General features: G+C 72.3%; 50 protein-coding genes (1 of these 50 cut by a window edge). 29 read left to right on the forward strand and 21 right to left on the reverse strand.

Going from position 1 to position 56544, the window contains the following annotated elements; translation table 11 throughout:
- The first annotated feature begins 228 nt into the window (after positions 1–228).
- From ACFC0G_RS16675 to ACFC0G_RS16685, 3 genes are all read left to right on the forward strand, one after another.
- Positions 229–1221, forward strand: a complete 993-nt coding sequence (locus tag ACFC0G_RS16675; protein WP_376403664.1) for a helix-turn-helix domain-containing protein — start codon at positions 229–231, stop codon at positions 1219–1221.
- Between the two features lie 381 nt (positions 1222–1602).
- A complete protein-coding gene (locus ACFC0G_RS16680) occupies positions 1603–3138 on the forward strand; it encodes an FAD/NAD(P)-binding protein (RefSeq protein ID WP_376403666.1) in 1536 nt (511 codons plus the stop codon).
- A gap of 121 nt (positions 3139–3259) precedes the next feature.
- Positions 3260–4072 carry a class II aldolase/adducin family protein gene (locus ACFC0G_RS16685; protein ID WP_376403668.1) on the forward strand — a complete coding sequence of 271 codons (813 nt, stop codon included), beginning with the start codon at positions 3260–3262 and terminating at the stop codon, positions 4070–4072.
- 127 nt (positions 4073–4199) lie between these two features.
- Here ACFC0G_RS16685 and ACFC0G_RS16690 read toward each other — a convergent pair whose 3' ends face one another.
- Positions 4200–5801: an MFS transporter gene (locus tag ACFC0G_RS16690; RefSeq protein WP_376403670.1), complete on the reverse strand. Its 1602-nt coding sequence runs from the start codon at positions 5799–5801 to the stop codon at positions 4200–4202.
- 216 nt (positions 5802–6017) lie between these two features.
- On the opposite strand from ACFC0G_RS16690, the gene ACFC0G_RS16695 reads away from it, so the two are divergent.
- Positions 6018–6641, forward strand: a complete 624-nt coding sequence (locus ACFC0G_RS16695) for a TetR/AcrR family transcriptional regulator (protein ID WP_376403672.1) — start codon at positions 6018–6020, stop codon at positions 6639–6641.
- Between the two features lie 133 nt (positions 6642–6774).
- On the opposite strand, the gene ACFC0G_RS16700 is transcribed toward ACFC0G_RS16695, so the two are convergent.
- From ACFC0G_RS16700 to ACFC0G_RS16730, 7 genes are all read right to left on the reverse strand, one after another.
- Complete coding sequence (locus tag ACFC0G_RS16700) at positions 6775–7998, reverse strand: styrene monooxygenase/indole monooxygenase family protein (RefSeq protein WP_376403674.1); 1224 nt, start codon at positions 7996–7998, stop codon at positions 6775–6777.
- A gap of 55 nt (positions 7999–8053) precedes the next feature.
- Entirely contained in the window at positions 8054–9037 is a 984-nt protein-coding gene (locus ACFC0G_RS16705) for an LLM class flavin-dependent oxidoreductase (RefSeq protein WP_376403676.1), read from the reverse strand.
- 108 nt (positions 9038–9145) lie between these two features.
- Positions 9146–9637 carry a flavin reductase family protein gene (locus tag ACFC0G_RS16710; protein WP_376403678.1) on the reverse strand — a complete coding sequence of 164 codons (492 nt, stop codon included), beginning with the start codon at positions 9635–9637 and terminating at the stop codon, positions 9146–9148.
- Positions 9638–9665: 28 nt separating this feature from the next.
- Entirely contained in the window at positions 9666–11291 is a 1626-nt protein-coding gene (locus ACFC0G_RS16715; protein WP_376403680.1) for an AMP-binding protein, read from the reverse strand.
- Positions 11288–12499 carry an acyl-CoA dehydrogenase family protein gene (locus ACFC0G_RS16720; protein WP_376403682.1) on the reverse strand — a complete coding sequence of 404 codons (1212 nt, stop codon included), beginning with the start codon at positions 12497–12499 and terminating at the stop codon, positions 11288–11290. The genes ACFC0G_RS16715 and ACFC0G_RS16720 overlap by 4 nt, the downstream gene beginning before the upstream one ends.
- Before the next feature lie 44 nt (positions 12500–12543).
- Entirely contained in the window at positions 12544–14070 is a 1527-nt protein-coding gene (locus tag ACFC0G_RS16725) for an FAD-binding oxidoreductase (protein WP_376403684.1), read from the reverse strand.
- A gap of 109 nt (positions 14071–14179) precedes the next feature.
- Positions 14180–14680: a flavin reductase family protein gene (locus ACFC0G_RS16730; RefSeq protein ID WP_376403686.1), complete on the reverse strand. Its 501-nt coding sequence runs from the start codon at positions 14678–14680 to the stop codon at positions 14180–14182.
- A 214-nt stretch (positions 14681–14894) separates the two neighbouring features.
- Here ACFC0G_RS16730 and ACFC0G_RS16735 point away from each other — a divergent pair, with 214 nt between their 5' ends.
- Positions 14895–15992 (forward strand): prephenate dehydrogenase, encoded by a 1098-nt coding sequence (locus ACFC0G_RS16735; RefSeq protein ID WP_376403688.1) that lies wholly within the window; start codon positions 14895–14897, stop codon positions 15990–15992.
- Positions 15993–16099: 107 nt separating this feature from the next.
- Here the strand turns inward: ACFC0G_RS16735 and ACFC0G_RS16740 are convergent, their stop codons facing one another.
- Positions 16100–17182, reverse strand: coding sequence for an LLM class flavin-dependent oxidoreductase (locus tag ACFC0G_RS16740; RefSeq protein WP_376403690.1), 1083 nt, complete (start codon positions 17180–17182; stop codon positions 16100–16102).
- A gap of 411 nt (positions 17183–17593) precedes the next feature.
- Between ACFC0G_RS16740 and ACFC0G_RS16745 the strand changes: the two genes are divergently transcribed.
- On the forward strand, positions 17594–18160 hold the full coding sequence (locus tag ACFC0G_RS16745; RefSeq protein ID WP_376403692.1) for an RNA polymerase sigma factor: 567 nt from the start codon (positions 17594–17596) through the stop codon (positions 18158–18160).
- A gap of 95 nt (positions 18161–18255) precedes the next feature.
- Complete coding sequence (locus tag ACFC0G_RS16750) at positions 18256–18645, forward strand: hypothetical protein (protein ID WP_376403694.1); 390 nt, start codon at positions 18256–18258, stop codon at positions 18643–18645.
- On the opposite strand, the gene ACFC0G_RS16755 is transcribed toward ACFC0G_RS16750, so the two are convergent.
- Positions 18629–20419 carry an ABC transporter ATP-binding protein gene (locus tag ACFC0G_RS16755; RefSeq protein ID WP_376403696.1) on the reverse strand — a complete coding sequence of 597 codons (1791 nt, stop codon included), beginning with the start codon at positions 20417–20419 and terminating at the stop codon, positions 18629–18631. The two genes, ACFC0G_RS16750 and ACFC0G_RS16755, sit on opposite strands and share 17 nt — an antisense overlap.
- A 74-nt stretch (positions 20420–20493) precedes the next feature.
- Between ACFC0G_RS16755 and ACFC0G_RS16760 the strand changes: the two genes are divergently transcribed.
- Entirely contained in the window at positions 20494–21075 is a 582-nt protein-coding gene (locus tag ACFC0G_RS16760) for a TetR/AcrR family transcriptional regulator (RefSeq protein ID WP_376403699.1), read from the forward strand.
- Between the two features lie 39 nt (positions 21076–21114).
- On the opposite strand, the gene ACFC0G_RS16765 is transcribed toward ACFC0G_RS16760, so the two are convergent.
- From ACFC0G_RS16765 to ACFC0G_RS16780, 4 genes are all read right to left on the reverse strand, one after another.
- Positions 21115–22194: a sensor histidine kinase gene (locus ACFC0G_RS16765; RefSeq protein ID WP_376403701.1), complete on the reverse strand. Its 1080-nt coding sequence runs from the start codon at positions 22192–22194 to the stop codon at positions 21115–21117.
- Positions 22187–23002 (reverse strand): response regulator transcription factor, encoded by an 816-nt coding sequence (locus ACFC0G_RS16770; protein WP_376403703.1) that lies wholly within the window; start codon positions 23000–23002, stop codon positions 22187–22189. The genes ACFC0G_RS16765 and ACFC0G_RS16770 overlap by 8 nt, the downstream gene beginning before the upstream one ends.
- A 9-nt stretch (positions 23003–23011) precedes the next feature.
- Entirely contained in the window at positions 23012–23701 is a 690-nt protein-coding gene (locus ACFC0G_RS16775; RefSeq protein WP_376403705.1) for a VanZ family protein, read from the reverse strand.
- A 69-nt stretch (positions 23702–23770) separates the two neighbouring features.
- Positions 23771–27340 (reverse strand): GDSL-type esterase/lipase family protein, encoded by a 3570-nt coding sequence (locus tag ACFC0G_RS16780; RefSeq protein ID WP_376403707.1) that lies wholly within the window; start codon positions 27338–27340, stop codon positions 23771–23773.
- Between the two features lie 191 nt (positions 27341–27531).
- Here ACFC0G_RS16780 and ACFC0G_RS16785 point away from each other — a divergent pair, with 191 nt between their 5' ends.
- On the forward strand, positions 27532–29898 hold the full coding sequence (locus ACFC0G_RS16785) for a tetratricopeptide repeat protein (RefSeq protein ID WP_376403709.1): 2367 nt from the start codon (positions 27532–27534) through the stop codon (positions 29896–29898).
- Between the two features lie 28 nt (positions 29899–29926).
- On the opposite strand, the gene ACFC0G_RS16790 is transcribed toward ACFC0G_RS16785, so the two are convergent.
- A complete protein-coding gene (locus ACFC0G_RS16790; protein ID WP_376403711.1) occupies positions 29927–31531 on the reverse strand; it encodes a hypothetical protein in 1605 nt (534 codons plus the stop codon).
- Between the two features lie 116 nt (positions 31532–31647).
- Between ACFC0G_RS16790 and ACFC0G_RS16795 the strand changes: the two genes are divergently transcribed.
- From ACFC0G_RS16795 to ACFC0G_RS16815, 5 genes are all read left to right on the forward strand, one after another.
- The gene (locus ACFC0G_RS16795; RefSeq protein WP_376403713.1) at positions 31648–32811 is read left to right on the forward strand and encodes a sensor histidine kinase; all 1164 of its coding nucleotides are present in this window, start codon (positions 31648–31650) and stop codon (positions 32809–32811) included.
- A 4-nt stretch (positions 32812–32815) separates the two neighbouring features.
- The gene (locus ACFC0G_RS16800; RefSeq protein ID WP_376403715.1) at positions 32816–33484 is read left to right on the forward strand and encodes a response regulator transcription factor; all 669 of its coding nucleotides are present in this window, start codon (positions 32816–32818) and stop codon (positions 33482–33484) included.
- A gap of 43 nt (positions 33485–33527) precedes the next feature.
- Entirely contained in the window at positions 33528–34301 is a 774-nt protein-coding gene (locus tag ACFC0G_RS16805) for a class I SAM-dependent methyltransferase (RefSeq protein ID WP_376403717.1), read from the forward strand.
- Between the two features lie 558 nt (positions 34302–34859).
- The gene (locus tag ACFC0G_RS16810; protein WP_376403720.1) at positions 34860–35309 is read left to right on the forward strand and encodes a GNAT family N-acetyltransferase; all 450 of its coding nucleotides are present in this window, start codon (positions 34860–34862) and stop codon (positions 35307–35309) included.
- Positions 35310–35559: 250 nt separating this feature from the next.
- Positions 35560–36231 carry a DUF4097 family beta strand repeat-containing protein gene (locus ACFC0G_RS16815; protein ID WP_376403722.1) on the forward strand — a complete coding sequence of 224 codons (672 nt, stop codon included), beginning with the start codon at positions 35560–35562 and terminating at the stop codon, positions 36229–36231.
- A gap of 56 nt (positions 36232–36287) precedes the next feature.
- Here the strand turns inward: ACFC0G_RS16815 and ACFC0G_RS16820 are convergent, their stop codons facing one another.
- A complete protein-coding gene (locus tag ACFC0G_RS16820) occupies positions 36288–37019 on the reverse strand; it encodes a hypothetical protein (RefSeq protein ID WP_376403724.1) in 732 nt (243 codons plus the stop codon).
- Positions 37020–37089: 70 nt separating this feature from the next.
- Here ACFC0G_RS16820 and ACFC0G_RS16825 point away from each other — a divergent pair, with 70 nt between their 5' ends.
- The 6 genes from ACFC0G_RS16825 to ACFC0G_RS16850 all read left to right on the forward strand — a co-directional run bounded on the left by ACFC0G_RS16825 (position 37090) and on the right by ACFC0G_RS16850 (position 40498).
- Positions 37090–37233 (forward strand): hypothetical protein, encoded by a 144-nt coding sequence (locus ACFC0G_RS16825; protein WP_376403726.1) that lies wholly within the window; start codon positions 37090–37092, stop codon positions 37231–37233.
- 139 nt (positions 37234–37372) lie between these two features.
- Positions 37373–37936, forward strand: a complete 564-nt coding sequence (locus ACFC0G_RS16830) for a dihydrofolate reductase family protein (protein WP_376403728.1) — start codon at positions 37373–37375, stop codon at positions 37934–37936.
- Positions 37937–38013: 77 nt separating this feature from the next.
- Positions 38014–38640, forward strand: coding sequence for a hypothetical protein (locus ACFC0G_RS16835; protein ID WP_376403730.1), 627 nt, complete (start codon positions 38014–38016; stop codon positions 38638–38640).
- Between the two features lie 130 nt (positions 38641–38770).
- A complete protein-coding gene (locus tag ACFC0G_RS16840; RefSeq protein WP_376403732.1) occupies positions 38771–39154 on the forward strand; it encodes a BlaI/MecI/CopY family transcriptional regulator in 384 nt (127 codons plus the stop codon).
- Complete coding sequence (locus ACFC0G_RS16845) at positions 39151–40152, forward strand: M56 family metallopeptidase (protein WP_376403734.1); 1002 nt, start codon at positions 39151–39153, stop codon at positions 40150–40152. Before ACFC0G_RS16840 ends, ACFC0G_RS16845 begins: the two co-directional genes overlap by 4 nt.
- 190 nt (positions 40153–40342) lie before the next feature.
- The gene (locus tag ACFC0G_RS16850) at positions 40343–40498 is read left to right on the forward strand and encodes a hypothetical protein (protein ID WP_376403736.1); all 156 of its coding nucleotides are present in this window, start codon (positions 40343–40345) and stop codon (positions 40496–40498) included.
- Positions 40499–40518: 20 nt separating this feature from the next.
- Here the strand turns inward: ACFC0G_RS16850 and eno are convergent, their stop codons facing one another.
- A complete protein-coding gene (gene eno, locus ACFC0G_RS16855; RefSeq protein ID WP_376403738.1) occupies positions 40519–41826 on the reverse strand; it encodes a phosphopyruvate hydratase in 1308 nt (435 codons plus the stop codon).
- A 163-nt stretch (positions 41827–41989) separates the two neighbouring features.
- Here eno and ACFC0G_RS16860 point away from each other — a divergent pair, with 163 nt between their 5' ends.
- The gene (locus tag ACFC0G_RS16860; RefSeq protein WP_376403740.1) at positions 41990–42412 is read left to right on the forward strand and encodes a MarR family winged helix-turn-helix transcriptional regulator; all 423 of its coding nucleotides are present in this window, start codon (positions 41990–41992) and stop codon (positions 42410–42412) included.
- 66 nt (positions 42413–42478) lie between these two features.
- Here ACFC0G_RS16860 and ACFC0G_RS16865 read toward each other — a convergent pair whose 3' ends face one another.
- A complete protein-coding gene (locus ACFC0G_RS16865) occupies positions 42479–43117 on the reverse strand; it encodes a hypothetical protein (RefSeq protein WP_376403743.1) in 639 nt (212 codons plus the stop codon).
- A gap of 184 nt (positions 43118–43301) precedes the next feature.
- On the opposite strand from ACFC0G_RS16865, the gene ACFC0G_RS16870 reads away from it, so the two are divergent.
- The 3 genes from ACFC0G_RS16870 to ACFC0G_RS16880 all read left to right on the forward strand — a co-directional run bounded on the left by ACFC0G_RS16870 (position 43302) and on the right by ACFC0G_RS16880 (position 47649).
- Positions 43302–44222: a zinc-binding dehydrogenase gene (locus ACFC0G_RS16870; RefSeq protein ID WP_376403745.1), complete on the forward strand. Its 921-nt coding sequence runs from the start codon at positions 43302–43304 to the stop codon at positions 44220–44222.
- Positions 44223–44317: 95 nt separating this feature from the next.
- Complete coding sequence (locus ACFC0G_RS16875; protein WP_376403747.1) at positions 44318–45310, forward strand: alpha/beta hydrolase family protein; 993 nt, start codon at positions 44318–44320, stop codon at positions 45308–45310.
- Between the two features lie 152 nt (positions 45311–45462).
- Entirely contained in the window at positions 45463–47649 is a 2187-nt protein-coding gene (locus ACFC0G_RS16880; RefSeq protein ID WP_376403749.1) for a SpoIIE family protein phosphatase, read from the forward strand.
- A 101-nt stretch (positions 47650–47750) separates the two neighbouring features.
- Here the strand turns inward: ACFC0G_RS16880 and ACFC0G_RS16885 are convergent, their stop codons facing one another.
- Together ACFC0G_RS16885 and ACFC0G_RS16890 are read right to left on the reverse strand one after the other, a co-directional pair.
- Positions 47751–49262 carry a UbiD family decarboxylase gene (locus ACFC0G_RS16885; protein ID WP_376403751.1) on the reverse strand — a complete coding sequence of 504 codons (1512 nt, stop codon included), beginning with the start codon at positions 49260–49262 and terminating at the stop codon, positions 47751–47753.
- A gap of 124 nt (positions 49263–49386) precedes the next feature.
- Positions 49387–49995, reverse strand: coding sequence for a non-oxidative hydroxyarylic acid decarboxylases subunit B (locus ACFC0G_RS16890; protein WP_376403753.1), 609 nt, complete (start codon positions 49993–49995; stop codon positions 49387–49389).
- A 113-nt stretch (positions 49996–50108) separates the two neighbouring features.
- On the opposite strand from ACFC0G_RS16890, the gene ACFC0G_RS16895 reads away from it, so the two are divergent.
- Positions 50109–50576 (forward strand): MarR family winged helix-turn-helix transcriptional regulator, encoded by a 468-nt coding sequence (locus ACFC0G_RS16895; protein ID WP_376403755.1) that lies wholly within the window; start codon positions 50109–50111, stop codon positions 50574–50576.
- A 166-nt stretch (positions 50577–50742) separates the two neighbouring features.
- Positions 50743–51822 carry a zinc-binding dehydrogenase gene (locus tag ACFC0G_RS16900; RefSeq protein WP_376403757.1) on the forward strand — a complete coding sequence of 360 codons (1080 nt, stop codon included), beginning with the start codon at positions 50743–50745 and terminating at the stop codon, positions 51820–51822.
- A gap of 43 nt (positions 51823–51865) precedes the next feature.
- Here the strand turns inward: ACFC0G_RS16900 and ACFC0G_RS16905 are convergent, their stop codons facing one another.
- Positions 51866–52594, reverse strand: coding sequence for a GntR family transcriptional regulator (locus tag ACFC0G_RS16905; RefSeq protein ID WP_376403759.1), 729 nt, complete (start codon positions 52592–52594; stop codon positions 51866–51868).
- Between the two features lie 186 nt (positions 52595–52780).
- Here ACFC0G_RS16905 and ACFC0G_RS16910 point away from each other — a divergent pair, with 186 nt between their 5' ends.
- From ACFC0G_RS16910 to ACFC0G_RS16920, 3 genes are all read left to right on the forward strand, one after another.
- On the forward strand, positions 52781–54889 hold the full coding sequence (locus tag ACFC0G_RS16910) for an alkaline phosphatase D family protein (protein WP_376403761.1): 2109 nt from the start codon (positions 52781–52783) through the stop codon (positions 54887–54889).
- Between the two features lie 220 nt (positions 54890–55109).
- The gene (locus ACFC0G_RS16915) at positions 55110–56027 is read left to right on the forward strand and encodes a phosphate/phosphite/phosphonate ABC transporter substrate-binding protein (RefSeq protein WP_376403763.1); all 918 of its coding nucleotides are present in this window, start codon (positions 55110–55112) and stop codon (positions 56025–56027) included.
- On the forward strand, positions 56027–56544 hold the 5' portion of the coding sequence (locus tag ACFC0G_RS16920; protein ID WP_376403765.1) for a phosphonate ABC transporter ATP-binding protein. The gene runs 196 nt beyond the window's last position; only the first 518 of its 714 coding nucleotides appear in the window; it begins with the start codon at positions 56027–56029; its stop codon lies off the right edge, out of view. The genes ACFC0G_RS16915 and ACFC0G_RS16920 overlap by 1 nt, the downstream gene beginning before the upstream one ends.

The following is a 56544-nucleotide window of genomic DNA, read 5'->3' on the forward strand; positions in this document are numbered from 1 at the left end:
CACACTGCGACAGGGGCCGCGCGCCCTTCCCGTGGATATACACGAAGCAGGAATCCTTGTTCGAAGAGCGCTGACGCAAATCCAACTGCCGGGCGACCGAGCCCATGGAGCAGGATGAGGAGCATCTGTGCACAGAACCGGTAACGGTCCTCTGGAAAGGAGAAAATTCATGCCCCGAGAGCCACAGGGCAACTGCATATCTCTTTCGGCGGCACCGGGACGATTCACATGAGCGCTGTCCTGCTCGACCCGCCCGGCCCGGTGCGCACCCTGCGCACCGGGGAATCCGCTCTGCAACGGGGATTCCACGCCTGGGGGGATCTCGTCACGGACACCTGCGGTCCGCTGCGCGTCTACCGGACCGAGCCCGGCCACTTCGAAGGGGCCATCGCCACGGGCACCTTCGGCACCGTGCAGCTCGCCGAGGTCCAGGCCGGCCCGCACGCCGTGGAGCGCACCCCGCTGCTCGCCACCAGGGCGACGGCCGCTCCCCTCTACCTCGCGTGCGTCCTGGAGGGAGAGGTCCGCGTCCAGCAGGGCGACATCACGGCCGTCGCCCGGGCGGGCAACCTCTTCTGCTACGACAGCTCCCTCCCCTTCACCCTCTGGATGCGGCAGTCCATCCACATGGTCACCGTGAAGTTCGACCACCAGCTGGTCGATCTCAGGGCCGGAGTCGAGCACCCGCTGCGGGCGGCCACCTGGTCCGGCTCCGAGGGGGCCAGCGTGCTCCTCGCCGACCTGCTCCGCAGCGCCGCGCGGAACATGTCCCGGCTGGACCCGGCGATCGCGGACCACCTGGGGAGCAGCGTCGCCAGCCTGGTCGGCGCGGTCTGCTCGGAGAAGCTCGGCGAGGCGGTGAGCGACCCCGTCCTGGCCCGCCGCGCCCTGCTGCACCGGATCAAGACCTTCGCCCGCGCCCGCCTCAGCTGCTCCGAGCTGAGCCCCCGGCTGCTGGCCAGGAATCACAAGATCTCCCTGCGCTACCTCCAGCTGCTGTTCCAGGACGAGGACAGCAGTCCCGCCCTGTGGATCCGCAACGAGCGGCTGCGCCGCTGCCGGGACGACCTCTCCGACCCGCGCACCGCCCATCTGACGGTGGCCAACATCGCGGAGCGCTGGGGCCTCGACAGCGCGTCGCACTTCAGCAAGCTGTTCCGCGAGCGCTACGGGGTGGCCCCCCGTGAGTGGCGCCGCCAGTCCACGCGCGGACTCCCGTAGCCCGGACTCCCGCGGACTCCAGCAGCCCGGCGGCGGGCCCGGCCGGCCCGCCCGCCCCCTCCCCACCGTCACCCCATCCCCCACTTCCCCCATCACCCCCGCCTTCCCCACCTTCTCCTTCTCCCTCTCCCCTCCTTGCTTCCCGTGCGGATGCACGTGCATCTCAGCGGTGTGCGCAAACCCGTTATGTCGTATGCGTGTTCGCGCCAGCGGCAGCAGTGGGGAGCCAGCAGACTGGAGCCCGATTTCACAGGTTTTGCGGTTCGGTTCTCCCGATGTTCCGGCACCCACCTTCCGCATTTCTTTCCGCGCCTGTTCCGATCGGTTTTCCCTCTGCAAAAGAACGGACATCATCCGCGCCATTGAACGGGGTTCGCTCGAATGTTGTTTCCTGCGAGAATCGGCATCATCGGAGGCGGCGCCTCCGCCGTATGCCTGCTCGACACTTTGAGCCAGCGCGAAGAAATTCCCGAGTCGGTCACGGTGTTCGACCCCTCCCCGCACCTGTGGCGGGGTCGTGCCTACCAACCCGACGCGGCGACCCTGCGGGTGAACGCCCCACCCGAGGACATGACCGTCCGGGCCGGCGACCCGGAGCACTTCACCCGGTGGCTGGAAGCGCGGGCCGTGGTCCTCGGCACGCGCACCGACCACGTCGACGCCCGGTCGGGCATCACGTTCCCGCCCCGGGCTCTGTACGGCGACTATCTGGAGCAGTGCGCCCGCAGCGCGCTGAACCGGCTCGCGGCCCGCGGCTCCCGCATCCAGCTGGTCCGGGCCGCCGTGGTCGACCTGGCGCGCGAGGACGGCTCCCTCGTCGCGTACACGGCCGACCGCACCCCGTACGCCCTCGACCACACCGTGCTCTGCGTGGGCACCGGCGAGCCGGCCGACCCGCACGGGCTGACCGGCACTCCGGGGTTCGTCGCCGATCCCTACCCGGTCGTGCAGCGGCTCGCCGGCATCGGCGAGCAGGACCGGGTCGTCGTGATCGGCAGCGGCCTGACCGCCGTGGACGTGGTCCTGCAGCTGACCGCCGCCGGGCACACCGGCGAGATCGTCATGGCCTCCCGGCGCGGGGTGCTGCCGAGCGTCCGCCAGCGGCCCGTGGAGCGCGAACCGCGGTACTTCACCGCGGCGCACTTCCGTGCCGTCGCCGCGCGCGGCGAACGGCTCTCCGTCGACGAGGTGGTCTCCCTGATGGGGGCCGAGCTCGCGGACGCAGGATCGGGGCTCGACTCCGTCACGGAGGAGATCGCCTCCTGCGGCGTCGAGGAGCCCATCGCCCGGCTGCGGCGCCAGTACGACCTCGTCGACGGCTCCGACCCGGGCCTGCGGCTCCTCCAGCGCGCGGTCCCGGACACGGGCCCCGACGTCTGGCCGCTGCTGCCCGAGCACGAACGGACCCGGCTGCTGCGGGACCACTACCGGACCGTCATGAGCCTGTGCTGCCCCATGCCGCCGGCCAGCGCGGCGACGCTGCTCGACCGGGCCGACCAGGGCCGGCTGCGGATCGTCCGCGGCGTCGAGCGCATCACCGCCCTGCCGGACGGGGGCTTCCGGCTCGTCGGCGACGCCGGTGTCCAGGACGCCGATGTCGTCGTCAACGCCGTCAGCCCGGGCTCGGCCCGCGTCCCGCGCGGCGCGTCGGCGCTCGTCGACGCCCTCGTCCGCAGGGGACTCGCCGCCCGGCATCCGCGCGGCGGCGTCCACGTCTCCCGGTCGACCAGCGGGCTGCTCGCCGCCGGCGAGACCGACCGGCGGATCCACGCCCTCGGCGACCTCGCCTCGGGATCGCTCTTCTTCACCTTCGGTGTTCCCTCCCTGGTGGACCGGGCCGTCGACATCGCCGACGCCGTCCACGCGGAGGCCGCCCGCACCCCCGTCGCGTCCGCGAACCCGGTCCGGGCCCTGTGACCCGACACCATCAGCCACACCCCGCACCACCACGCGTACCCGACTCCCCCCTGCCCGCCTTCCCCGCACCCACCCTCCCCGGCCGGACACCGGCCGCCCCACACGACCGAGGAGCCCGCACATGACCGAGATCGCGACGCAGGAACGGGCCGACTACCTGGCCGACACCCACACGGGCCTGCCCATGCCGACCGAGCCCGTCTTCGACTCCGTGGAGGACGACCGCAGGCACCGCAAGCAGCGCCTGACCGCCGCCCTGCGCCTGTTCGGCAAGTACGGGTACGGGGAAGGCGTGTCGGGACACATATCGGTACGAGATCCCGAGGGCGACGACCTGTTCTGGGTCAACCCGTTCGGCGTCCCCTTCAGCCGGGTGAAGGTCCGTGACCTGATCCTGGTGAACTCCGAGGGGCGGGTGGTCGAGGGCCGTCACCGGCTCAACCCCAGCGCCTTCGTGATCCACTCCGCCATCCACCGCGCCCACCCGGGCGCCGTCGCCGCCGCACACGGGCACACCCCGTACTCGCGGGCGCTCGGCGCGCTCGGCCGGCTGCTCGAACCGCTCGACCAGGAATCCGCCGCCTTCTACGAGGACCAGGTCCTCTACAGCGACTACGAGGGCCCGTCCATCAGCCTCGCGCAGGGCGAGGACATCGCCGCCCGGCTCGGCGACAAGCGGTCGATCCTGCTGCGCCACCACGGTCTGATCACCGTCGGCGGCACGGTCGACGAGGCCGTGCACTGGTTCTTCACCTACGAGGCCGCCGCACAGGTGCAGTTGCTGGCGGCCGCCGCCGGACAGGTGAAGCCGATGAGCCACGAGCAGGCCGTGGCGGCCCGCGACGGCTTCGGCGACCGGCACCTCGGCTGGTTCAGCTTCCAGCTGCTCTGGGACGAGATCGTCCACGAGCAGCCGGACCTGCTCGACGAGTGACCGGCCCCGGGCCGGCAGGCCCGTGACCAGGCGCGGAAGGCCGCTCCCCTCGACGGGGAGCGGCCTCTCGCGAACCGGCACCTGTTCTCCGGAGCCCGCTCCGGACCGGATCAACGCGCGAACCGGATCAGCGCGCGGACCGGCCGGCGGATTCGGCCGCGCGGCCGTCCGCCTTCTCCGCACCGGACCCGTCCGTGGCGCGCTCGGACGGGGAGTCCCCGGCCGGGGAATCACCGTCCGAGGAGCCGCCGTCCGTGGCCGCCCCGTCCGGGGCGCCGCTGCCGGCCCGCCGCCGGGCCGCGAGCGCGGCGATCGGCACCGAGAAGGCGGAGACGGCCGCGATGAGGATGATCACCCAGGTGCCCTGGTGGTACCCGGTGAGCGCCTCGGCGTGCGAGGGGCTCTCCTCGCCGCCCATGCGGACGGTCACCACGGCGAGCACCACCGCGGCACCGACCTGGTAGCCGGTCTGCAGGATGCCCGCGGCGAGGCCCTGTTCGTTCTCTGCGACGCCCGAGGTGGCCCGCACGTTGGCCGCGGTGAAGGCGAACGGGAAGCCGACGCCGATGAGCACCATGCTGGGCAGGATGACCAGCCAGTACGAGGAGCCCTCGCCCACCCGCAGGAAGAGCAGGAAGGCGACGGTGTAGGCGAACATGCCGCCGAAGACGGGCCAGCGCAGTCCGGTCCGGCCGAGCCACTTCCCCGCGCGGGGCGCGAAGGTGAGGATCATGAGGCCGATCGGCAGGAAGGCGAAGGCCATCTGCAGCGGCGACCAGCCCCGGTAGGACTGGAGGTAGAGGCTGCCGATGAACTGGTAGCTCATGTAGGTGCCGAGGATCGCCGCGGCGATCAGGCTGGCGCCCACGAGGGACTTGTTGCGCAGCAGACCGAGCCGGAGCAGCGGCTGCGGGCTGCGGGTCTCGATGACGACGAAGGCGGCGAGCAGCAGGGCCGCGGCGGCGAGGACGCCGAGCGTGACGCCGGAGAACCAGCCGCTCGTCGGGGCCTGCACGATGCCGTAGACCAGGAGCAGCATGGCGGCGGTGACCGTGACCGCGCCGGCGGCGTCGAAGTGCCGCTTGGAGCCGTCGTGCGCCGGATCCTTGGGGACCAGGATCAGGGCGCCGATCAGGGCCGCGAGGGCCACCGGCACGCCGAGCACGAAGGTCCAGCGCCAGCTGGCCTGGGTGAGGGCGCCGCCGACGACCACGCCGATCGAGTATCCGATGGCGCCGCAGGCCGTGTAGATGCCGAGGGCCCGGTTGCGCTGCGGCCCCTCGGGGAAGTTGCCGACGACGATCGAGAGGGCGGAGGGCGCGGTGAGTGCGGCGCCGATGCCCATCACGAGCCGGCCGACGATGACCAGGATGCCGCTGTTCGCCAGTCCGCCGAGCAGGGAGCCGGCCGCGAGGACGGTGAGTCCGACGAGGAACACCCGGCGCCTGCCGAGCAGGTCGGACATCCGGCCGCCGAGCAGCAGGAAGCCGCCGAAGCCGAGGACGTACGCGCTCACCACCCATTGCGCGGCGGACGTGCTCATGCCGAACTCGTCCTTGATCTGGGGGGTGGCGATGCCGACCATGATGTTGTCGAGCGCGTCGAGGGAGAACGCTCCGCACACCACCACGAGCATCAGCCATTCCCGCAGGCCCCACCGCACGCGGGCGTCGGGACCGCTCGTGCCGGGTAAGGCGCCGCCCGCCGTGGCGTCGTCCGCGATAGTCATGAACTGGTTCTCCTTGTCGGATGGGGCTGGGGAGGGGGACGCCGTGCCACCGTGGTCGCCCGACGAGGTGGGCGGGGGGACGGACCGGTCGTAGAGTCGAGGGCAGGACGCGGTACCGCCGATTTCCCCACTCGGGGGGCAGCGGACAACACCACTTCTGTACTAACCTCTACAGAAGAGGCTATCGACCGGCTGATCGGCCGTCAAGGAGGACATGTGGCCCGCACCGGACGCCCCCGCAGCTTCGACCGGGACGCCGCACTGCACACGGCGATGCTCGTCTTCTGGGAACGCGGGTACGCCACCACGTCGACGACCGACCTGAGCGCCGCGATGGGCATCAACCCGCCCAGCCTGTACGCCGCCTTCAAGAACAAGGAACAGTTGTTCCGGGAGGCCATCGAGCTCTACGAGCGCACCGAGGCGGAGTCCTCGCGCCGGGCCATGGACGAGGCCCCGACCGTGCGCGAGGCGATCGCGGCGCTCCTGCACGGGAGCGTCGACCGCTTCACCGCCGACGACCGGCCGCGCGGCTGCATGATCGTGCACGCCGCCAGCAGCTGCACCACCGACCACGAGTCCGTCCGGGACTTCGCGCTGCGCTGCCGGGCCCGGACCAAGTCCACCCTCAAGGCCCGGCTGGACACCGCCGTGGCGGGCGGGGAGCTCGCCGGGGGCACGGACACGGACCGGATCGCCGCCTTCTACACCACGTTCCTCAACGGTCTCTCGTTGCAGGCGCGCGACGGGGCCGAGCGTGCCCAGCTGCACGAGCTGGTGGAGATGGCGATGTCCGTCTGGAGCGTCCACACCGGTCCGCTGCCGCTGGTCGCCGCGTAACGCATCGGACATCGGAAAGACGGCCGGGCCGTGCCGTCCGGACTCCTCCCCCTCGGGGGAGGTTCCCGGCGGCACGGCCCGGCCGTGCGCGCTGCCTGCCGTCAGCAGACGCTCTTGATGTCCGTCGCGTCCGTCATCCGGCTTCCGTGATCCTGTCCAGCCAGGCCCGCGTGGCGTCCGGCGTCTTGACGGCCTCCCACATGTCGGCCGGGTGGTTGAAGTTGGCGACGAACGCGTCGGCGACCCGCTGGTCGGCGGTGGCGGTCACGAAGATCCCGCCCACGTGCTCGACCGGCGGCGCGACGTTGAGGTTCGACCAGGCGACGACCGGCTCGGCGGTCCGCCACAGCCGCTCGGCCACCCGCTCGGCGAACGCCTCGTCGAACGGCCCTCCGGCGACGATGAGTTCGGCGATCTCGAAGGCGCTGCGCGAGCCCAGGTTGGCGCCCTGCCCGGCCAGCGGGTCGTTGACGATCCAGGCGTCCCCGAGGGCCAGGGCTATCCGGCCCGAGTCGAGCGTGGTCCAGCTGCGGCGCACCACCGGGGTGAGACCGCCCTGGATGACGTCGCCGGGGCGGCGGATCCCGAACTCCCGGTCGGAGATGCGCTCGCGCAGGTCCGGTGCGAACTCGGCGATGAGCGCCAGCAGGGTCTTCTCGAAGCCGGCCTGGTCCTCCAGGTGGTCGTAGGAGGCGAGCTGCTCCAGCGCACCGCCGGGCAGGCCTTCCACGACGATGCCGTGCGCGGGACCGTCGGCTGTGAGGATCCGGGTGGAGAAGATCTCGCCCGCCTCGGTGACCTGGAAGTGGATGTGGCCCGGGTCGACGGGTGCGATGCCGTGGAAGAGGCCGGCGGTCAGGACGCGCTGGGGCCCGGTGTACGGCGAACGCTCCGGGTCGCGCGGGAAGAGCCCGGTGGTGGCGGCCCGTCCGGTGGCGACCACGACCAGGTCGTGGTCGCGGGAGATCCGGTCGATCTCGGCCGCGTCCGGCCGCAGCACGACCACGCGGCCGCCCCGCTCCAGGTAGTCGGCGGTGAGCGTGGGCAGGTAGAGGCGCAGGTCGACGCCGCTCGCGGGTGCGTCGAGGCGGCCGAGGAACTCGATCCCCGGCTCCCCGCGCGCCACGAGGCGGACGCCGAGGGTGTCGTCGTCCCCTCCTTCCCAGTGCGAGACGCCCAGCTCGCGCTCCCGCTCGCGGGTCTTCCCGAAGCGGACGGGGAGGCTCAGCGGGCGTCCCGCCGCGAGCTCCTCGGTGCTGCGCTCGGCGTAGACCGTCGTGGTCACTCCGGCCTGCTGGAGCCGCAGGGCGAGGTGGAGGCCCGAGATGCCTGCTCCGACGATGGCGATGTCTGACATGGTTCCTTGCTCCTTCATGGGTCGGGCGAGCGGGAGAGGCCGTCGGCCCGCGCGCTCAGGCGAACTGCGGGAGGACGTGCTCGGAGAACAGTTCGAGCGAGCGGCGGGCCCGGTCGGCCGGCAGCCCCGGGGCCCGGCCGAAGAAGATGATCCGTTCGACGTCTCCCAGGGGCTTGATCCGGTCGCGCAGCCCCTCGGCGACGACGTCGGGCGGGCCCACCAGGAAGAATTCGCGCGGCAGGTCGTCCACGGACGGCAGGCCCGGGTTGCCGAACCACTCCTGGAACTTGTTCAGCAGGTGCCAGTAGTGCTCCCTGATCTCCTGCCAGCCCTCCTCGGCGTCCTCGCACACGTAGACGCCGGGCGTGACGATGGCCGTGAGGGGGAAGCCGGCCGGGTCGTGCCCGTGCTCGGCAAGGGTGCGCCGGTACAGGTCGAGGGTCTCCGGCGGGGTGCCGAGGTCGGGCAGGAAGCGCAGCCCGTGGCGGCCGGCCCGGCGCGCCGCGGCCTCGCTGCCGCCGCCGATCCACACCGGCGGCGGGCTCTGCGGCACCGGGGTGACGACGACGTCGTCGAGGGCGAAGTGCTTCCCGGCGTACGAGAACGGCTCGCCGGTCCAGGCCTTGCGGAGGATCTCGACGGTCTCCTCGGTGCGGGCGCCCCGCTTGGCCCGGTCGAAGCCGAGGGCCTCGAACTCCTTCTCCCGGTAGCCGGGGGCGATTCCGAGCTCCAGCCGGCCGCCGGAGAGCAGGTCGGTGACGGCCGCGTCCTCGGCGAGCCGCAGCGGATGGGTGAGGCCGGCCAGGACCATGGCCGTGCCGAGCCGGACCCGGCTCGTGCGGGCGGCGATGGCGGCGAGCGCCGGGAAGAGGGAGGGCAGGTAGCCCTCGTCGGTGAGGTGGTGCTCGGACAGCCAGACGGACTCGAACCCGAGGGTCTCGGCGTCGGTGGCGAGCGACAGCGTCTCCTCGTAGACGTCGGTCCAGGGCTGCCGCCACGGGGCCGGGTTCCGGAAGTCGAGCCAGATGCCGAATTTCACTGCTTCTCCTCGGAGTTGGTGGTTCGGTGCGCGTGGTTCGGGGTGCGCGGTTCGGGGTGCACGGTTCGGGGTTCGGGGTGCGCCGGTCGGAGTTCGGGCCGGGTGCGGTCAGGCCTCGGACAGTGCGCGCAGGCTGCCGTTGACGAACACGAGCGGGGGCCTGCGGTGCCGGCCGCCGGTGGACAGCACCTCCCCGATCAGGACCGTGTGGTCGCCGGTGTCGTGGCGGTCGTACAGGGTGCACTCCAGCCAGCCCGGAGCGTCGAGGACCAGCGCCCCGGTGCGCTCCCCGGGCGATGCCGTGCAGGTGAGCAGGGCCCGGGCGCGGGTCTCCCGGTCGCCGTCCAGGGCCTCGGCCATGTCGATGCCGGCGACGTCGAGGATCGACACCGCCCAGACCTTGGTCGTGAGCAGCGTCGCGAGGACCTCGGAGTCGCGGGGGACGGCTAGGGAGACGAGCGGTGGGTCGAGGGAGACGGAGGTGAAGGAGCGGACGGCCACCGCGTCGTGGCGCCGCCGGTCCCCCTCCTCCTCGTAGGTGGTGACGACGCAGATTCCGGTGGCGAAGGTACGCATGGTCGCGGTCAGATCCAGGGACATGGCAGGCCTCTCGGTGGGGGGTACGGGGTCAGCCCGGGGCGCCGGGGTGCCGGGCGGCGAGGACCGAACGGCGGAGCTTTCCGGTGGCGGTCCTGGGCAGTTCGTGCTCCGCCAGGGCCTGGGCGTGCACCGGGCCGGCCCCGAAGCGCCGCCGCACCCGCTCGCGCACCCGCTCCGCCGCCTCGTCCGGGGAGACCTCCGGCCTGGGCCGGAAGAAGACCGCGAGCCCGGTGGAACCCGTACCGTCCGCGGCGAGCGGGCGGGCGACGGTGAAGGACGGGAGCACGCACGGGAGTTCCTCGACGGCGTCCTCGATCTCGTGGCCGTGCCACCGGGCGCCGCCGACCTCGATGAGGCCGTCGGCCCGGCCGGTCACGGTGAGCTCGCCGTCCGCCACGAAGGCCAGGTCGTCGGTGACGAGCCAGCCGTCGTCCGAGAGCGGGGCCGGCTGCGGCACCCCGCCCACGAGGTACGTGCCGGCGACCGGCGCCCCGGTGATCTGGAGCCGGCCCACGACCCCGGCCGGCACCACCCGCCCCGACTCGTCCACGACCCGCACGGACACGCCGGGCTGCGGCGTCCCCACCGGCACATGACGCCGGAGCGGGCCGTCGGAGAGGCGGAAGACGCTGTCGACGACGCCGGACGCCGTCTCCGGCATGCCCCACCCGGGGTGCACGGCGGTGGCCGGCAGCCCGTGGGGGGCGAGCGCCTCGACGAACCGCCGGACGACACGGTCCTTGACCGCCTCGCCGCCGTTCATCACGTACCGGAGGCGGCTGAGGTCCCAGGACCGGTCCGGTTCCTCGGCGAGCCGGTCGACGAGGAGCGCGAGGACGCGGTTGGGCGCCCAGGTGGTGTCGATCCGTTCGGCCTCGGCGACGTCGAGCCAGCGCAGTGGGTCGGCGCTGACCCATCCGGGATCGGCGTGCACCTGGTGGCAGCCGAGGTAGACGTCCCGTACGTGGAACATGACGATGCCGCTGACGTGGTCGAGAGGCATCCGGTTGAGGCTGCGGGTGTCCGGGCCGAGGCCCCGCGCGAGGGCGGTGCCGTGGGCCCGGGCGAGCACGTGACGGTGGGTCAGCTGTACGGCCTTGGGCCGGCCGCCGCTGCCCGAGGTCAGCGTGAGCACCGCGGGGTCGTCCGGTCGCGCCTCGACCGGCTCGCGGGCTCCGGCGGACGCACGGTCCGCCTCGTCCCCCGTGCCCGCCACTCTCGCCGCACCCACCGGCCGGAGCGGACGCAGCCCCGGCGGGGGCGGGCCGGGCGGCTCGTCGCCGAGCAGCCACGCCTCCCCGACGGCCTCGACCGCCTCGGCGAGCCCGTCGGCACCGGAGCCGTACGACACGGGCAGCGGGACGAGTCCGCCGAGCACGCACGCCCAGAAGGCGGTGAGCAGGTCGGTGGTGCGGGCCGTGCGGAGGATCACCCGCGCGCCGGGCCGTGCGCCCGCGGCGGCCAGCTCCGCCGCCGCCCGCGCCGCGTCCTCGTACAGCTCGGCGTACGACCTGCGGACGGCCGTACCCGTGCCGTCGATCACGACCACGCCGTGCGGGGTGCGCGCGGCACGCCGGAGCGCCTCGCCGAGCGTGCCGACCGCCGGCGCCGGCAGCGGCCCGCCGGTCAGCTCCGCGCGCGGGTGTCCGGTCATGCCACGATGCCCAGGCTGAAGGGGTTGTACGGGGTGCCGCCGAGCAGATGCGCGCCCGCCGACTGGAGGACCTGGTCCTGGGCGATGACGTGCTGGCGCATCGTCGTCAGGTCGCGCAGCCAGCGGTCGAGCGGCGAGGGCCGGTAGACGGCCGTCGTCGCCACGAGGTCGTAGAGCCGGGTGACGATGGTGCGGGCGACCCGGAAGGCGTTGACGCGCGCCAGGACGGTGTCCACCCGGTCGTCGCGGCCGATCTCACCGCCCTTCTCCAGGATCTCGGCCTGCCTTCGCAGGCTGCCGTAGACGGCGTGCCGGGCGGCGCCGAGTTCCATCTCGGACTCGGCGATGGCCATCTGCACCCGGTAGGTGTCGGCCCACGGCGTGGCGGCGTTGCGGTCGGTGCGGCCGGCGGCCAGCTCCCGTACGTGGTCGAGCGCGGCCCTGGCGACGCCGAGCGGCACGCCGGGCATGTTGCGCAGGATCGCCTCCGCCGTGGAGTGCGGGCCCTCGACGCGCGGGGCGCCCAGGCTGAAGGAGTGCTCCTCCGGGACGAACAGGTCCTTCGCCTGGTAGTCGTTGCTGCCGCTGCCCGCGAGGCCGGTGGTGTGCCAGGTGTCGAGGACCTCGAACTCGTCGCGGCGGGCCAGCATGATGCGCCAGTGCCGGGGCGCGCCGTCGGGCCCGGACTCGGGCCGTCCGTCCTGGTGGACGAAGGTGCCGGCGACGACCCAGTCGGCGTGGGTGATGCCGCTGCCGAAGCCCCAGCGTCCGGTGACCCGGTAGCCGCCGGGCACCCGGTCGGCCCGGCCGAGCGGCAGGATCAGTCCGGCCGTGATGGCGTCGGGGTCGCTGAGTTCCTCGCGGGCGACGGACTCGGGCAGGAACTGGGCGTAGAGCGGGGTGTCCATGCCGATCATGGCGCACCAGGCGGCGGAGGCGTCGCCGCGGGCGAGGGTCTCCACCACCTCCGTCTGCTGGACGGAGTCGAGGCCCGGGCCGCCGAGTTCGGTGGGCACGCCCATGCGGAAGACGCCCGCGTCGCGCAGCTTCTCCACGACCGTGTCGGGCAGCCTGCGGGCCTTCTCGATGTCGTCGGAGAGGCCCCGCAGCACCGGGACGAGGTCCTCGGCGCGCCTGAGCAGTTCCTCCGGAGTGGTCGGGCGGGCGGTGTCGGGACGCCGGGCGGCGACCTCCTGTGAAGTGACCATGTGCTGTAGTCCCCTGTCTCACTGGGGCCGGTGGTCTCCCGCTGTCAGCGGTAACGTCCCGGCGCGATGGCGTTGTTGGGGTCGAGTACGGCTTTGAGCCGACGGGTCAGTGCGAGGGCTCCGGGGTCGACGGCGAGGGCGTCGCGCCGATGGGCGTGGTCGACGTCCAGCCGGTACGGCGCGAAGCCGGCGTCGGCGAACGAGGTGTGGAGAAGGTCGAGGGCGCGGTGGGCCCGCTCGGCGGCGTCTCCCTCGCGGGAGAACTTCATCGCGACCACGCAGTCGATCAGGTCGGGGCCGAGGAGGTGCAGCGTCGCGGAGAGCCGGGTGCCGGTGGCCGCGGCCGCCTCCCTCAGCAGCCCGTCCGCGCGGGAGACGTCCGCGCCGTTGAACGGCAGCAGCGGAAGGAAGAAGACGAAGCCGGCATCCGTGTCCACGCGGTCGGCGGGCACGCCCATCTTGGCCCGGAAGAGGACGTCGGCGATGTCGGGGTCGCCGGCGTAGCCGCGCTCGACGAGCCGGGCGACCTCGTGGTTGGGGTGGGCGGGGTCGATCGCCTCGGTGGCCGTCACCTGGGTGAAGAGGCCGGTGCGGTGGGCCTCGGCGGTCAGGATGCCGGTGAGCGCCTCGACGACCTCGGCGGTGCCGTCGACGGGGAGGTGGGCGAGGAACTCGCCCTCGGTGCCGCCGTACGACCGGGCGGCCGCCGGATCGTAGATCCGCGGGACGCCCCGCGTGAGGCCTTGCGCGACCCAGCGGCGCACGGCGTCGGTCACCGCGCTCAGGGCGGACTGCGGGAAGTCGAGGCGGACCACGCGCAGCGCCTCGGGCCGGGCGGGCAGCCGGATCACCGCGGCGGTGACCACGCCGAGGGCGGACTGGACGAAGAGCGGCAGCGGTGACGGGCCGAGGCCGTGCGGGTAGACCGGTGCGGTCCGGTCGGCCGTGGGCCACCAGCCGACCCGTACGGTCTCGCCGTCCGGCAGCACGACCTCCAGGCCGGCGAGGTCGTCGGTGCGCTGGCCGCGCAGGCCGACGCCGCGGTCCAGGGCGTTGCCGAGGACGCTGGTCGCTGCGGCGGAGACCGTGACGTTGACGAGGCGCGGGGTGTGGGCGAGGAGCCGGGAGAGGTGGCCCTGGGTGACGCCGGGTTCGACGACGGCCCAGCCGGCGTCCAGGTCCAGTGCGCGGACCTTGTCGAGGCCGCCGAGGTCGAGGACGACCACGTCGTCGTCGGCCGGTTCGCGGGAGCCCAGGCCCCAGTTGCGGCCGGTGCTGACCACGTGGAGGCTGCCCGATTCGGTGTCCTTGGAGAAGAGTTCGACGAGCTCGGGGACCTGTCCGGCGGTGGCGGGCCGCAGGACGGCGGCGATCCGGCGGGACCGGAAGAGGCTCGCGTTGGGGCCGAGGAGCCGGGTCGCCCGCTCGTCGCCCTCGGGGCGCAGCACCCGGTCCTCGCCGAGGATCCGGGCGGCCGCGTCGAGGGCCTTGCGCAGCGCGGGGCTCCCGGACGCGCTCCGGGGCGCGGGCGGCGCGGCGGGCTCGTCGAGGGCCCTGGACTGTTCGGTCATGCTGGTCTCCCTGGCGAAGTGGCGGTACGAAGACGGGGCCGGGGTCGGGTCGGGGTCCGGGTCCGTGTTCCGGGCCGGGTCCGGGTCACGGACCAGGTCACGGTCCGGGTCACGGGCTGGTGGCGGGGGTGAGTGCCCCGTGCAGGAACACCAGCGGGTCCTGCGGTGCGCCGACCCCGGTGGCCAGCACGGTGCCGATCACCATGAGGTGGTCGCCGACGGTGAAGGAGTCGGCGAGCGCGCACTCCATCCAGCCGGGTCCCTCGAAGAGCAGGGCTCCGGTGTGCGGCCCCGGCGCGGCGGGCAGGGCGGTCAGCGCCTCGGTCCGGCTCTCCCGGGAGCCGGCGAGGCGGCGGGCGGTGTCCGCCCCGTCCGCGGCCAGGATCGACACGCCCCACCGCCGGGAGGCGAGGAGGTCGGCGAGGAAGGCCGACCCGTGGCGCAGGGAGAGCGACACGAGCGGGGGGTCGAAGGAGACGGGCACGAGCGAGTTGACCGTGATGGCGTCGTGGCGGCGCCCGTCGGGGCTGTCCTGATCCTCGGTCCAGGTGCTCACCACCCCGACACCGGTGGCGAAGTGCCGCATCACCGTGCGCAGATCGAGTTCCACGGCGTTCCTCCTTCGTTCGCTGACGGCCCCTTGGTGACAGAAAGCTATGGTCCGGCGCCGGGCGGTTTTGCTGTCCCCGCGCATGCGCTCTGTCGCGTTCGCGAATGCCCGAAGTGCGCTGATGCGTCACTTGCCGTGCGCGGTCGGCCGAGAACCGGACACCCGCTTGCGGTCAGACTGCGACCGTCGACGAACCGGCCATGAGGGGGATCCAGTGATTCGCAATGCGGCAGTGGTGGGGGCCGGGCTGATCGGCACGTCCATCGGGCTCGCGCTGACCCGTCGCGGCGTCCACGTGCACCTGATGGACGCGGACGAGTCGGCGGCGCGGGTGGCCGCGGCGCGGGGGGCCGGTGTCTTCGGCCCGCCTCCCGGGCCGGTGGACCTGGCCGTCGTCGCCGTACCGCCGACGCGTGTGGCGCAGGTGCTCGCGGACCAGCAGCACCGTGGGCTCGCCCACGCCTACACCGATGTGGCGAGCGTCAAGTCCACCACCGCACTGGCGGTGGCGCGGGCCGGGGTGCACCACGCGAGCTATGTGGGCGGCCATCCCATGGCGGGGAGCGAGCGGTCCGGTCCGCTGGCCGCCCGGGCCGGGCTGTTCGAGGGCCGCACCTGGGTCCTGACCCCCGGCCCCGAGACCTCGTCGGGCACGCTCAACCGGGTGCTCGCCGCCGTCGCGCTGTGCGGCGCCGTGCCCTTGGTGATGGAACCGGGCGTGCACGACCGGGCGGTGGCCCTCGTCTCCCACGCGCCGCACCTCGTGGCGACGCTGATGGCGGCGCGCCTCGGTGGGGCGTCCCGGGAGGCACTCGCCCTGGCCGGGCAGGGGGTACGGGACGTGATCCGGGTCGCCGGCGGCTCCCCGGAGCTCTGGACGGACATCGTCCGGTCGAACGGTCCGGCGATCGCGGAGATCCTCGGCGACTTACGCAAGGACCTGGAGGCGCTGACGCGCGCGCTGAACGCGCTGGAGGTGTCGGGGCCGGAGTCGGAGGAGGCGCTGGCCTCGCTCGTGGACCTCCTGGAGCGCGGCCGGGAAGGCTGGGAGGCGGTGTACGAGCCGGGCGGCCGGACCCCCGTGGAGCGGGTGACGCTGACGGTCCCGCTCGGCGGCGGGCCCGGCGAGGTGGACCGGCTGATCGACGCGGCGGAGGGCTCCGGCATCGACGCGGACGGCATCCGGCTGAGCTGGTCCGACGCGGACACGGAGCTCTCGGCCCTCCTCGCGGCCCCCGCCCCGACGGCCGAGGCGGTCCGCCGCCGGCTCGCGGACGACGGGTGGCGGGTCACGGTGGCGGCGGGTTCGTGACGGGCCGTCGCTGACGGCAGGTGAAGAGGCCCTGGCCCCGGTGGGGGGCCAGGGCCTCTTGCGCGGTGACGTCACCTCAGCCCGAGGTCACCTCCCCCGACGTCCCCTCACCCGGCCGTCACGTCGGCCGGCATGCCGTAGGCGTCGGCAATGAGTTCGTAGGAGCGCACGCGGAAGTCGGGGCTGTGCGAGTTCATCGCGAGCATCAGCTCGTCCGCGTCGGTCCGCTTCTGCAGTTCGTCCAGGCCCGCCCTGACCTCGTCGGCCGTGCCGTACAGGGCGTTGTCGAGCCAGGTGCCGAGGACCGCGCGCTCCTGCTCGGTGAAGACGTGCCGCTCGGCCTCCTCGGGCGTCGGTACGAGACCGGGCCGGCCGCTGCGCAGCCGTACCGTCGCGAGCGCCCCGGTGAGCGCCTGCCGTCGCGCCTCCTCGGCCTCCTCCCCGGCGAAGGCGAAGACGCCGAGCACCACGTACGGCTCGGCCAGGGTCGCGGAGGGCCGGAAGCTCGACCGGTACAGCTCCAGGGCCGGGAGCGTGTTCCGCGCGGAGAAGTGGTGGGCGAAGGCGAACGGAAGGCCCAGCTCGCCGGCGAGGCGGGCGGAGAAACCGGAGGAGCCGAGCAGCCACACCTGCGGCTGCCCCACCTCGCCCTGCACGGGCCCGGGCACGGCGTGGATGCGCCGGTAGGGGTGCCCGTCGGGGAAGTCGTCGTGGAGGAAGCGGAGGAGCTCGGCGACCTCGGCGGGGAAGTCGTCGGCCTGCACTCCGTCGGCCCGCCGCAGCGCCGCGGCGGTGGCGCCGTCGGTGCCGGGGGCCCGCCCGAGACCGAGGTCGATGCGGCCCGGTGCGAGCGCCTCCAGGGTGCCGAACTGCTCGGCGACCACGAGCGGGGCGTGGTTGGGCAGCATGACCCCGCCGGAGCCGAGCCGCAGCGTGCGGGTGTGGGCCGCCAGGTGCGCGAGGACGACGGCGGGGCTGCTGCTGGAGATCCCGGGCATGGAGTGGTGTTCGGCCACCCAGTACCGGAGCAGTCCCCGGGCCTCGGCCAGTCGGGCCAGCCGAGCCGAGGCCTGGAGCGCCTCGTGGGCCGTGGTGCCCTCGCCGACGGCGGCCAGGTCCAGTACGGAGAGCGGGACGGGGGCGGTTCCTCGGGCGGTGCCGCGGAGGAATTCGGTGTGGGACGCAGTCATGCCCGCGACAACGGAGAACGGGTCGCCCGGATTCCCAACCGAGTCACTAGGGAAGGAAAGTTGGCCGAACACCACACCTTGCGCGGCCGGTCCGGACCCGTACGGCCGGACCCGGAGTCCGGGGCACGGAGTCCGGGGCACGGAGTCCGGGGCACGGAGTCCGGGGCACGGAGTCCGGGGCACGGAATCGAGGTGAATCCTTTCCGGCCCTCCCCGCCTCCTATGTGCGTACCGGCCGAACGGGCCGACAGGATGGGGAGGAAACACCATGATGATCACCGGCATCGTCGTGATCGGAGCGCTGCTCGTGGGCGCGTGCAGCTGGCACCTGATGCGGCGTTACAAGAGCCGAAGCTGACCTGAACCCGTGCGCGGGGCGCCTTCCCGGAACGAGTACCGAATGAGGACCAGATGAACCGACGCCTGCCCTGGCCGGACGAGCGGCTGATCAAGGCCGCCCAGGACGGCGACGTCACGTCGCTCACCACCGTGGTCATCGAATCGCAGCCGCACGTGCGCAAGTTCGCCCTGTCCCTGTGCGCCTCGCCGCAGGACGCGGAGGACGCGGCGCAGGAGGCGCTGATCATCCTCTACCGGAAGATCGGCACGCTGCGGGCCAGTGGCGCGCTCGCCTCGTGGATGTTCCGGATCGTGCGCAACGAATGCCTCCGGCACGTACGGATGCTCCTCGCCCGGAGCGACGAGGCGCCGGCCGGACCGGAGGCGTCCACGGAACCGTCCGCCGAGGACGCGGCGCTGCACCGGCTGGAGGCGGAGCGGATCGCGGCGGCGGTCAGCGCCCTCCCCCGCGACCAGCGGCAGGTCCTGATCATGCGGGACGTACAGGGCCTGCCCGGCAGGACCGTCGCCGATGCGCTCGGTCTTAGCGGCGCGGCGATGAAGTCGCGGCTGCACAGGGCGCGCGCGGCGCTGCGTGACGCACTGGCGGCGACGGACCCGGCGCCGACGCAGACGTAGCCACAGGCACCGACACAGACGCAGACGCAGCCATAGCCACAGACACAGACCCTCGATCATGCCCTCGACCGACAAGCCGGAGGAGAGTCACGACCGTGAACACCTTGCATTCCGTGAAGTCCGCGCCGAGCGCGAAGGCCCCGGCCGCCGCACGACCCGCGGCGCCCGGAACGAACTTCGCCAGCAAGTCCGTCCCGCGCCACCTGGCGCGCGGCGCCGTCGGATTCGGGCTCGTCATCGGCTCGATCGCCCTGGTGCCCGTCGCCGGCCCGGTCACCCTGCTGGCGGCGCCGCTGGCCCTGATCGCCTTCCGCGGCTGCCCCACCTGCTGGATGGTGGGCCTGGCGCAGACCGTCTCCCGCGGCCGTCTGGAGCGCCGGTGCGCGGACGGCGTCTGCACGATCGCGAAGGCCCGGCCGGAGGCCGCGACCGGGAAGGAGCACCCGGCCGACGCCGAACCCTACGCCGCTACGCCCTCCCGGTGAGGGGGCGGACGATCCCGGCGTCCATCCGAAGGGACTCCACGAGTTCGCGGTACAGCTCGTCGGTCGCGAGGAGTTCCCCGTGCGCGCCCTGCGCGCGGACCCGCCCGTTCTCCATGACCACGATGGTGTCCGCGTCGACGACGGTGGAGAGCCGGTGGGCCACGGTGACCACCGCGCCGTCCCGGGCCCGCGCCCGTACGCACTCCTGGACGGCCGCCTCGGTGAGCCCGTCCAGCTGAGCGGTGGCCTCGTCCAGGAGCAGGACGTCGGGCGTGGCGAGCAGGGCGCGGGCCAGCGCGATGCGCTGGCGTTCGCCGCCCGAGACGGACGCGGAGGCCAGGGGGGTGTCCAGGCCCGCGTCCAGGGCGGCGATCCTGTCGTCGAGGCGGACGTCACGCAGGACGGCACGGAGCTCGGACTCCGTGGCGTCGGGGCGGGCGAGCAGCAGGTTGTCGCGGAGGGTGCCGGGCACGACGGGGGTGTCCTGTTCGACGTACGCGAGGCGGGCCCGGACGTCGGCGTGCGCGAGCTCGCGGTACGGACGCCCGTCCAGGAGCAGTTCGCCGCCGGTGGGTTCCAGGAAGCGCAGGACGAGGGAGAGCAGGGTCGTCTTGCCCGCCCCGGAGGGTCCGACGATGGCGAGATGACCGCGCCGGGGGACGGCCAGGTCCACGCCCCGGACGGCGGGCGGCACCCCGGGGGCGTGCGCGGCGGTGACGTCCCGGAAGAGCAGGACGGGGGCGTCGTCGCCCCGCGCGCCTACGGAAGCCGGGGTCTCCTGGGCGCGCTCTTCCAGGGGCAGGGCGTCGGTCTGCCGGATGCGTTCGGCGGCCGCGATGCCGGACTGGAGGGAGGTGACGTTCCTGCTGAGTTCGGTGACCGGGTCCATGAGGGCGAACGCGTACAGCAGGAAGGCGATCAGGCCTGACACCTCCAGTTGCCCCTGGGAGACCCGCCAGGCGCCGACGGCGAGCACCGTGATGATCGCGAGGTTCACCCCGGTCCAGGCGATCGTCCAGGCCAGCGCCTCGCGGCGGACCGCGCGGACGCCGTGCTCCGCCGAGGCACGGGCGTCGGTCAGGATGCGGTCGGCCATCCGGTCCTCGGCGCGGTGGGACTTGACGGTACGGATCGCCCGCAGGGCTCCCTCCAAGGTGCCGCCGAGCCCGCCGACGTACTCCTGCGCCCGTTCCTGCGCACGGGCGATGCCCGGCATCAGGAACACGAAGGCGGCCGCGACCAGCCAGATCGCGAGCAGCGTGGTGGCGAGCAGTACCGGATCGAGGACGGCCATCAGGGCCAGGCAGCCGGCGAGGGTGACCCCGCCGTTGACGAGGCCGACCAGGGATTCCGCGGCGGCCTCGCGCAGCAGCACCGTGTCGGAGGTGACGCGGGTGACGAGCTCGCCCGGCGGACGGCGGGTCACGCCGGGGACGGCGGCGCGCAGGAGGTGCCGGACCATCGACTCCCGGGCATCGAGGACGACCCTCTCCCCCAGCGCGCCCAGGATGATCCACTGCCGGTAGGCGACGGCGCCGCCGGCCACCAGGAGCACCAGAAGCGCGGCCACCGGGCCGGCGAGCGAGGCTCCGTCGCCCAGGGCGTCGAGGACCTGCTTGGTGACCATGGGCGTGGCGAGCCCGAGGGCGGACGCGACAAGCGCCAGGGCCAGGCCGTGCAGGAGAGTGCGCCGGTGCGGGCGGGCGAAGGACCAGAGCACGCGCAGCCGCGGAGCAGAGAGAGCAGGGGCAACGGAGGCAGCGGAGCGCTTCATACCCACAAGGGAACATTGATGTTCCATAAAAGGCAAACACAGCTCCTATTCGGTAGAGCGGATACCGTTGCCCCATGCCGAAGGGGACCGATCTCACCGTCACCCGCGAGAGCGCCACCCGCGCCCGCACCCGCCGCGCCATCCTGGACGCCGCCGTCACGCTGCTCTCCGCCGACCCGGCCGCCTCGCTGGGCGACGTCGCCGAGGCCGCCGGGGTCGGCCGTACCACCGTCCACCGCTACTTCCCCGAGCGCTCCGACCTCATCGCCGCCATCGGCGCGGACATCACCGAACGGGTCGCGGTGGCCACCGACCGGGCCCGGCTCGACGACGGACCGGCTCCCGAGGCCCTGGAGCGCCTCTGCCAGGAGTACTTCGAGCTGGGCGACCGGCTGATGCTCCTCTACGACGTGCCGCAGTTCGCCGAGTGGTCCGGGTTTGAACAGGAGACCCCCGCCGACCGGGCGATCCTCGCCCTGCTCCGGCGCGGCCAGGACCAGGGCACCCTCGATCCGCACACCGACGCCGGCTGGATGCGCGAGGTGCTGTGGGCCCTGCTGTACGCGGCATGGCTCCGGACCCGCGACCACGGCACGCCCCGGCACGCCGCCCTCACCCAGTGCCTGCACACGCTGGGAAAGGCGACCGCTTCCTGAAACGGCTCCCGGGGACCTGCCGATGCGGGGCGACGGCGTCTACGCCTCGCCGGGAATCCGGACCGTGACGAGGAGACCGCCGCCGGGGCGGGCGGCGAGGTCGAGGGTCCCGGCGTGGGCGCGGACGATGCTGTGCACGAGGGCCAGGCCGAGGCCGACGCCGGCGTGCTCGTCGGTGCGGACGCGTTCCGTGCCGCGCTGGAAGGGTTCGGTGAGCGTCGGCACCAGTTCCGGTGGCAGCGGATGGCCCGTGTTCTCGACCCGGACCACGCTCGCGTCGCCCTGCTCCTCGGTGTGGACCGTCACGGTGCCGCCGTCGGGGAGGTTGTGGACGAGGGCGTTCTGGACGAGGTTCGTCATCATCCGCAGCAGGAGCTCCGCGGAGCCGCTGGTCCGTGCCGCTCCGCCGGTGACGTCGAGCGTGATCCCGCGCTGCTCGGCGAGGGGCAGCAGCGTTTCCGCGGCCTCTTCGGCGACGAGGGAGAGGTCGACGCTCTCGCGGGCGAAGGTCCCGCGGTCGCTGCGGGCGAGCAGCAGGAGGGCCTCGGTGAGGTCGATCGCGCGCGTATTGACGACGTGCAGCCGTTCGACGAGTTCGCCCCGGTCCCGCGTCGGGTCCTTGCGGGCGACGTCGAGAAGCGTCCGCGAGATCGCCAGCGGGGTGCGCAGTTCGTGGGAGGCGTTCGCGGCGAACCGCTGCTGCTCGGCGACGTGCGACTCCAGTTGTTCGAGCATGCCGTCGAACGCGTCGGCGAGTTCCCGGAATTCGTCCTGCCGGCCTGTCATGCGGATCCGGTGGGACAGCGAGGCGTTCCCGGCCGTGCGCGCCGCGTCGGTGATCCGGGTGAGCGGTGCGAGCATCCGGCCGGCGAGGAGCCATCCTCCGACGAGGCCGAACACGAGCAGGAAGGCCATCGCGACGGCCGCGGCGGGGGCGAAGGTGCGGACGAGGAGGTAGCGGTTGGGCGAGGTCCCGAGCAGGCCCTGGGTGTTGTCGGGTACGTAGCGCAGCAGGAACCCCCACACCACGGCCAGCAGGAGCGCGCCTGCGACGGCGAGGAACCCTGCGTAGCTGAGGGTGAGTTTCAGTCGGACGCTGAGCCCTGGCCGTCTACGCATGCGTACGGCCGGGGCGGGTGGTGTCCGGACCGGCATCGGGGCCGGGACCTGCGTCGGGACTGAGGCCGGCTTCGGGGCCGGGACCGGCGCCGGGGCTGAGGCCGGCGTCGAAGCCGGGACCGGCTTCGGGGCCGAGGCCGGCCTCGGGGGTGGCGTCGATGCGGTAGCCGACACCCGGCACCGTGGCGATGATCCACGGTTCGCCGAGCCGTTTGCGCAGTGCGGAGACGGTGATGCGGACGGCGTTGGTGAAGGGGTCGGCGTTCTCGTCCCAGGCCCGTTCCAGCAGCTCTTCGGTGCTGACGACCCCGCCTTCGGCGGCGACGAGGACGTCGAGCACGGCGAACTGCTTGCGGGTGAGGGCGACGTAGCGTCCGTCGCGGAAGACCTCCCGGCGGAAGGGGTCGAGCCGCAGGCCCGCGATCTCGCGGACCGGGGGCCGGGCGTACGCGCGCCTGCGGTCGAGCGCCCTCAGCCGCAGGACGAGCTCCCGCAGCTCGAACGGCTTGGTGAGGTAGTCGTCGGCGCCGAGCGCGAACCCGGAGGCCTTGTCGTCGATCCGGTCGGCGGCGGTGAGCATGAGGATCGGGATGCCGCTGCCGGACGCGACGATGCGCCGGGCGATCTCGTCGCCGGAGGGGCCGGGGATGTCGCGGTCGAGGACGGCGAGGTCGTAGGAGTGGATGCCGAGCAGCTCCAGGGCGGAGTCGCCGTCGCCCGCGATGTCGGCGGCGATCGCCTCCAGCCGGAGGCCGTCACGGATGGCTTCGGCCAGGTAGGGCTCGTCCTCCACGATCAGTACGCGCATGCCCGAAGCCTAAGCAGCACTCCGTATCGCCGATGTATGCGAGGGCCTGGTCCGCCACCAGCGGCGGGACGCCAGCGCGGCCAGTACGGCGCCGGTGGCGTTGACCAGGACGTCGTCCACGGAGGACACCCGGTCCAACCGGAGGACGTACTGTGCGGTCTCGACCAGGATCGAGCAGCCCGCGCCGAGCGCGAGGATCCGTGGCGCGGTCGCCAGCGCGGTGAAGCGCATCGGGGCGAAGAACCCCAGCGACGCGAAGACCAGCAGGTTGCCGACGATCCCGAGGGGCCCCATCGTGACCAGGTCCCGCAGCGGCACCAGGCTCACCCGGGCGGGAACGATGCCGGCCCCGCCGCCCGGCATCATCGTGATCCAGAGGAACGGCACCGTCCCGTGGACCATGCCCACCTCGGCCAGCGACAGCCGCCACGCCGAGGCGACACCGACGGCACGCCGACGCCGTGCCAGGGCCCACACCAGCAGCAGGGACAACGGCAGTGCGACCAGCGTCATGAGCACCACACCGTTGAAGGTGTCGAGGCAGCCGTGCCACTGCCCTGTCATGCACCGCGGAGCGGACATCAGCAGCGGCCCCCGCACGACGAACAGAGCGCTCGCCAAGCCGAGGACCGCCAGGCCGATGAGCACGATCCTGCGGAGGGGGCGGGGCGGGGCCGTCAGGGATGCGGTGTGATCCATGCCCCCATGAGAACCGGAGGTCCGTTGCGCGGGCGTATCCGATTCTCGATACGCCCGCGATACATCAGATCAGATACGGACTTGTTCCCCGGTCCAGGAGGTGGAGCCGGTGGCGATGTAGCCGTTGTCGGTGAACTTGACCTTGCCGGTGGCGTCGGCGGTGTTGACGAAGGCACGGGTGGCACCGTTCGCCTCGACGATCAGGTAGTCCGCCCGCTGATCGGCATTGACGTCCGCGAACCGCACCTGATCACCCGACCAGGACGTCGAACCCGTCGCGATGTACCCGCTGTCCGTGAACTTGACCTTCCCGGCGGCATCCGCCGTGTTCACGAACGCACGCGTGGCACCATTCGCCTCGACGATCAGGTAGTCCGCCCGCAGATCGGCATTGATATCGGCGAATCGCACCTGGTCGCCGGACCAGGTTGTCGAGCCGGTGGCGATGTAGCCGTTGTCGGTGAACTTGACCTTGCCCGTGGCGTCGGCGGTGTTGACGAAGGCACGGGTGGCACCGTTCGCCTCGACGATCACGTAATCCGCCCGCTGATCGGCATTGACGTCCGCGAAACGCACCTGATCACCCGACCAAGACGTCGAACCCGTCGCGATGTACCCGCTGTCCGTGAACTTGACCTTCCCGGCGGCATCCGCCGTATTCACGAACGCACGCGTAGCACCATTCGCCTCGACGATCAGGTAGTCCGCGCGCAGATCACCATTGATGTCGGCGAACCGCACCTGGTCGCCGGACCAGGACGTCGAACCCGTCGCGATGTACCCGCTGTCCGTGAACTTGACCTTCCCGGCGGCATCCGCCGTATTCACGAACGCACGAGTGGCACCGTTCGCCTCGACGATCAGGTAGTCCGCCCGCCGGTCGCCGTTGATGTCGACGTTGTAGTCGCCGATTCCCGCCTTGCGCTTCGGCGGCGCGGGGTTGACCACGACGTTCTCCTTGACCCAGCCCCTTCGGATCAGCGTCTGGATTCCTCCGTGGAACGCCGCCGCCATCTTCGTATAGCCGCCGTTGTCGGGATGGAGGTTGTCGTTGAGGTCAGCGGTGGTGAGTTCGCCCATGCTGACCTGGACGATGTGGCGCCCCTTGGCGGTGCGCGCCGAGACCAGCCCGGGAATCGCCTTGTTGTACGCGTCGACGCGGGCCTGAACGGCGGGGTCGGTGGCCGGTACGAGCGAGGCGAGCACGATCGCGGTGTCCGGGGACGCGGCGTGGATCTGGTCGAGCAGCGCGCCCAGGCGATCAGGGGCCGTGCTCACCATGTGGTCGCGGTTCATGTCGTTGGTGCCGATGTGCAGCGTGACGACGTTCGGTTTCGCCGCTGCCAGCCATGTCTCGATGTCGGCCTGGATCTGGTCGATGCGCCAGCCCGAGTGGCCTTCGTGGCGCGTGCCGTCGGCATCCGCCTGGGAACCGACGAATTCCACGCTGCCCGCGGCGCCGGCCAGGCGACCGGCGAGTTCGGGGCGGTATCCGGTGCGGGTGGTACTGCCCACGCCCAGGGTGATCGAGTCGCCCAGCGGCATGACGGCCAGCCGGGCAGTCGTGGGCGAGCCCGCGGCGGGCGGCGCGTGCCAGACGGAATCGGCCGGGATCTCCAGGGACAGATCGCTGCTGGAGGCGACCAGGTGCAGCCACTGGTCGATGTCGCCGCTGTCGCACGGCCTGCTCTGGACGGCCGCGATCACCTCGCCCACGTCGGGGGCGTCGGGCTCCAGGTGGACGCAGTTCCCGTCCGGGAGGCGGATCTGGAACCAGCCGGCGGTGAGTTCCACGACGTCGAGGCCGACGTCAGGCGATACGCCCATGGCCTTGTACGGGTCGGCGACGTTGACGAAGTTCCATCCTCCGTTGGCCGCTTGCCGGGCGATCCATCGCGATCTCGCGTCGGATCCGCTGTGCGTGCCGAAGAATCCGCCGTTCGCCTCCGCGTAGCCGATGACGGTGCCATTGGCCGAGGCGATCTCGTTGTGGACCTCGTGGAGCTCGCGCTTCTTGAGTTCGTCCTTCGCCGGGGGGTTCCCGAAGGGGTCCCTGGCCGGGATCTCCTCGAACTTCTTGGTCAATTCCTCGGGCATCCCCACTTCGTTGAAACCCTGGTACAGGATCCCTGCGTCAAGGTAGTTCAGAGCCCGGTCGATCGGCACGAAGGTGAAGGCGCTCGTGCAGACCTTCACGCCTGCGAGCGGCCCGCTCGGGCAGGCCTTGACACCGCCGTGGCTCGCGGAGACGATCCCGGCCGCGTGCACCTTGGTGCCGAGTCTGACCTGGTCTTCCGTTCCGAAGACGACCGGGCCGCCGCTGTCCCCTCGCATGGCGGCCCACACCGAAGTGCCGACCGACATCAGCTCGGCGACCATCCCGTGGTTGTAGCGGGTCTGGACACCACCCTGGTTCTCGGCGGTCCAGTAGTACAGCTGTGAACTGACGACCTTCAGGTTGCACTTCGTGCCCGACCGAGCCCCTGACTGGCAGACGAAGTTCCCGATCTGGGGAGCCTCCGCGCCGATCACGCTGGCCACGCTCTGACCAGCGGGGTCGTTGTACGACTTCCCCGCCCAGATCTCCGGGTTGACCCACTTGTTGGACCTGGGCCGGATGGTCGCCACATCGACGCGCGTCGTACTCTCGCGCACGGTGTCCCGCGGTGACGCCAGCTCACCGAACAGGTTGAACGAATCCACTCCGAGGCGCTCGTCGAGACCGAATCGTTCGTCCGTCTCGGCCCATCCGGGGAAGCAGTGATCGGCGGTCATCATCATCTCCTGGCCCCGGTACACGACCGCGAACCCGGTGCTGCAGATCGGCGTGCTGATGGCCGCGCCGCCCGCGAACTGGCCGTCCCTCCGGTCGGCCATCGCGAGCTGGGGCTCCGCACCCGGAACCACCTCGACGGGAACGCCCGCGGTCGCCACGGCGGTACGCAGCCTGGCCGCTTCCGACGCGCCGCCCTCGATCGAGGCCCGCAGACCGCCGCCGCCCTTGACCTGGGTGACGTCCACCATTCTGACCTTCGCGGTCTCCGCGGCCTTGACCACCCGATCCGCCGCCCGCGTCAGTTCCTGCGCCGTGTGCCCCGCCGGCTTGACGACCACGGGTACGGTGCTCGCCGCGATGACGGCCTCGGCCGCCGGCGTCAGGTCGCCGTGCCAGTACAGGACCACCCGCCGGTCGTCAGGACCGGCGGTGACGTCGACGAACGACCCCTTCGTTCCCTGGCCCGGCGACGACTTGAGGGCCGCGGCCGTCGCGTTCATCTTCTGCTGTACGTCCAGCACTTGGCCCCAGGAGGTGTAGGGCGCGGGGACCGAGCCGCTCGAACGCCCGGACTGGGACACCGGACCCGCCGGCAGGGGCGAGGCTTCACGAGCCGGACGCGGCTTCCTCTCGTCCGGCGCACCCCGTCCCGCAGGCGGCAGGACGGTGGAGGCCGAGGAGGCGGGGGCGGCCCACGCCGTCGCCGCCCGGGATGCGAGCGGGGACACGGCGGGGGGCGCGGCGGCCGGTACGGCGAGCAGCGACAGCACCCCCGCGAGCACGGCGCTCCGGCGCATCCGCCTTCGGCGGTCGGCCACGGCCGCCGGGGGCGACTCGTACGCGGGTTGTCCATCGAACGGCAAGGAACACACCTTTCCTGTCGGGGCTTTGGCTTCGGGCGGCTCCGCCCGCTGCGCGCGGCGGGCCGTCGAGGCACACTTCGACGTCGAGTCCACCTCCTGCGAGGTGGCTGTGACCAGGCAGAACACCCGGCAGAATGGCGGCCCGTGATACTTCTGCCGGACCATCCGGAGCCGCACGCGTGGGGTGGGTCATGAATCGCACAGAGGAGCCCGAGGAGTTCGGGGCGTGCCTGCGCGCCCTGCGTGTCCGTGCCGGGCTCAGCCAGGAGCGGCTCGCCCATGCCGCGGGGGTGAGCGTGCGGGCGCTGGCGGACCTGGAGCGGGGCAGGACCCGTGGGCCGCAGCGCCGTACCGTCCAGGCCCTGGCCCGTGCGATGGAGTTGGGTACCGTCGAGGAGGCGCGCCTCGAATCGGCGGCCGCACTCGGCCGGCCCCGCCCCCGCGCGCGTACCGACCTGACATTGTCGGGACTGCTGGCGCTTCCGAGGGACGCCGCCGACTTCACCGCGCGGAACCAGGACGTGGCGGCGCTGCGCAGCCTGGCCGTGACGGCGGATCCCGCCCACCCGCCCGTCGCGGTCGTCTCCGGCTCGCCCGGGCTCGGCAAGACCGCGTTCGCCGTCCACGCGGCGCACCTGCTCGCCGCGGACTTCCCCGACGGGCAGTTCTGGCTCGACCTGCGCGGGATGGATCCGCGACCGGTCGGTCCGGGCGACGCCCTGGCCCGGCTCCTGCGCGCCCTCGGTGTGGCCGAGCGGTCACTGCCCCGTGATCTCGCCGACCGCTCGGGGCTGTGGCGCTCGCTCGTCGCCGGGCGCCGGCTGCTCCTGGTGCTGGACAACGCCGTGGACGAGCAGCAGGTACGCCCGCTGCTGCCGAGCGCGGGCGCCGGTCTCACGGTCGTGACGAGCCGTCACGCCCTGGCCGGCCTTGAGGCGGTCCACCGCGTCGAGCTCCCCCTGCTGCGACGCGAGGAAGCGGTCGAGCTCCTGACCCGGATCGTGGGCTCCGAGCGGGTGACGCGGGAGGCGCAGGCCGCGCGGGATCTGGCCGATCTGTGCGGGCGGCTGCCCCTGGCCGTCCGGATCGCCGGGCAGCGCCTGGCCGCCCGCCCGCGGGAGCACCTCGCCAGGCTGGCCGCCCTGCTGGAGGACGAGGAACGCCGACTGGACGCCCTCCAGGCCGGCGACCTGAAGGTACGGGCCGCCTTCGCGCTGTCCTACCGGCAGCTCGATCCGGCCGCCCGGCTCCTGCTGCGGCGGAGCGCGCTCGCCGCGGGTCCGGACTTCAGCCCCGAGACGGCCGCCCTCCTGTCCGGAACGCCGCTCGACGACACACGGCTCCACCTGGAAGGGCTGTGCGACCAGGGGCTCCTCCAAGCGGACCCGGCGGCCGAACGCTACGGCTTCCACGACCTGTTGGGGCTGTTCGCGGCCGAACGCCTGGCCGCCGAGGACGACCCCGAGACGCGGCGGGAGGCCGTGGACCGGACTGCCCGGTGGATGCTCTCCCGGGCGACCGCGGCCGCCCTCCACTTCGACGCCGAGCGGCACGACGAGCCGACGGGCGATCCCGACCCGTCGACCGCCCCCGCCGGGCGCACCCGCGCCCGGGCATGGCTGGAGGCCGAACAGCCCCAGTGGCTCGCGGCGCTCGCGCACGCCGGTGCCGCCGGATGGCACCGCCGGGTCGTCGACACCGCCGAGGCGATGCACTGGTTCTCCGACCGGACCCAGCACTGGGAGGAGTGGGTGGACGTCTTCCGGTACGCGGCCCACGCGGCCCGCGCCCTCGGCAGCCCCCGCGAGGAGGCCACCCACCTCAACTACCTCGCCTGGGCCCACAACATCTGTGCCCACGACCCCCGGGCCGCGTTCGAGGCCGCTCTCGGCGCGCTCGACGCGGCCCGCGCCTGCGGTGATCTGCTGCAGACGGGCTGGGCACTGGGTTACGGAGCGGGCGCGCTGCGCCGCCTCGGCCGGACGGACGAGGCCATCGCCTGGCTCCGCGACTCGGAGGTCTGCCACCGCGAGAACACCTCGCCCGAGGGCAGGCTCGCCCTGCTGAGCACCCTCAACACCCTCGGCGAGACGCTCCGTTGCCGCGGCGACGTGCGCGAGGCGCTCGCACATCACCGTCGCAGTCTGGCGATCTGCGAAGAGGGGATCCCCGGGCAGGCCCCCGACCTGCTCGCCATCTACCAGGCCGTCGCCCTGCGCCACCTCGGTGACGACTACGCGGCCCTCGGCCGCTGGCCCGACGCGGAGCCACCCCTGCGGCAGGCCCTGGGCACCTTCACGCGACTCGACATGCCCGCGTGGACCGGACCGATCCAACTCGACCTGGGACGCGTCCTGCGCCACCTCGACCGGCCCCTCGAAGCCCGTGCCGCCGTCACCGCCGCCGTACTGACCCTCACCGAACACCACAGCCCACGTCAGGCCGAGGCCGCCGCCGAACTCCGGACGATCATCGGCACACCTCACGCCCCGAGCACCTCGGAGATACCGGCGCAGCCCGGACCGCCGCCGCGCCCCTCCGCCGCTCACGAAGCCTGAGGGGCCCCTCGGAGAGGAGCCCCTCAGGTCAGCGTCGGCGGGTCGGTTCCTCGCCGTGCGGCAGGCGGCTCAGGGCGAGGCCCAGAAGCGTCACCGCGTACGCACACAGCACCGCCGTCCCGGCCCACCACGGAAGCGGGAAGTATCCGGTGGAGGGCGCGTAGTGGGCCACGACCTGCGGGAATTCGGTGAGGGTCTGCTGGGCGGCGAAGCCGGCTGCGGGCGTGACCCGCAGCAGCCACCGCGCCAGGTCGTCGCCGAGCAGCGGGACCGAGGTCACCACGTACGGCACCGCGATCGTGAGGACGGCGACGAGGATCGCGAGCCAGGCGCGGCGCAGCAGGGAGCCGAGTGCGAGGGCGAGCACGGCGGCGAGGGCGAGGGCGGCGGCCGTGGCGACGACGACCCGCACCCCGGTGAGCGCGGACACCGCGTGCACGGGGATCCCGTTGCCCTTCAGGATCGTCGCGCCGACCGGGATCACGATGCCCGTCGCGAGCAGTCCCGTGACGAACGTGACGGCCGCGAGGACGAGCGCCTTGGCCGCCAGCCGGCGGCGGGTGACGACCGACGCGCCACTCGCGGTTCCGGAGGCGTACTCGGCGGCGGACTCGACGCCGTGCTCTGCGGCGTGCTCTGCGTCGCGCTCTGCGTCGCGGCGCCCGGTGGTGCCGAACCGCACCGCGACGACGAGCACGACGAGCAGCGCCAGAGCCAGGCCCCCCAGGGTGCGCTCCACCGGGCGGGCGCCGTCCTCGGTACCCGCCGGCCCGATGTCACCGGTGCCGGTGACGGTGATGGTGCCGTCCTTCTCCACCGCCCCGGACGCCTTGTGGTACTTCTCCCAGTCCGTACGGTTCCGCTCCCCCACGCCGTCGTCGGTCCAACCCCCGGCCGTGGCCGCACCCCGGAGGGCGACGTGGTCGAACGTGCCGCCGGCCTGCGTCCAGCGCACCTGTTCCGTCGCCCCGCCCAGGCCGGCCGCTCGCAGCGTCAGGTCGCCGGGAGAGGTGGCGAAGAGCCCGACCTGTACGGTCGCGGGCAGCCCGGTCAGTCGTACGGTGCCGACCTTCGCCCACCGCGTACCGTCGGCGGACTCGTAGCCGGTGACGGTGTCGCCGGACCGGGTGAGCCGCAGCCAGCGCGGCGCCCCGGCGGAGACCGGCCCGCCACTGCCGGTGCTCTCGCCGCTGCCGGCGATGTCATGGCGGTAGTCGTACTGCATCCGCACGCCGTGGCTGCCGGTGAGCATCAGCGCCGCGTAGGAGGATCCGGGGCGCACACCGTCCTTGATGATGATCCCGGCCTTCGCCCAGGGCACCAGGCCCGGGACGATCTGGTCGTGGTGCGGCGGCGGGTACGTGATCGTACCCGTCATGGACGTCATCCGGACCGTGATGCTGCCGTCGGCCCCCAAGTCGCGGTGCAGGAACGAGAACTGGTCGTTGACGAGGGAGCCGTCCGGCCCGATCGGCTCGGCCGGGCACGGGCCGTCGCAGGACGCGTGGTTGCCGGACGCGTAGAGCAGTCCCAGGACGACGACGGCCAGAGCGGCGGCCGCCATCGCGATCAGCCGTCCCGGACGCCGGAACCCGGTCCACTCCCGCTGGAGTAGTTCGTTGGTCGAAAGCATGACTCCGGTTCTACGGAGCCGGCCCTAACGTCATCCGAACCGCACCTGTCACCTCCCTGTTAGGTCCGGACGGGCATGCTGGATACCGGAGACCGGTCACGAACGGGAAGAGGACCATGGTCAAGCTGCGGGGCGGGACCGTCCGTCGGCGATTCACCATCCTGTACGCGACGGGGTACCTCGTGTCCGGCGTGGTGCTGCTCTCCCTCACGTACCTCATGTCCGGGACCCAGGTGACCACACGCGCCCCCGAACAGATCCCGACCGGCCCCTCCACCCTGCCCGCCGCCCAGCAGCGGATCCGGGACCTGGAGGGTCAGCTCTCCGCCGTACACGCACAGCAGGACCACCAGCTGGTGGTCGGCTCCCTCATCGCGCTGGTGGTGACGGCGGGCCTCTCGCTCCTGCTCGGCCACCTCCTGGCCGGCCGGGTCCTGCGGCCGCTGCGGCTGATCACGGCGGCGACGCGCCGGATCACCGCGGAGAGCCTGGACCAGCGGCTCGCCGTGGCCGGACCCGCCGACGAGGTCAAGGAACTCGCCGACACCGTCGACGGGCTCCTGGAGCGGCTCGAAGCCTCGTTCGTCGCCCAGCGGCGGTTCGTCGGCAACGCCTCGCACGAACTGCGCACCCCCTTGGCCACGATGCGCGCGTCCCTGGACGTCGCCGTCGCCAAACCGGAGCCCGCCGCGCAGACCCTCGCGCTCGCCGGTCGGCTGCGCACCGAACTGGACCGGGTGGACCGCCTGCTCGACGGCTTCCTCGTCCTCGCCCGAGCAGAGCATCAGCACGGCGAAGCCCTCACCGACCGGACCCTCCTGTCGCTCGGCGAACTGGCCGAGCAGGCACTGACGGCCCGGGCCGCCGACATCACCGCGAGGACCCTGACCGTCGACAGCGCGATCCGGCCGGACGCCTGGACGCACGGCAGCGCGGTCCTGCTGTCCCGGATGGTGCAGAACCTGTTGGACAACGCGATCGTGCACAACCAGCAGGGCGGCTGGATCCGGATCTCCACCGCGCGCGACGCCACCGGGGCACGCCTCGTCGTCGAGAGCGGCGGGCGCCTCCTGGACCAGGACGAGGTCGACCGGCTGGGCCGGCCGTTCGAGCGGCTCGGGGCCGCCCGTACGGGATCGGAGGAGAGTACGGGCCTGGGATTGTCGATCGTCGCCGCGATCGTCACCGCCCACGGGGGCCGCCTGTCGCTCCGGGCCCGGCGGGAGGGCGGCCTGTCCGTCACGGCAGCGCTGCCGGCGGCCACCGGTCCGCGAGGATGACCCGATGAGGATTCTGGTGGTGGAGGACGCGCGGTCGCTCGCCGAGGTCGTCGCGGAAGGGCTGCGGGACCAGGGAATGGCCGTCGACCTCGCGTACGACGGCCTGGCCGCCGCCGCGAAACTCGACGTGAACGCGTACGACGTGGTGCTCCTCGACCGCGATCTGCCCGGCATCCACGGCGACACGCTCTGCCAGATGGTCACCGAGCGGGACGACCGCCCGATGGTCCTGATGCTGACCGCGGCCGGAGCCCCCGGCGACCGGGTCAGCGGCCTCACTCTGGGCGCGGACGACTACCTCGCCAAGCCGTTCCACTTCCCCGAGCTGATCCTGCGCATCCGGGCCCTGGCCCGCCGCAGACCGGCCGCCCGGGCCCGTACGCTGCGCGCCGCGGGCGTCGAACTCGACCCGGTACGCCGCACCGCCCTGCGCGACGGCCGCCCGCTGGACCTGTCCGTCAAGGAGTTCGCCGTCCTGGAGGCCCTCCTCCAGGCCGGCCCGGGCTTCCTCAGTACCGAGAAGCTCCTGGAACAGGTGTGGGACGAGAACGCCGACCCGTTCACCAACACCGTGACCGTCACCATCGGCCGCCTGCGCCGCAAACTCGGCAGCCCGCCCCTGATCACGACGACGCCCGGGGTCGGCTACCGCATCGCCGAAACACCGACCTGACAGGAGGCGTTCGACATCTCCGGTACGGGACTAGGCTGCGGCGATGGACCAAGTAGCCGACGTATCCGAGAGCTTCGCCCAGTCCGCAGATCCGGCCCGGGTGAACGACTACGACAGTTTCGCCGAGGCGTACGCGGCGGAGAACGAACACAGTCTCGTGAACGCGTACTACGAGCGGCCCGCGATGACGGCCCTGGCCGGAGACGTGTCCGGCCGCCGGATCCTGGACGCCGGATGCGGCTCGGGCCCCCTGGCCGAGGCCCTGCGCGAGCGCGGTGCGGTCGTCACCGGCATCGACGCCAGCGCCGCGATGCTGGCGCTGGCCAGACGGCGGCTGGGTGACGACGTGGCCCTGCACGTGGGCGACCTGAACGACCGCCTGCCTTTCGACGACGGCGCGTTCGACGACGTGACGGCGTCGCTGGTGCTGCACTACCTGGAGGACTGGGGGCCGACCCTGGCCGAGATACGACGCGTCCTCAGGCCCGGCGGCCGGCTGATCGCCTCGGTGGACCACCCGGTCGTGGCCTACACCTTCCAGGACCCCCGGCCCGACTACTTCGCGACGACCAGCTATACCTTCGACTGGGCGTTCAACGGCCGGTCCGTCCCGATGAAGTTCTGGCGCAGGCCGCTGCACGCGATGACCGAGGCCTTCACCACCGCAGGCTTCCGCGTCACCACCATCAGCGAACCCCAGCCCGACCCGACCGCCCGCGAGCTGTTCCCCGACGGCTTCCACGACCTGTCGACCAAACCCGTCTTCCTCTTCTTCGTCGCCGAGGTACCACCGACGGCTACCGGCTCGGACGACTAGGACCTGTCCGGCCGATGAGATGACCACACTGTCAAGCGAGCGATCGACCGCCTGAAGCAGTCCCGGGCAGGCTCGACTCACGACGACAAACGCGGCGACGTCCTCCTCGGCACCGCCCTTGCAGTGCCCGTCGCGATCTGGCTACGAACGTGCTTCTGGAGACGATGCCTCGCCCGCCACCTCGCCTCCCTGGGCCTCGTACGCCGCTGGCGGCGGAAACCCACCCGCGCCGGACGGCGGCGTCTCGCAAGCGCGTGCTCGGCGGAGCATGTGCCCGCGTACACGCTTCACGGCCCCACCGCACTCGTTCCCGGATCCGCCCGAAGCGGGTCTCTCAGCGCGCGCCCCGTCTCCGACGACCTCGGGCGCACCCCGATCCGAGTGGCCAAAGCCCTCGACGGCGACCGGCCCAATCCGGCGCGCCGCGCCGGGTGTTGCGGGCCGTCAGCCAACGACTGTGGTCTGGTGGGCGAAACGGCAGGCCGGCGGCCGGTAGCGCTGGTTGGGGCCGGAGAAATCGCGTGCTGTGGAGCCGGCAGGACTGGGATACTCCGCGCCGTGACGACTGACCACGGCTTCGGCCCGACCCTGACCATCGGCGAGCAAGACAGCGGGCTCACCGGCCGATTGACCGAGGAGTTGGTCGCCTTCAACACGACCGCCACGGGTGCGAGCGAGCGCGGAGCGATCTCCATCAAGGTCGCGGATGACACGGGTGAGCTGGTCGGCGGGCTGACCGCGTGGACGTGGGGCGGTCTGTGCGGCATCGACCTGTTGTGGGTTCGCGAGGACAGCCGCAAGGACGGCTGGGGCGGCCGGATCCTGCACGCAGCCGAGGCGGAGGCGCGGCGACGCGGTTGCGATCGCGTGACCGTCTCCTCGTTCACCTTCCAGGCTCCCGGCTTCTACCAGCGCCACGGCTACGTCGAGACCGGCCGGACGCCGGGCGTCCCGGGAGGCCACGCGGACGTGCACCTGTTCAAGACGCTGACTGGTGAGCCCGGGTGATGTTTCTGTACGGGGGTTGAACGGCCCGGGTGGCGGCGACGGCGCGTTCACTCTCAATCCATTGCAACGTCAAGGTGTTGGTTGTTGCGTTAGGCCGCATCATGGTTGCAATGAAATCTTGGCCTTGACCTGCGATTATGAGGTTTGTGTGCGGCGTGTATGTTGCTCGATCTTTGAACGCAACGTAGCTTTTCCCTTGTCGGAAACGGCGCGGACAGCGAGTCCGAAAGCCGCAAACAAGGAGAACGCCATGCAGAAGTTCCAGACCCCCGCCGCCATCGTCACCACCCTCGACATCCCCGCCGGCCTCATCCGGTTCATCGCCGCCGACCGGGCCGACACCACCGTCGAGGTCCTCCCCGCCAACGCCTCCAACAGCAACGACACGAAGGCCGCCGAGCGGGTCCTGGTCGCCTACGCCGACGGCGTCCTGCGGATCGAGGCCGCCGAGGCCAAGAACAAGATCCTCGGCACCTCCGGAAAGGTCGAGGTCACCGTCCACCTCCCCGCCGGCTCCCGCGTCGAGGCGAAGACCGCCGCCGCCGAACTCCACAGCGTCGGACGCCTCGGCGACGTCACCTTCGACAGCGCCCAGGGCACCGTCAACCTCGACGAGACCGCCGCCGCGCACCTCACCCTCCAGGCCGGCGACATCACCATCGGCCGCCTCGGCGGCGCTGCCGAGCTCCGTACCCAGCAGGGCGGGATCCGGATCGGCGAGGCCCAGGGCGGCACGGTCGTCCTGCGCACCGAGTCCGGCGACCTGGAGGTCGGCGCCGCGACCGGCGTCTCCGCCACGCTCGACGCCGGCACCACCTACGGCCGCATCACCAACACCCTGCAGAACACCGAGGGTTCCGCCGCCGCTCTGAACATCCACGCCACCACGGCGCACGGCGACATCATCGCCCGCAGCCTCTGACCCCCACCCCCACGCTCTCCGAAGACGTCGAAAGAGCACCACCAACGCAGCCGCCGTCAATAAGCAGCCCGCCGCATGAATCGGCTACCTCTGCCGCCTGCGCACCGTCGTCGACGGGCTCCGTGGAGCTTCAGCACCACGATGCTGATCGGCACGGTGAGGATCATCAGCACCCCGCAGCCGACGAGGACGGCGAGGGCACTGGTTCGGTCGAGGAGGAGGCCTCCCAGCGCGGCTCCGAGTGGAGAGGCCGTCAGGAGGACGGCGCTGCGCGCGGCCAGAACCGTGGTCAGCGGTCGGCGGGTGCGCGGTCCTGGATCAGGGTGAAAGAGAGCGCGGAGTAGGGGCCGTAGACGAGTCCGGCGAAAGCGAAGCCGATCGGCCTTGCCCCAGGCGTGGAGCAGCGAGGAGGCGCCCAGGAGTCCGACGTACACGGCCGGGGTGAGCAGCCCCGCCATGTGTGCGAGTGGGACCGCCCCCAGCAGTACGGCCCGTAGCGCGGAGTCGGTGACGAGGAGCCGTCGCGCGGGAAGCCGGCGCATCCACCTGCCCAGGACCAGCGCGCCCAGCGCACCGGGCAGGACGTAGGAGGCGACAGCGATGCCGGCGAGCGCGCCTTGACCGCCGTCGGGCCCCAGCGCGAACGCGAGCCATACGACCGCGACGACGGTCATGCCGTCGCCCAGGTCGGACAACGCGAAGACCGGCATCGACCGCCGAAAGGTGCGGTCGGCGAACAGGGAGCGGTAGGGGCCGGGCGGCAGGCGACCCGGTGTTGCTGTGAACATGCAGGTCACCGTCGTCCTTCAAGCACGCTTGAAGTCAAGGCCGGACCAAGGAACGGGGAAGGGACGGGGCATGCGGTATCTGCCCATCGGCGAACTCGCGGACCAAGCCCACGTACGGGCTTCAGCCGAGTGCGGCTGCATGAAGTTCGATCAGTGCGTCCTGCTCGACACCACGGACGCGGCGCCCGGCTCCTCGGAGTCCGCTCCGCTCTGAACCGCCGTTTGGATCTGCCGTGGGGATCTGCCGTTTGGATCTGCCGCTTGTCATGTCGCACCCAGGGGTCCCGCGAGCCGCTGAGAGTCCTGACGGCCCGGCGGTCGTACTGTCGACCCGTCACCGAGGAGGACTTCTGATGCGCAACGTGACCTATTCGATGGGCGTCTCCCTGGACGGCTACATCGTCGGGCCGGACGGCTCCTTCGACTGGACCGCCCCCGACGAGGAGGTGTTCCGCTTCTGGATCGACGAGATCCGGCACGTCGGCGTGCACCTGTTGGGGCGGCGGCTGTACGAGACGATGCTGTACTGGGAGACCGCCGACCAGGACCCCACGCTCGACGAGCCCCAGCGCGAGTGGATCGCGCTCTGGAATCCGCTCCCCAAGGTGGTGTTCTCCACCACGCTGTCCGCCGTGCAGGGCCATGCCCGCCTGGCCACCGGCAGCGTGGCGGAGGAGATCGCGCGACTGCGGGCCGAGCCCGGAGAAGGCGACATCGCGATCGGCGGTGCGACTCTCGCCGCCCAGGCGGCCGCGGCGGGGCTGATCGACGAGTACCAGATCATCGTCCACCCGGTGCTGGTGGGCGGCGGCACGCCGTTCTTCCCCAAGGACGAGCGCCACGTGGATCTCGAACTCGTCGAAACCCGAACCTTCAACTCGAAGTTCGTCTACCTCCGGTACCGCGTAGCGCGTTAGCCGGTCGAGGACACCGAGCGAACCCCTTGCGACAGTATTGTCTGTCGCAAGGAGTCCCTGACAGGTATCCTTGTCGCATGGATGACGTGACGGGGATCCCGACTCCCGACAAGAGCGACGAGAACTTCTGGACCGTCGTGATGACCCTGCTGGAGCCCGCCTGGAGCGAGCCCACCAAGGACGACACGTTCGCGATGGACGACAAGGTCCTCGACGCGGTCCGCGCGCTGGCCGAGCGGATCTCGACACGCGCGCTCGCCTATCGCGCCGCGGACAAGCCCTTCGACCCCGCACTCATGACCTCGCCCGATGTGCAGCTGGCGCTGCTGCGGGCGTTGTACGAGGCCAAGCAGTCCGTCGACCGGCTGGCGGAGAGCGCCGCCACGGTCGCCGGGCGCAGCGGGGCGAACTACGCCCAGCTGGGTGCGGCCTGGGGCGGCATCAAGCGACAGTCCGCCCGCCTCAAGTGGCCCCACGCCGTGGTCAGGAAGTCCGCGGGCGAGTCCATCCCCCTCCACTACGCGGGCGGTTCCGCGGTGGTTCACCACGACCCGGACGCCGACGCCTGGTGGTACAGCGCCACCGGCGCGGACCAGCAGGAGGCGGAGTCCGGGGCCGTTCACCACACCTACGCCGAGGCCATCGCCGGGGCGACCGAGTTCCTCTTGGCACACGCCCTGCCCGGCCGGCAGGAGTCCGCATGACCCGTGGCCCGGATTGATCCCCGCTTGATCCCGGCTTGATCCCCGCGGTTTCGGACCTCCTCGCTTCGGCATCCCGGCACGGTAAATTAGGTATGCCTTACATCCCAGGGGTTCCGGAGAACGGAGAAACATGCCGGCCAGAGGTGGGGACGAGAGACGTCCTCACGGTGAGCTCGTCGCGGACGTGCTCGCCGTGCTGTGGCAGTCGGGCAAGCCGATGAGTGCGCAGGAGGTCAACGCCGCGCTCGACAAGGGGCTGGCCAGGACGACGATGGCCACCATCCTGACCCGGCTGTACGAGAAGGGCACGCTCCGCAGGATACCGGCGGGGCGTGGCTTCGCCTACGAGCCGGTGGAGGACGCCGCCGGGCTCGTGGCCGGCCGGATGCGTCGTGAGCTGGAGAGCGACCCTCGGCGGGATCTGGTCCTGAAGCGCTTCGTGTCCTCCCTGTCCGAGGACGACGAGGGGACACTGCGGCGCCTCCTTCTTGAGGCCGAAGGCAGCTCTGAGTGACGTACGTGCTGGTCCTGGTCGTGCTGACCCTCGTGTTCCCGTGGGGCGGGGCGGCCGTCGCACGGCGTCTTGCCACGGTGCTGCCGCCCCGGTGGGCGTGCTGGGTGGTATCGGCCGCCGCTGTTCTGCTGGCCGGGGGGACGGTCTCCGCGCTGATCGGCCTGTTCCACGTGCCGTTCCTCGCCTCGCTGGAGCAGCTGTCCCTGTCGCGCGTGCGGGAGGAGTGGCCGGCCGCGGTGCCGGCCGCCGCTGCGGCCGGAACGGTGATGCTCGTCCAACTGGTGCTGCTCGTACGGCGTTGGCTCCAGCACCGCTCGCTGCTCAGGCGCGCCTGGCTGTCGGTGGACGAGGGCACCGGCGACGGCGATCTGCTGGTGATCCCGGGGAGCGATGTGGACGCCTTCGCGCTTCCCGGGTACCGGGGGCGCCGTGGTCGGGTCGTCGTGACGGCCGGGATGGTGCAGTCGCTGAAGGCGGGCGAGCGCGAGGTGCTGCTGGCCCACGAGCGGGCGCACCTTGCCGGGCGTCATCATCTGCTGTCGGCGTCGGTCGACCTCACCGCCGTGGTCCACCCCGCGCTGCGGAGCCTGCGGGAGGCGTTGGCGTTCCATCTGGAGCGGTGGGCGGACGAGGAGGCGGCCGCGGTCACGGGCAGCCGGCGCGTGGCGGCCGCCGCCATCGCCCGGGCGGCGCTGGCCGGGGCGTCCCACGGTCGCGTCGGCGGGTATCCGCTGCTGTCGGCGACGAGCGGTCCCGTACCGCAGCGCGTGGAGGCCCTGCTTCTGCCTGCGCCCGCGGCACCGCGAGGCGGTGCGCGGCGTGCCGGCGTCGCCGCCCTGGCGGGGACGGTGGTCGCCGCGGCGCTCGGAGCGCTCGCCCTGGCCTACGGGCTGCACGAGTACGTGGAGTTCGCGGCGCGACGGCTGATCGGCGCGGACGAGGGCGGTTCGAGTCTGTGGAGTGCGCTGGACACGCTGTTCGGCTCGGGCGCGGCCTGACGATTCGGGGGCCCTTTCGTCGTCCGCGATGCCTGCGGCCGGCGAGGGGGCCGCCGCCCGGTCGCCGAACTCGCCGCGGACCCGAACGACGAGACGGTCCTGGCCCTGCCCCCCGAGTGCCGCCTGCCGGTGGACACCGGCATCGCCGCCCGGCTCGGCCTGCGCCGTCGTCGGACCTTCCGGGTCCGGAATGACGACCCTGCTGCGCGTCCCGGCCGGGCTCGACACCGCCACCGCCACTGCCACTGCCACTGCCACTGCCACTGCCACCGGCGTCATGGACCTCCTCACCCGCCTGCACGAAGCAGCGGGTCAGGCCCCCGATCGTGACCGGGGGCCCGCGTGATCCCTAGCTCTGCCTGCCGTTCACGCCCGGCGCAGCGCGGAGCGGCCGGCGAAGCGTGCCGAGGTGCCCAGCTCCTCCTCGATCCGGATCAGCTGGTTGTACTTCGCCGTGCGGTCGGAGCGGGAGAGCGAGCCGGTCTTGATCTGGCCGCAGCCCGTCGCCACCGCCAGATCCGCGATGGTGGTGTCCTCCGTCTCGCCCGAGCGGTGCGACATGACGGCCGTCCAGCCCGCCTCGTGGGCCGTGGCCACCGCGGCCAGCGCCTCGGTCAGGGTCCCGATCTGATTGACCTTGACCAGGACCGAGTTGCCGACGCCGGTACGGATGCCCTCGCGCAGCAGTGACTCGTTGGTGCAGAACACGTCGTCGCCGGTGAGCTGACAGCGGTCGCCGACGCGGGCGGTCAGCTCGCGCCAGCCGTCCAGGTCGTTCTCCGCCATCGGGTCCTCGATGGAGACGATGGGGTACGCGTCGATGAGCTTGGCCAGGTAGTCGGCGTTCTCTGAGGGGGTACGGCGCACCCCCTCGCCCGCGTAGTCGTACACCCCGTCACGGAAGAACTCCGACGACGCCGGATCCATGATCAGGCCGATGTCCGTGCCCGGGCGGTAGCCGGTGCGCTCGATGGCGGCCATCACGAAGTCGAGCGCCTCCTCGGCGGTACGCAGCGCGGGCGCGAAGCCGCCCTCGTCGCCGACGCCCGTGGAGTGCCCGGCGGCCAGGAGATCACGGCGCAGGGTGTGGAAGACCTCGCTGCCCATGCGGACGGCTTCGGCGAAGGTGTCCGCACCCACGGGCGCGATCATGAACTCCTGGAAATCCAGCGGATTGTCGGCGTGCGCGCCGCCGTTGACGATGTTCATCATCGGCAGCGGCAGGAGGTGGGCTTCGGCGCCGCCGAGGTAGCGGTAGAGGGGCTGACGGTGGGCCGCCGCCGCGGCCTTGGCGGTGGCGAGGGAGACGCCGAGGATCGCGTTGGCGCCGAGCCGGGACTTCGTGGCGGTGCCGTCGAGGGCGACCAGCGCGGCGTCGAGACCCGCCTGGTCCGCCGCGTCCCGGCCGCGCACGGTCGCCGCGATCTCGCCGTTGACGTGGGCCACCGCGCGGTCGACGCCCTTGCCGTGCCAGCGCGTGGCGTCTCCGTCGCGCAGCTCGACGGCCTCCCGGGCACCGGTGGAGGCGCCGGAGGGCACGGCCGCGCGCCCCAGGGATCCGTCCGCCAGGACGACGTCGACCTCGACCGTGGGGTTGCCCCGGCTGTCGATGATCCGGCGGGCGGTGACGTTCTCGATGACGGCGTTGACGGTTTCAACTGCCTGCGTGGACATGGGAGTTCCTCCCCGTTGTCGTATGCCGAGGCCCTGTCTGCGACAGCGGTGGCGCTGAGCCCGACAAGCCCAAACACTACAGCAATGCTGCTCAGTTTTGCTGTACAGCATTGCTGTACAGCTCAGATGTACAGCTGTGCTGGTCAACGGGGTAAAGTGCCCTATGCCCACCTCGGAAGCCGCCGCCATCGCCGCAGAACTGCGCACCGCGATGGGCAAGCTCACCCGACGCGTCAAGCACGAGGACCGCATTCCGCTGGGCCAGGCCGCGGTGCTCGGCGCACTCGACCGCAACGGCGCCATGACCACCAGCGACCTCGCCGCCGATCAGCGCGTACGCCCTCAGTCCATGGCCCGGTCGGTGGGGCTCCTCATGGAGCAGAACCTGATCACGCGCCGGGCGCACCCCACGGACGGCCGCAAGTCGCTGGTCGAGCTGTCGGACGCGGGCCGGGCCGCGCTCGAAGCGGAGCGCGGCCGCAGGGCGGGCTGGCTCGCGCAGGCCATCGAGGCCGAACTCACCGATGAGGAACGGGTGTTGCTGGCGCGGAGCGCCGCCCTGCTGGAGCGGCTCGCGACCCGCTAGCGCCCCCGACAGCGCACGCACGTCCCCGACAGGGCGGGTACGCCTCGTCGCGGCGTTCTCCTGACGTCACCGCCGACCGGCATCGCCTTCCGGGGCGTCGTGCGCGCCACGCCGGACCAGACGGAAGCCCGAGGGAGCCGGGGGCTTCCTGCCGGGCTGGCGCGGCCGGTAGGAGCCGGGTACGTAGGTGCCGTGCGTCTTCGACGGCCGTACGCGGCGCGCCGCTTCCAGGAGGGCCCTGAGCAGGGAGGAGGAGTTCAGCAGCGTACGGAACCGGCGCTCGCGGAAGTCCGCCGCCTTGATGGCGTCGAGCGTCGTGGCGCCGTTGCCGACCGCGACGAGCACGGTGCGGACCATGGCCGGTGTGGGGTGTCCGCCGCCCGGCTCGACCTCGTGCGCGGATGCCAGGGCGCGGGCCGCGTAGAGGGCGGACGCGAAGGCGGGGTCCTTGTCGATCCAGCCCTGGAGCACGTGCTCGGGAACGCCGGCCCACACCGCCGCGGCCGGTGAGCCCAGCCCCTGGGCGGTGGCCTGGAGGACATCCCCCATCCGCGCCAGAGTGACATCACGTTCGCTGGGCAGTCCGCCCAGCGAGGTCTGCAGCGCGTGCTCGACGGCGCCGGCGTCCTTCAGCCAGGCGACCACCCGATCGGCCTCCGGCAGTCCCTGCTCCGGCGTGGCTCCGGACTCTCCCGGTTCGTACACGGTCCTCCGCTCACACGTACTCCTGAGCGCAAGGCACCCAAGGCCCATCGGAGTCTACATAAATGTAGTCACACAGGAAACGCCCCCTGCGTTCACGGTGCCACCATGGGTGACATCCAAAAGTTGTCGGCTTTGCTTGTTCGTTGTTGGCTCGCGGGGCGGTCGCGCGGGTTGCATCACCTCCATGCAGAGACTGATTCCCACGGGAGAAGCGGCGCAGCCGGTCGCGTTCGCCGAGTTCCCCCAGCCCGTGCCGGAGCCCGGAGAGGCGCTGATCAAGGTCGAGGCGTTCGCGCCGAACCGGGGCGAGACGTTCCTTCTCGAACGCCCCCGGCCGGGACTGCTCCCGGGCAAGGACCTCGCGGGGCTCGTCGTCCAAGCGGCCGCCGACGGCTCCGGCCCGGGCGTCGGCGCCCGCGTGGTCGGGCATCCGGCGCAGGGCGGCTGGGCCGAGTACGCCGCCGTGCCCACGCATTCGCTCGCGGTGCTCCCGGACGGCATCGACAGCGTACGGGCGGCGGCCCTCCCCCTGGCCGGGATCACCGCCCTGCGGCTGCTGCGCACGGCCGGTTCCGTGGCCGGCCTGCGGGTGCTTCTGACTGGTGCCTCCGGTGGCGTCGGCCATTACGTCACCGAGCTGGCCGTCGGCGCGGGCGCCGAGCTGACCGCCGTGACGGCCACGCCGGCGCGTGGCGAACGGCTCGCGGAGCTGGGCGCGAAGGTGGTGCACGAAGTCGAGGCGGCCCAGGGACCGTTCGATGTCGTGCTGGAGTCCACGGGTGGGTCGGCTCTGCCCCTCGCCCTGTCGAAGGTACGCCCGGGCGGCACCCTGGTGTGGTTCGGCCAGGCGAGCCGCACCCCGGTGACCCTCGACTTCTTCGACCTCCTCGGCGGGCCCGAGCGCGTCACGATCCGGCACTTCCACTACGCCGGCGCCCCGTACGGCTCCGATCTCTCGGCACTGGTACGCCTCGTGGAAGAGGGCCGGCTGCACCCGGAGATCGACCGCGTCACCGACTGGGCGCAGACCGCCGACACCCTGGTCGACCTCCGGGAGCGCCGGATTCGCGGCAAGGCCGTCCTGCTGACCGGAGGAGCACGATGAGCGATACGAGGACGAGCAGTACGAGCAGTACGAGCAGTAGGAGCGGTACGAGCAGTAGGAGCGGTACGAGGGGCACGAGGAGCGAGCGCAGCACGATGAGCACCGCCGACTTCGCCGCCGCCCAGTGGACCCGCGCCCTCGGCGCGGGCGTGGACCCTCACGAGTACCGGCGCGTCACCGACGGCCTCGCCTCCGTCGCCGACTGGGGCCCGTCCTTCCTGCGCACCGGACACGGCCACCTCCGGCGCGCGGAGGACGCGGGATCGTCCCGCTCGGCGGGTGAGTACCTGCTGACGGCGGCCCGGTGGTTCCACCTGGCCACCCTGGCGCCGTACGCGGAGGCACATCGCGCTGCCGCCGAGGCGGACCGGGCCCTGGGCCGGGCGCTCGCGGTGCTGGAGCCCGGTGCGCGGCGGGTGAGCGGCGAGGGTTTCACCGGCTGGCTGCGCGGCCCCTCCGACGCGCCGGGGACGGTAGTCGTCGTCCCCGGTCTGGACTCGGCCAAGGAGGAGTTCCTCGATCTGGTGGACGCGCTCCTTGCCAGGGGGCTCGCGGTGTTCGCGATGGACGGCCCCGGGCAGGGCGTGCTCGCGGCCACCACGACCTTCGTGCGGGACTACGAGCGGGTCGTGGGCCGGGTCATCGACGCTCTCGGCGTCGCACGGATCGGACTCGTCGGTCTGAGTCTGGGCGGCTACTTCGCGGCCAGGAGCGCGGCGCTCGATCCGCGCGTGGCGGCCGTCGCCACCGTCAGCGGCCCCTTCCGCCTCGACTGGGAGGCACTGCCCCCGCCGGTACGGGAGATCATGGCCCGACGCGCGGGGAGCGCCGACGCCGCCCAGGCGTTCGTCCATGACATGGACCTCGCCGCCCTGGCACCCCGCATCGCGGCCCCGCTGCTGGTCGTGGACGGAGGCCAGGACGTCATCCCCGGCGTGACGAACGGGGAGCCACTGGCGGGCCTGGCACCGCACGGCCGCTACCTGTCCGTCCCGCACGGCGACCACCTCCTCGGCAACGCGCGACCCGACTGGCTGCCCCACCTCGGCGACCACCTCGCGCACGCCTTGACGGGAACACCGGCATGAACCGCCGACCCACATCGCCGTCACCACGCCGTCACCACGCCGTCACCGGCCGTACCGTCGTCACCGGCCGTACCGCCCGGTGACGACATGCGGGGCGGCGGTCGGCGTGCGAGCATCCCGGGAACGAACACCGTCCGGAGAGGCGAGGTGGCATGTCCTCCCCCAAGTCGTCCGACGACCACGACGCTCCCCTTCTGGTGATGGATTCGGACGGGGTGCTGCGGTTCTGGAGCGACCGGGCGAAGGACGTCCTCGGTCTTCAGGGCGCCGAGATACTGGGGACGTCCGCCCTCGCCCTGCTGGAGGCATCCGATCACGGCACGGCCTGGCGCATCGGCCCCGTGCCCGGGCCGGGCCCCACCGCGTGGGGCGTCTGGCCGGATGACCGGGAGGGCCTGGACGAGGCCGTCCTGGACGCCGTCTTCACCCAATCGGCCGTAGGGCTGCACGTCCTGGACCTCGACCTGCGGGTCGTCCGGGTGAACACGGTGGCGGCCGGGATGCGCGGCGTCCCCGAGGAGCACGTACTCGGGCGGCCCGTGTCCGAGGCGTACGCGCGGTTCGCGCCGTACCTGGACGAGGAAGCGCTGCGCGAGGTCCTCGCCACGGGGCGTCCGAGGCGCGACGTCCCCCTCCGGGGCAGGCCGCCGTCGGATCCGGACCGCGACCACGTGTTCTCGACGTCCGTCTTCCGGCTGACGGATCCTCGCGGCCGGCCCATCGGGCTCGTGGCCACGGCGATCGACGTCACCGAGAACGACCGGACCGAGCGACGCCTGCGCCTGCTGCACGCCGTGCGCGAGCGCGTCGGCCGGAGTCTCGACGTGCTGCGCACCGCCCGCGACCTCGCCGACGTGACCGTGCCGGGCTTCGCAGACTGGGCCGTGGTCGCCCTCACCGACGACGTGCTGCGCGGTGAGGATCCGGCGCTCTCCGTACGGACCGTTCCCCCGGTGCTGCGCTGCGCCGCCACCGCCGGTTCGGACCGGTCGGAGCACCTGCCGGAGGTCGGCGCCGTCCTGCTGCCCGGACTCTTCGGCGAGCCTCTGCCGGAGCGGCCGACGCTGCTGCCCGCGCCGGCGGGGGCGTCCGCGTCCCAGGTCCTGGTGGCGCCCTTCACCGTGCGGGGTGCCCTGCTGGGGGCGGTCGCCCTGCACCGGCTCCCGAACTCCGATCCCTTCGAGGACGAGGATCTCGCGCTGGCCGCCGGTGTCGCGGAGCGCACGGCGACGTGCCTCGACAACGCCCTCCTGTTCTCTCGCGAGCACATCGTCATGACCACCCTTCAAGGCTGGCCGCGCCGGCAGCCGGAGGGGACGCAGAACGCCGTCGAGGTCGCCCAGCGGCAGCGTTCCGAGGCCAGCGGCGCCGGCACCTGGTGCGACGTGATCGCCCTCCCCTCCGCCCGCGTCGCGCTGGTGGCGGGCCGGGTGGAGCAGTCAGGAGTCAGCGCCGTGGCGACGATGAGCCAGCTGCGCACGACCGTGCACACCCTGACCGGTCTCGATGTGGAACCGCACGAGCTGCTGGCCAGGCTCCATCTGACCGTGCGCCGGCTCGCGCGGGAACAGGGTGAACTCTCCGATGTCGAGGAACCCTCGGCCGATTGCACGATCGCGGTGTACGACCCGGTGAGCGGGCGGCTCGACGTGGCGCGCGCCGGGGACTGTCTCCTCGCCTTCGTCCGCCCCGACGGGTCGGTGGAGCCCTCGCCCGTACCGGTGGGCCCCCTGCTCGGCGCCGAGCAGCCGCCGTTCCCCAGCGCCTCGTACACGCTGGAAGCCGGCAGCACGGTCTGTCTCTCCTCGCGGGGGACGGACGGCCCCGGGTTCTCCCTCGCGAGCCTGGCGGAGGCCCTGTCGCATCCCTCGCACCGCCCCGACACTATGGCGGACGCCCTGGAGCGCCTGCTCAGCCCCCAGGACGTCCTTCTGACGGCCCGTACGCGCCATCTCCCCGCGGACCAGGTGTTCACCTGGGAGCTCCCGGCGGACCCGGCGGCCGTGGCGGACGCCCGCCATGCGGTCGACCGCTGTCTGGACCGCTGGGGCACTCCCGTCGACCCGTTCACGGTGGAGCTCGTCGTCAGCGAACTCGTCACCAACGCCGTCCGTTACGGTACGTCGCCGATCACCCTCCGTCTGATCAGGGAGCCGCGCCTGCTGACCTGCGAGGTGTCGGACGCCGCGCAGACGGCTCCGCACCTCCGTCACGCCCGGGAGAGCGACGAGGGCGGCCGCGGCCTCTACATCTGCGCGAGCCTCACGGAGAGCTGGGGTGTCCGGTACTCGGAGGACGGCAAGGTGGTCTGGGCGAGCTTCGGCTTCGAGATCGGATGAGCAGCGGGACGGTGGGCGCTGGGTGAGGGGTGATGAGTGATGGGCGGTGGACGGCGTAGGACGGACGCCCGACGGCGTACGACGGACGCCGGACGGCTGGCTCAGGTCGTTGTCGGCTCGCTCGCAGGGAAGCCGAAGGCGGCCCAGTTCCCCACGACCCGTTCTCGCAGATCGTCGGGGAACGAGTGCCGGAAGGACGCGGTGCGGCCACGGGTGGTGCCTGCGAACTGTTCCGGCAGCAACAGGCTGGTGACGGACTTCCCGCCGCGGCCGGTACGCACCTCCTCGGGAGTCAGGTACGGGACCATGGGGATGCCCGGCGCCTCGGGGTAGACGTACTCGCCGGTGCCGGGGTGGTACCGGGTGGCCAGGGCCCACACCACCTGATCGATGTCGGTGATGTCGATGTCGTTCGCCACCAGGAGGACCTTGGGCACCAGCCAGCCGGTGTGCGAGCCGAAGAGGACGTCGGCCACCGCGTCGGCCAGTTGTCGTTCGCTCAGGTGCGTCAGGGCCAGCCGCTCGATGTCGACGGACACGACGATCCAGCACGTCGCGGCCTCGTACGAGCACCAGGCCAGATCGACGGGCAGGCCGTGGGAACGCAGCAGATCGAGGCTGACGGCGGAGATCATGGTGCCCCAGACGGTGTGGTTCTCCTCCGGGGGAAGGCCGGCCGCGCAGACGGGCAGGATGGGGTCGTCACGGTGGGTCACCGCCTCGACGTGGAAGACGGGCTGCTGCTTGCTCTCGGCGAAGGAGTATCCGTGGTACTCGCCCATCGGCCCCTCGGGGGCGGTCTCGTCGGGGCTGATGTATCCCTCCAGCACGATCTCCGCGTTGGCCGGCACGAACAGGTCGTGCAGCTCGGTGCGGACGACCTCGACGGCACTGCCCGTGAGGGCTCCGACGTAGCCGTCCTCGTTCACCTCGGCGGGAAGCGGCATACCCGCCGCGGCCAGCGCCGCCGGCGGGGCCCCGAGCACCATCGCCCAGGGGGTGGGCAGGCCCTTCTCGCGCCACATGGCATGGATCATGCCGAGGTGCTGCTGCGCCATGGCCGGACCAACCAGGGTGGTGCGCCCGTGGAGCATGGTGCGGCTGACCGACCAGCTCGTCCACCGCCCGTCGGGTGAGCGCACCACGTGGAAGCCGTAGGTCCCGACGTACCGGCCGCCGTCTTCCTGGTGCAGCAACGGCACCGGGAAGCGCTCCAGGTCGACGTCGTCGCCGGTCAGGACGTTCTCCTTGCACGGCCCGGTCTCCACCACCCGCGGGGGGACGGGGTCGGCGTGCATCGCGCGGATGAGGTGTTCCAGCAGCTGACGGGGCTCGGTCTCGCGTCCCAGTCCGAAGTGCGCGGCGAGTCGGCCGTACTGTCCCTTGCCGATGCCGGTCAGGCCGGCGGGCGCTCCGAGGATCCGGCAGCCGGCCTCGCCCTCGGTGAGATTGCCGAACAGGGGGGCGGGGCTCCTCGTCTCGTAGACGCGCCGGGTGATGGCTCCGACCTCCAGCGTGGGGCTGACCGGCTTGCCTATCTCGATCGCGTCGCCCGAGGCGAGTGCGTCCTCCACGAAGTCACGGAAGTTGAGCGCGCTGCCGCGTTGTGTCATGACGGAACCTTTCTTGCCGGGGAGTCAGGAGGGGTCCGGATTCCGGAGGGTCCGGAGTCCGGTGGGTATGGAGTGCGGAGGGGTCCGGAGTCAGGCGGAGTCCGGAGTACGGAGGGGTCCGGAGTCAGGTGGGGTCTGGAGTACGGCGCGGCGGCGCCGTGCGGTGCGCGGGCACCTTCATGCCCTGCCACCGCCGGGCGGTGGGCATGTCCAGGTCGAATTGGTCCAGGATGCGAGCGACGACGTGTTCGACGACATCGGCGATCTTCGAGGGCCGGTTGTAGAACGCGGGGACCGGCGGCATGACGACGGCGCCCATCCGCGTCACTTCGAGCATGTTCTCCAGGTGGACGGCCGACAGCGGCGTCTCCCGGGCGACCAGGACGAGCTTGCGCCGTTCCTTGAGCGTCACGTCCGCGGCCCGGCCGATGAGCCCTTCGCCGTAGCCGGTACGGATCGAGGCGAGTGTCTTCATGCTGCACGGCACGACCACCATGCCGTCCACCCGGAACGAGCCGCTGGAGATCGACGCCCCCTGATCGTCCGGGCTGTGACACACCGAGGCGAGCGCCTGCACGTCACGCAGCGTGTAGTCGGTCTCCTGCGCGAGCGTGGCCCGCGCCCAGCGGCTGACGACCAGATGTGTCTCGACCCCCAGTTCCCTCAGGGACTCCAGCAAGCGAACTCCCAGGGGCGTGCCGGTGGCCCCGGTCATCGCGACGACGAGCTTCACGCCACCACCTCCTCTCTCTTCCGGACCACACACAGTTATGGCGTGTGCGTCCTAATTCCTGGACGGTATAGTACGTGTACGTCCTAATCAATTCGACGGAGCGGCGGCGGACCATGCCGGCACAGAGCCAGGACCCCCACGACCTGCTGACCGCGATCGGCGGTCTCGGCCCCTTGGTCCGCCAGCTCAACCAGGTGCACACGCGCCTCTGGTACGAGCAGGTGCACCAGGATCTGACGGGGCCGCAGTTCACCGTCCTGAGCCTGCTGGACGCCCGCGGCACCATGGATCAGGGCATGCTCGGCGCCCTGGCCAACCTCGACAAGTCGACGATGGCGCCCCTCCTGGACCGCCTGCGGAAGCGCGGGCTGGTGGACATGGCCAAGGACGACGCCGACCGACGGCGAAAGCTGGTGAGCATCACCCGGGCCGGCCGGGAACTGGCCACCGGCCTGGCGCCCGCGGCCATCGCGGTGAGCGACCAGATGCTGGCGCACTTCTCCCCGCACGAACGGGACGAGTTCCTCACCCTGCTGCGCCGCGCGATCGAGGGGCCGCGGAGGGACACCCCCGCGACGTGACCAGCACGACCGCCCAGCCGACTCCACTCCACTCCACTCCAGCAAGGAAAGCCCGGCCATCCAGTGGAGCCCGGGCAGAGGCCGAGGGCTCCACTCCGGCACAGGAGAGCAACTTGTCAAGACAAGTGCTTGCCCCGCCGGGCCGTCTCGTGCCATGTTGAGCGCTGTGACACCTCTGACACTCCCCCCTGACACCGTCCACGCCCGCTGCGCACGCTGGGAGGGTGTGGGCCGGCCGTTCTCCGTCGTCTCCGTCGGGACACCCCGCACACCCGGCGCCGGCGAAGTCCTCGTACGGATCGATCTCGCGACCGTGTGCGGCAGCGATCTGCACACCGTCGGCGGACGGCGGGCCTCCCCCGTGCCCGCGCTCCTCGGGCACGAGCAGGTGGGCACGGTGACGGCCGTCGGCGCAGGTGGTCCGCGCTGCGCCGACGGGACTCCTGTCGCCCCCGGCATGCGGGTGGTGTGGTCCGTGACCGCGTCGTGCGGGACGTGCGACCGGTGCGGACGCGGCATGCCCCAGAAGTGCCGACGGCTGCTCAAGTACGGGCACGAGCCGTGGGACGAGAGCGCGCCGCTGACCGGCGGATTCGCCACCCATTGCGTCCTGCTCCCCGGCACGACCGTGGTCTCCGTCCCCGACGCCCTGCCGGACGGGGTGGCCAGCCCCGCCTCGTGCGCCACCGCCACCGTCGCCGCCGCGCTCCGCGCCGCCGGACCGCTCGACGGGCGGCGCGTGCTCGTGACCGGCGCGGGCATGCTCGGGCTGAGCGCGGTGGCGATGGCACGGGAGGCCGGGGCGCACGTGGTCGCGATGGACCCGGAGCCGCGCCGGCGGGAACAGGCCCTGCGCTTCGGGGCCGCGGAGGCGCGGGACACCGGAGCCGTACCCGGCGACGTCGACGTGGCCCTGGAGCTGTCCGGACAAGCCGAGGCCGTGGAGACCTGCCTGGCCGCCCTCGCGGTGGGAGGCGGGCTCGTCCTGGCGGGTTCGGTGTCGCCGGGGAGGCCCGTCGCCCTGGACCCCGAGCGCGTCGTACGCGGCCTGCACTCCGTGGTCGGTGTCCACAACTACCGGGCGGAGGACCTCCAGACCGCGGTGGACTTCCTCGCCGCACACCACCGCACGTACCCGTTCGCCGAGCTGATCGGCGGGACCTACCCCCTGCACGCGCTGGACGCGGCCGTGGAGGCCGCTCGCCACGCGGCCGAGCCGCGGCAGGCGATCGCGCCCGCCCTCTAGGGCCTGCCCGGCGGATCACGGCCGGACAGGCCCTAGGGGTCCGTCACAGCATGGCGGTGCGTGAACTGCGGGTGTTGGTGACCGTGATGGTGGCGACGTCGGGGCGGTAGCGGTCGTCGGACCACTCGATCGGGACGCCCTGGGAGTCGGTGGTCAGCCGCCGCTCCCTCAGCAAGGGCGAACCCTCCGGCACGTCGAGGAGCTGGGCGTCGACGGCGTCGGCCGCGACCGCGTCGAAGGTGTGGCGGGCGGAGTGCAGATCCACGCCCTGCCCGGTGAGCAGGGCGTAGATCGACCCGGCGTCGAGGTCGGCGTCGATGAGCAGGCGTCCGACGGGCGCCGTGTAGGTCATGCGTTCCAGCATCGCCGGACGTCCGTCGAGCAGCCGCAGCCGCAGGAGCTGGACGGCGAGCTCGTCCGGGTCGATCTGAAGTGCGGCGGCGACCTCCGGCTCGGGACGCCGCCGTGCGATCTCCTGGAGCCGCTGGCCCGGCGCGTACCCCGTCATCTCGGCGCGCCGGGTGAAGGAGAGGAACGACTCGAAGGGCTGGGCCGGGACGGCGTCGAGCACCACGGTCCGCTTGCCCTGCCCGCCGCCGATCAGCCCCTCCTCCCGCAGCGAGGCCAGGGCCTGGCGCACCGGGCCGCGCGACGCGGAGAACTCCTCGCACAGCTGCGACTCCGAGGGGAGCGGCTCGCCGATGCGGATCTCTCCGCTGCGGATGCGTTGACGCAGCGTCGCCTCAATGGCCCGGTGCAGGGGTGTCGCCATGCACGTGACCTTACTGGTTCCCCCCTGCCGATCAGCGGGTTCCTTGAACCGGTGAACTTCAGATGACTTGTAAATACAAGCTATTGAATCCGGTCCACCACCTCTGCCAGCGTTCCTCCCGGGACGGAACCGTCCGCACACCCACCCGCGCCACCCGCGCCACCCGCGCCTCCGAGGGGACGAGACATGACCGAAAAGGGCTTCGACAGACGGCTGTTGCTGACCGGCGGTGTCGCCGCCGCGCTCGTCGCCGCCACGCCGACCACCGCGACCGCCACCGCAGCCGCCACCACGACCGCCACCGGTACCGCGACGACCTCCGCCGCGGCCGGCCCGCTGCGCGCCGCCGTGCTCGAGTACGCCGACCAGTGGACCAAGGCCACGGGGCTGGCCGAGTTGCTGCGGCGGGCCGGCTTCACCGTCGTACCGCTGGACCTCACCCGGTCCGCCGTCGACCAGCCCGAGCCGGTGGACCTGATCGCCTTCGGCAGCTTCACCAACAACGACCCCCGCTACGCCACCTACCTCTCCGCCCACGGCGGTTCGCTGCGCTGCTTCGCCGAGGGCGGCCGGGTCGTCCTGGACCTGGCGCAGTCCGACCAGTTCGGCGCGGAGGTTTCGTACCTCCCCGACTCCCTGGGCGCGGTGCGCACCGATGCCGACTACGACACGATCCACCCCGTCGTCGCCGACCATCCCCTGGTCGCGGGGCTTCGCACCAGCGGCGGCCGGCTGTTCACCGGTCGCAGCACCTCGATGCGGGTCAGCTGGGAGACCGTCGGCACATGGCGGTCCCTGCGCGTCCTGATGGCCTGCGCCGCCACCGGCCACCCGCCCGCCCTGCTCGAAGGCGCCCACGGCGCCGGGCGGTTCCTGATCACGAGCCTGACGATCGACAAGTGCTTCGACGCCACCGGCGCACCGGTCCAGCCGGAGCTCGCCGTGGCGGACAGCGTCGCGTTCTTCGAGGCGCTCGCCGGCTACGTGGGCCTCGTACGGGAGGGCAGCGCGCCCCCCGTCACGCCGACGCCCATGCCGCCCGACCCGGCGACCGGCCCGCTCGTCGGACACGTCGACTTCACGACCGCCCGCGTCTGGGCGCGCCCCGGCCTCGATCCCACGCTGCACGCCCGCTGGACCTGTACGTACCAGAAGGAGAAGGGCGTACCGCACTCCGTCGAGGCGGCGCTGTCGACGGCCAACGACAACACCCTGCTCTTCGACCTCCGCGGTCTGAACCCGGACACGACGTACGAGATCGTCATCGCACCCGCCACCCCGGTGGCCGGCTTCACCCCGCTGACCGGCTCGTTCGCGACGTCTCCCGCCCCGGGCCGGCCGGCCGTCGTCACGATGGGGATGGGCTCCTGTGCGCCGTCGACCCCGGACCACGTGTGGACCAGGATCATGGACGAGGGCTGCGACAGCTTCGTCCTGCTCGGCGACACGCCCTACCTGGACACCTCGGACCTGACGGTGGCCCGCCGCAAGCACCGGACGTTCCTCCAGCAGCCGGAGCTGGCGCGGCTGGTCGCCTCCCGGCCCGTCTGGGCGACCTGGGACGACCACGACTTCGGTGGTAATGACAAGCACGGCGACCACCCGGGCAAGGGCAACAACCGGACCGCGTTCGTCGACTACCGCGCCAACGCCACGTTCGGGCACGACGCCGACGGCGCCGGCCTCACCACACGCGCCGACGGCCTCGGCGTCTACACCTCCTTCCGCCGCGGCCCCATCGAGGTCTTCCTGCTCGACCCGCGCTGGTTCAGCCGTACGGAGGCCAGCTGGGCCGACCCGGCCAAGCCCGGCTGCCTCGGGCAGGTGCAGTGGGACTGGCTGCGCGAGCGGCTCCTCCGGAGCACGGCCCCCTTCAAGGCGCTGGCCAGCGGCATGATCTGGGACGACAAGCAGAACGGGGAGTCGGACGACTGGGGCACCTACGCCCACGAGAAGGAAGCGCTGCTCGACTTCATCGCCGCCGAGCGGATCCCCGGCTGCTTCCTCATCGGCGGGGACATCCACGTCTCCCGTGCCCTGAACTACGGCCCGCGCGTGGGCTACGACCTGTGGCAGTTCATCGTCAGTCCCCTGCACAGCAGCACGATCCCGAGCCTGAACGTGCCCAGCCCGTACCTCGTGCACAGCGCGGTCGAGCCGCACGTGTTCCTGAAGCTGGTGGCCGACACGACCGGCGCCATGCCGACCCTGACCGCGACGTGGATCAATCGCGACGGGCGCCGCCTCTTCGAGGTGCGCCGCACGGCCGCCGACCTGGGGCATGTCAGCACCTGACCCGTACGGCAGCCGCGTCCCAGATGAACAGCCGATGACTTGTAGATACAGGCTCTTGACCCGGGTCGGCCCACGCTGAGACCTTCGTCCTGGCCGGCCCGGCGAGATCTCCGCCGCAGCACCGCCCTCCCCCCTCCCCCTCCCCTCCCTGCTTCCCCCCCCTCCCCTCTCCCTGCCCCCCTTCTCTTCTCGCCAGCCCGCACTCATCCCGGAGTACACCGTGTCCGTCCGTCGTCTCGCCCTCGTCGGCTCCGTCGTCGGCTCCCTCGTCGCCGCGCTCACCCTGACCGCCTGCGGGAGCGACGACTCCGCCGGGGCGGAGTCCGCCACCTGTCCCGGCGGCAAGGTCCGCTTCGGTGTCGAGCCCTTCGAGGACCCCGAGCGGCTCACGCCCGCCGCGAAGATCCTCGCCGACGCGCTGGGCGAGAAGCTGAACTGCCCCGTCGAGCTGACCATCACCGAGGACTACTCCGCCGAAGTCCTCGCCATGCAGAACCGCAAGCTCGACATCGGCATCTTCGGCCCCCTCGGCTACGTCTTCGCGGAGAAGCGGGCGCACGCCGAGGCGGTCGCCTCCTTCGGCGACGCGAACGGCAAGCTCTCCAGCTACACCGCCGGCATCTGGGTCCCCAAGGACTCCCCGCTCACCTCCATCAAGGACCTGCGCGACCACAGCCTCGCCCTGGGCGCGCCCGGTTCCACCTCCGGTGACGCCCTGCCCCGTAAGGCCCTCCTGGACGCCGGCCTGGCGGCGGACGACGTGAAGGTCAACTACGCCGGCGGCCACCCCGAGGCCCTGCTCGCCCTCAAGAACGGCGCCGTGGAGGCCGCCGAGATCAACTCCCAGCAGCTGGCGAGCGCCACCGCCGCGGGGACGTTCGACCAGAGCGGGTTCCGCCGGATCTGGACCTCGGACCCCATTCCGAACGACCCGATCACCGTCCGAGGCGACCACTCCCCCGAGTTCAAGAAGGCCGTACGCGAGGCGCTGCTGAAGCTCCCCTCCGACAAGGTCGCCAAGATCGGCGCGCTGCTCGACGTCGACCCGCCGGGCCCTCTGGTCGCCGTCGACAAGTCCACGTACCAGCCGCTCTTCGATCTCGCCGAGACGCTGAAGCTCTCCGAGAAGGACGTCTGATGCTCGCCCTGTCCGGCATCACCGTGCGGTACGGCGAACGCCGCGTCCTGCACGGTGTGGACGTCCGCGTCGCCCGCGGGGAGCTCCTGACCGTGCTCGGCGCCAACGGCTGCGGCAAGTCGACGCTGCTGCGCGCCGCCGCCGGTCTCGAACCGATGGAGTCCGGCCACGTGACCGTGGACGGCAAGCCCGCGGGCCCGCTCGACATCGCCATGATCTTCCAGCACATCCACCTCGTCCGCCGTCGCACCGTCCTCGACAACGTGTGCGCCGGCGCCCTCGGCCGGCTGTCGCTGCGCCGGTCGCTCGTCCCCGCGCTGTTCCCCCGCGAGCTGCGCGAGGAGGCCATGGCCTGCCTGGACCGCGTCGGCCTGGCCGACCGTGCCCACGACCGGGCCGGCAGCCTCTCCGGAGGCCAGCAGCAGCGCGTCGCCGTCGCCCGGGCCATGTGCCAGCGGCCCCGGGTCCTGCTCGCCGACGAGCCGGTCTCCGCGCTGGATCCCGCCGCGTCCGAGCA

Origin of the sequence: Streptomyces sp. NPDC056169, assembly GCF_042268445.1 — a bacterium.
Classification (GTDB): Bacteria; Actinomycetota; Actinomycetes; order Streptomycetales; family Streptomycetaceae; genus Streptomyces.

Coding starts and splice junctions, on each gene's coding strand:
- ACFC0G_RS16675 (WP_376403664.1), top strand. CDS start 229: ATGAGCGCTGTCCTGCTCGACCCGCCCGGCCCGGTGCGCACCCTGCGC.
- ACFC0G_RS16680 (WP_376403666.1), top strand. CDS start 1,603: ATGTTGTTTCCTGCGAGAATCGGCATCATCGGAGGCGGCGCCTCCGCC.
- ACFC0G_RS16685 (WP_376403668.1), top strand. CDS start 3,260: ATGACCGAGATCGCGACGCAGGAACGGGCCGACTACCTGGCCGACACC.
- ACFC0G_RS16690 (WP_376403670.1), bottom strand. CDS start 5,801: ATGACTATCGCGGACGACGCCACGGCGGGCGGCGCCTTACCCGGCACG.
- ACFC0G_RS16700 (WP_376403674.1), bottom strand. CDS start 7,998: ATGTCAGACATCGCCATCGTCGGAGCAGGCATCTCGGGCCTCCACCTC.
- ACFC0G_RS16710 (WP_376403678.1), bottom strand. CDS start 9,637: ATGTCCCTGGATCTGACCGCGACCATGCGTACCTTCGCCACCGGAATC.
- ACFC0G_RS16715 (WP_376403680.1), bottom strand. CDS start 11,291: ATGACCGGACACCCGCGCGCGGAGCTGACCGGCGGGCCGCTGCCGGCG.
- ACFC0G_RS16720 (WP_376403682.1), bottom strand. CDS start 12,499: ATGGTCACTTCACAGGAGGTCGCCGCCCGGCGTCCCGACACCGCCCGC.
- ACFC0G_RS16725 (WP_376403684.1), bottom strand. CDS start 14,070: ATGACCGAACAGTCCAGGGCCCTCGACGAGCCCGCCGCGCCGCCCGCG.
- ACFC0G_RS16740 (WP_376403690.1), bottom strand. CDS start 17,182: ATGACTGCGTCCCACACCGAATTCCTCCGCGGCACCGCCCGAGGAACC.
- ACFC0G_RS16745 (WP_376403692.1), top strand. CDS start 17,594: ATGAACCGACGCCTGCCCTGGCCGGACGAGCGGCTGATCAAGGCCGCC.
- ACFC0G_RS16755 (WP_376403696.1), bottom strand. CDS start 20,419: ATGAAGCGCTCCGCTGCCTCCGTTGCCCCTGCTCTCTCTGCTCCGCGG.
- ACFC0G_RS16760 (WP_376403699.1), top strand. CDS start 20,494: ATGCCGAAGGGGACCGATCTCACCGTCACCCGCGAGAGCGCCACCCGC.
- ACFC0G_RS16765 (WP_376403701.1), bottom strand. CDS start 22,194: ATGCGTAGACGGCCAGGGCTCAGCGTCCGACTGAAACTCACCCTCAGC.
- ACFC0G_RS16770 (WP_376403703.1), bottom strand. CDS start 23,002: ATGCGCGTACTGATCGTGGAGGACGAGCCCTACCTGGCCGAAGCCATC.
- ACFC0G_RS16775 (WP_376403705.1), bottom strand. CDS start 23,701: ATGGATCACACCGCATCCCTGACGGCCCCGCCCCGCCCCCTCCGCAGG.
- ACFC0G_RS16785 (WP_376403709.1), top strand. CDS start 27,532: ATGAATCGCACAGAGGAGCCCGAGGAGTTCGGGGCGTGCCTGCGCGCC.
- ACFC0G_RS16790 (WP_376403711.1), bottom strand. CDS start 31,531: ATGCTTTCGACCAACGAACTACTCCAGCGGGAGTGGACCGGGTTCCGG.
- ACFC0G_RS16795 (WP_376403713.1), top strand. CDS start 31,648: ATGGTCAAGCTGCGGGGCGGGACCGTCCGTCGGCGATTCACCATCCTG.
- ACFC0G_RS16800 (WP_376403715.1), top strand. CDS start 32,816: ATGAGGATTCTGGTGGTGGAGGACGCGCGGTCGCTCGCCGAGGTCGTC.
- ACFC0G_RS16805 (WP_376403717.1), top strand. CDS start 33,528: ATGGACCAAGTAGCCGACGTATCCGAGAGCTTCGCCCAGTCCGCAGAT.
- ACFC0G_RS16815 (WP_376403722.1), top strand. CDS start 35,560: ATGCAGAAGTTCCAGACCCCCGCCGCCATCGTCACCACCCTCGACATC.
- ACFC0G_RS16820 (WP_376403724.1), bottom strand. CDS start 37,019: ATGTTCACAGCAACACCGGGTCGCCTGCCGCCCGGCCCCTACCGCTCC.
- ACFC0G_RS16825 (WP_376403726.1), top strand. CDS start 37,090: ATGCGGTATCTGCCCATCGGCGAACTCGCGGACCAAGCCCACGTACGG.
- ACFC0G_RS16830 (WP_376403728.1), top strand. CDS start 37,373: ATGCGCAACGTGACCTATTCGATGGGCGTCTCCCTGGACGGCTACATC.
- ACFC0G_RS16835 (WP_376403730.1), top strand. CDS start 38,014: ATGGATGACGTGACGGGGATCCCGACTCCCGACAAGAGCGACGAGAAC.
- ACFC0G_RS16840 (WP_376403732.1), top strand. CDS start 38,771: ATGCCGGCCAGAGGTGGGGACGAGAGACGTCCTCACGGTGAGCTCGTC.
- ACFC0G_RS16850 (WP_376403736.1), top strand. CDS start 40,343: ATGACGACCCTGCTGCGCGTCCCGGCCGGGCTCGACACCGCCACCGCC.
- eno (WP_376403738.1), bottom strand. CDS start 41,826: ATGTCCACGCAGGCAGTTGAAACCGTCAACGCCGTCATCGAGAACGTC.
- ACFC0G_RS16860 (WP_376403740.1), top strand. CDS start 41,990: ATGCCCACCTCGGAAGCCGCCGCCATCGCCGCAGAACTGCGCACCGCG.
- ACFC0G_RS16870 (WP_376403745.1), top strand. CDS start 43,302: ATGCAGAGACTGATTCCCACGGGAGAAGCGGCGCAGCCGGTCGCGTTC.
- ACFC0G_RS16875 (WP_376403747.1), top strand. CDS start 44,318: ATGAGCACCGCCGACTTCGCCGCCGCCCAGTGGACCCGCGCCCTCGGC.
- ACFC0G_RS16880 (WP_376403749.1), top strand. CDS start 45,463: ATGTCCTCCCCCAAGTCGTCCGACGACCACGACGCTCCCCTTCTGGTG.
- ACFC0G_RS16885 (WP_376403751.1), bottom strand. CDS start 49,262: ATGACACAACGCGGCAGCGCGCTCAACTTCCGTGACTTCGTGGAGGAC.
- ACFC0G_RS16895 (WP_376403755.1), top strand. CDS start 50,109: ATGCCGGCACAGAGCCAGGACCCCCACGACCTGCTGACCGCGATCGGC.
- ACFC0G_RS16905 (WP_376403759.1), bottom strand. CDS start 52,594: ATGGCGACACCCCTGCACCGGGCCATTGAGGCGACGCTGCGTCAACGC.
- ACFC0G_RS16910 (WP_376403761.1), top strand. CDS start 52,781: ATGACCGAAAAGGGCTTCGACAGACGGCTGTTGCTGACCGGCGGTGTC.